Raw genomic sequence first — 47,353 nt, 5'->3', positions numbered from 1 at the left:
GTTGCTGATCAACGGTTATGGCTGTTCGCGAGCGGCGTGGTGTTGGTTGCGCCGGCGCCTGGAGGGCGCAGGCTGGGTGGTGGCGACGATCAGTCTGGAGCCTATCTACACGAGTATCGAGAACTATGTGGATCCTGTCTCCAGGCGCATCGACGAGGTGCTCGCGGCGACCGCAGCAAGACAGGTGATCCTGATTGGGCACAGCATGGGCGGGCTGGTGGCGCGTGCCTGTCTGCGTCGTTACGGCAGCGCTAGAGTGAAGCGGCTGATGACGCTGGGGACACCGCATGCGGGCAGCGAGCTGGCGAGAATCGGGATCGGCGAAAACGCCCGCCAGATGACGCCAGGCAATGCGTGGTTGAAGGCACTTGCCAGCGAAGCGCCAGCTGCCGATACTCTGACCATCTTCAGCCCGCATGACAACTTCGTGATGCCGCAGTCGAATCTGCAATGGCCGGGGGCGCAGAGCCGGACCATTGATGGTCTGGGTCATCTGACCATGCTTTATTCGCCCAGGGTGGCTGCGGCTATGCTGGACGGATTGCGGCCCTTGACCAAGGCCGGGGCTGTTTGACTGCCAAGGTTACGGAGGCTCTGATGAAATCTTTCCTGACGACGATCATTCTGTTCTCTGCCCTGATGCTCCAGAACGTTACGCTGCAAGCGCAGGGCGTTTATGTGACGCCGGGAGCAAAGGGTCCGGTTTTTTCCGACAAGCCGCAGTCGGGATCCCGGGAAGTTACCTTGCAGCCGCTCAATGTCGTGGCTCCGGAGCCAGCCAGCAGACCTGCCGAGCCTGCCCCTCCGCCAGGCCGAGGTGAGAGCATGATGCCCGAGTTCACCGTGCCAGCGTACCGCAGCTTTTCCATTGTTTCCCCTGAGGATAACGGCAGTGCCGCCGCCAATACGGCGCTCTTCGAGGTGCGCGTTGCCGTCGATCCGCCGCTGCAACTCGGGGCCGGGCATGCCTTTACGGTCAGCATCAACGGTCGCCCGGTCGGTCAGCGCTTTACCGCTACCGAGTTCGTCGTTCCGCCGGAGTTCTGGGGCGATACCCTGCCGCCGGCCAATCAGAGCATGCAACTGGACGCAAGTATTGTTGACGCAGGCGGGCAGGTCATCAAAAAGGCGAAACCCATCCGCTTTTTCATGCGCTTTGTGACGATTCTGAACAACCCCAGACGGCCTGTGCCGCTGCCGCAGCCAATTGCTCCACCGCACCGACCTCAACCGCAACCGCAACCGCTACCCCCACTGATTCTGCCGGGACGCCAATGAAAAAAGCATATCGATTGCTCAGAGGCTGCCAAGCCGTGGCCCGAGGCCAAGCTTCGCGCTCATTCCGGCGAACGCCGGAATCCAGTACCTTCCTCCGATATTCAATAAAACAATCAGATAAACGAACTGGACCCCGGCTTTTACCGGGGTGACGAACGTGGACATCTGGCAGCAATGATTTCTGCACAAACGCTCAGGAAAATCCGGGTAGCCAGGGGGTATGTTGCTGCAGGTGAATGGGCTCCAGCGTTCCCTGGAACAGGGCTTCGATGACCGGCGGTTCGCGCCAGCGTTCGTTCATGAAGCGCAGGCCGATTTCCTCGACCAGCGCGCCTTTCCAGTAGTGGCTGGAAACTTCGTAGAGCGTCGTCAGGCTGAGGCTGTGCGGCAGGCGCAGGTAATCCAGCCAGCTTGAATCGTGAAACGAGACGACGTAAGCTCCCTGGCTGCGCGCACGAACCAGCGTTTTGCCAAAGACGCGGCCGGGATGTTTGGCACGGAAATTCTCGGCGTCGACGCGTGTGGCAAAGAGCAGCAGGGCGTGCAGGCGACTGGGGAAGTTGCTGTAGAGCCGCTGCCGGTAATATTCGAGATGGTATTCGGCAAAATAATTCTGCACCGTGGTGAATTGGTCTTCCGGCAAGGACGTACCGAAGGGGTTGCCGGTGAGCACGTCCCAGCCCGGCAACTCGGCATCCGGATCCAGCCAGGCGTAAAGCTCCAGTGTCGCGGTGTCTTTGATCAGGTGGTCCATGATGTTTTCAGGATTAGCGTCGGCCTCATTCTGAGCCTTCAGCGGTGTTTGTCATAGCCTGGTGTGAGTCAACAAGGCGGCTAGGCGATTACCCTGGCCAGTTCCAGCAGCAAGCGAACCGCGCCGGCCATGAGCAGCGCGCTGACGAGGGAAATCAGCACCGAGAACCAGGCTTCCCGGCGCCCCAGCGTCTTGAGCATGACGGCAAAAGTCGACAGGCACGGTACGTAAAAGGTCAGGAAAACCAGAAAAGTGAAAATCTGCACATGATCGAGCAGCGGCATGATCTCCAGCGTGCCGAGCGCCTGATAGATCATCAGCAGCGACAGCTCCTTGCGCAGGACGCCAAACAGGATGGGTACGCCAAGGACAAGGGGCAGACCGAGCCACCAGGCCGTTATCGGGATCAACGCGGTGTTGATCAGGGCGTCGGCGCCAAAGTGGCTGAGCAGTGCCAGAACCACGCTGCCGAGAACCAGCAATGGCGTGACAATGGTGACAATGTCCTCGGTTCGCGCCCAGGTTTTGCGCCAGACTTTGCCCCACACCGGAAGCGCGTAGGGCGGAATTTCCTGGACCATTCCCGGTGCGCCATCGGAGTAGTGACGCGTAAGCAGCTTTCCGAGCAAGGCAATCACGAACAGCGTCAGCATGAAAATGGCGAATACGCCGAGGCCTCCGAGATACTTGCCGCCGATGGCCAGGATGATCGCCGAACGCGCCGAGCAGGGAACGAAGGTGATGAGAATCGCCGACACCACGCGTTCGCGCCGCGATCCTGTGACGGCGGCGGCAGAAATCGCCGGTACATTGCAGCCCAGTCCGATCAGGAAGGGGACCGCGACACCGCCATGCAATCCGATATGGTGGAAGCCGCGGTCGACGACAAAGGCCACGCGGTGCATGACTCCCGATTCTTCAAGCGCGACCAGCAATAGAACCAGCGGCAACATGTAGGGCACGACGATGCCGACCAGGCCGACCAGTCCGTCGGCTACGGCGCGGCCGATGACGCCCGCCGTCGATCCGGGTTGCCATTGCTGCACCCAGTCCGCCAGCCGCGCCGAGGTCCAGGAGTCGAGCAGGGCACTCATTTCAAAGACGAGCAGCAGAACAAGGGCGAAAACCAGCAGGCTGCCGAGCAGGCCCCAGCGCGGATGCAGGAACAACTCGTCGAGCCAGCGCCGCCAGCTTTGACCGGCGTCGACACCGCGCGGGCTGGTTACCGCTTCGAACAACACGGCGGCACGGTGATGGCGGTCGGCATGCAGTTCTTCGGAGAGCGGTCGTGGCAGCAATTCTTCGGCCTGCGTTCTGGCCTCTTCTATGCGGGGCAGCAAATCGGGGAAGTGGGAACCCAGGGCGCGCAGGAAATAGTCGTCGTTTTCGGCCAGTTGCGAGAGCAGGAGGGCACGCGGTACCTGAAAAACGTCTTCGATTTCAGGATGGGCGATGACGGCATTGAGCGGTTTCAGGCTTTCGGCGATATGCCGCGTTGGCGGCTGAGGCATCGGGCAGGTCTTCTCGCGCGCTACGTCCAGAACTGCCTCAAAAAGTGCCGAAATTCCCTTGCCCATATAGGCAATGGTCGGGATAACGGGTGCGCCCAGCCGCTCGCTGAGTGCGTGTACGTTGATGAATATTCCCTTCTTTCGGGCTTCGTCGACGCGGTTCAGGGCAATCACCAGCGGCCGCCCGAAAAGTCCCAGCTCAAGGCTGAGTTCGAGATCCTTGGCCAGTGTCGTTGCGTCAACGACCTGCACCAGTACATCCGGCGCCGGGAAATCCGCACGCTCAAGGTCCACCTCGTGCGCTGCAGCGAGTGGCCAGTGGTCGCCCCACAGCAGATACATGAGTACGGCCTGATCGTGCTCGCTCAAATGATGCAGCGAATCAATCGAAGGCAGATCGACCAGGGCAATCTGGTCGAGTCCGACGTCGACCACGCATTCCTGGTAAGCGCCGCCAACGCCGGCCAGACGCTCGTGCCGTGCAACCGGGCTGGAGGCATCCTCGAAGATGGTGCTCTTGCCGACACCATAACGGCCGATCAGCGCCACCCGCGGTCGCTTGTCGCCACGCAGGAGCGGGCCATGAAGCTGGATCGTCTTCACCGAGGTGGCGGATTTGTTGTCTGACCTGACCATTGATTAACTTGAATTGTTCAGCGAACCGGCCGGTGATCCCGGTCCGGACGCAGTGCAGGATCGACGTGTGCCATCAGCTTGAGAACGCGGCGCCGCAGTATGACACGCGGTCTGGCCAGGACGGCAAGCTCGTGTCCGGCTTCGGCGCGCCTGGCCGCGCTGTATTGCGCATCTGTCGTCATCAAGTTCGGTGAATTGCAATGGGACGATCCTTGCCTGTCGACTGTCAGAATACAACGGAACGCAGGTGTCAAAGTCCGGGACAGGTAAATAGCCGTCAGGGTTCGGGGTCACTGTGGGGGGAAGGCTTGCTGCACAGCCCTAGTTCGGGTAAATGAAAAACTGAAGCCGCGCAGACCAGAGTCAATTTAACACCAAAACCCGGGCGTTCAAAACCTCATCGGAACTCCGGGGGTATTTGAAACCATCTCGTGGCCTATGAAATGATTGTCAACACCTCCTGGCATTGAAGTTTGCCAAGTTGGCGGTGTAGCGGTGCGCTATTCTTATGCCTTGAGCCCTTCTCCCCGGTCTGCGTAATCGATGCTTCCCTCGTCTCGCCACACGCTGGTGCGCGCCCTGATTTTTTCCGTGCTGATTCATGCCGTGCTGTTGTGGCATGGGGTCATCCTGTTTCCGGTGCGGCTTGAGCCGCCGGCTGCGACGATCAATGTGGTGATGAGTCGTGACCCCCAGGGTGATCCGGCAAAGCCGGTCAGCCTGCCGGTCAGCAAGCCACTGTCGGAGCCTGTCAAGCCGTCTTCCGCGCGCATCCGGAATACCGGTGCACGACCGATCCTTGTTCCGGTGCCTCCTTCGACTACTCTTGTCGAGCCACCTGCGCAGCCGGTTGCGACGGGTGTGGCGGTTCGGGGAGGAGCGCTGTCAACTGCGCAACCCGGCCCGGATGAAGCGCGTGAGGGCGTCAGTGCCGATGATTTGCGCCAGTACCGCCTGTCGTTGGCAATCTCTGCACGACGCTTCAAGCGTTATCCGGTGCTGGCGCGAGAACGTGGCTGGGAGGGAACGGCGGAAGTGGCGCTCAATGTCAATGCCCTGTTGCCGGTTCCAGAAGTTGTGATTGTTCGCTCGAGCGGCCAGGCCGTTCTTGATCAGCAGGCGCTGGAGATGATGACGCAGGCGGCACGGGCAACGAGTTTGCCGCAAAGTCTGAAGGGGCGTGATTTCCGTATTCTGCTGCCGGTTAAATTCAGCCTTGAAGGCGATCAGTAGCCGGTGGGTGGCCTCAGGTCGTACTCGTGAAATTCGAAACGAGCAGCACGGCGATCGGCAAAGTAGGCCTTGAGGCTGAGCGCAACGGTTCGGAAGGCGAGTTCCTGCCACGGGATTTCGGTTTCAGAAAAAAGTGCGGTTTCGAGGCTTTCGACGCCAGCGGCAAAGTCGCTGTCCAGTAGCCGACCGCGGTAGAACAGGTGCACCTGATTGATGTACGGTACATTGACCAGCGAGAACAGATCGTCGATTTCAATCCGCGCGCAGGCTTCCTCAAGCGTTTCACGCAAGGCGGCCTGTGTTGTCGATTCGCCATTCTCCATGAAGCCGGCGGGCAGGGTCCACAGTCCATAGCGTGGTTCGATGGCGCGGCGGCAGAGCAGGATATCGCCTTCCCACTCCGCGATGCAGCCGACCACGAGCTTGGGATTCTGGTAATGGATCGCACCGCAGCGCTGACAGACATGGCGCTGTAACGAGTCGCCCGGCGGGATACGGAGTTCAACCGCTGCTCCGCACTGGTTGCAGTAGTTCATGACGGTGAGCCAAAGTTCATGCATCCGATTCTATACGATATCCGACTCGTGCACTCCGGGTGTCCAGCACGGAGTTTCCCGGAAAATGTTCCAGGGCAGTTTTTGTTACCTATGCAGCGTCATCCCGCTACAATATGACGCTGAAAGTGGGATTAAAGATCAAGCGTATCCACAGTGCGGCAAGACAGGGAGATGTTGAATGTTTTTAATTGTCGGCTACGTCATCATTCTGGCTTCGGCGCTCGGAACCTACGCGGTGCACGGCAGCCTGGCGGCCTTGTGGGTGCCGCTCGAATACATTGCCATTGTCGGCCTGACGATCGGCGGTTTCGTTGCCGGAAACAACATCAAGGTCATCAAGGCGACGATTGGCGGGCTGCCGAGCATCTTCAAGGGCTCGAAATACAACAAGACGCTTTACGTCGATTTGCTCTCAATGCTTTATGAAGTGCTGGCCAAGGTGCGCAAGGAGGGCTTGATGTCGGTCGAAAACGATGTCGAGAATCCTCATGAAAGCCCGATCTTCGGAAAATATCCGACAATATCCCAGGATCATCATGTCATGGAGTTCATTACCGACTATCTACGCATGATGGTCGGCGGCAACCTCAATGCCCTTGAAATCGAAAACCTGATGGATGTCGAAATCGAGACGCACCATCACGAGGTCATGGTTCCCGGCCATGTCATGTCCAAAGTAGCGGATGCGGTACCCGCTTTCGGTATCATCGTGGCGGTGATGGGCGTGGTTAACGTCATGGGCTCGGTGGGTGAGCCGCCGGCGATACTTGGCAAGATGATCGGCGGTGCGCTGGTCGGCACCTTTCTCGGTATTCTGATTTCCTACGGTTTTGTTGCTCCGATCGCGACCTTGCTGGAGCAGAAGGCTGAAGAAGGCTCCAAAATCTATCAGGTGATCAAGGTCGTTCTGCTCTCTTCAATGTCAGGCTACGCGCCACAGGTAGCCGTAGAGTTCGGACGCAAGGTGCTCTACTCGACTGACCGGCCGAACTTCGGTGAACTTGAGCAAGAACTCAAGGCACGCAAGGGCAAGTAGCCCCGGTGTCGCCGAGCGAGGACCCTGAATGAGCGAAGACCAACGCCCGATAGTCATCAAACGGATCAAGAAGGTGGCGGGCGGCCATCACGGCGGCGCCTGGAAAATCGCCTACGCCGACTTTGTAACGGCGATGATGGCGTTCTTTCTGCTGATGTGGCTGCTCGGTTCAACGGCGAATGGCGATCTCAAGGGCATTGCCGATTATTTCCTCAATCCGCTCAAGGTCGGTCTGTCGGGCGGCACCGGAGCCGGCGATGCCACGAGCATTCTGAAGGGCGGCGGCAAGAATCTGACCAGCAGTTCTGGCCAGGTCAAGGATGGCGAGGTGCAAGCAACAAAAAAGACACCCACGCTCAAGGAGGCCAAGGCTGAACAACTGCGCAAGGAGTTCGAGCAGCGTGAGAAAGCGACACTCAACGAACTGAAGCAGAACATCGAGAAGCTCATCGAGAACAATTCAATGCTCAGGCAGTTCAAGAACCAGTTGCTGATCGATGTGACTCCGGAAGGTTTGCGTATCCAGATCATCGATGAGAAAAACCGCCCGATGTTTGACACCAGCAGCGCTGAACTGAAGCCCTATTCCAAGGTGATCCTGCGTGAAATTGGCAAGGCGCTGAACGCCGTGCCCAATAAGGTCAGTTATTCAGGGCATACGGATGCGGCGCAGTTCGGCGGCGGCGAGAAAGGATTTTCCAACTGGGAGCTGTCGGCGAATCGGGCGAACGCGTCGCGTCGTGAAATGATTGCCGGCGGCATGGATGAAAACAAGGTGATACGCGTGGTTGGCCTGTCTTCGACCGTGTTGTTCGACAAGAACGACCCCTTGAGCTCGGCCAATCGACGGATCAATATCGTGGTTCTGAACAAGCGAACTGAAGAAGCCATGCTGCAGGAAGATGGCAATGCTTTACTCGAGGCGGATAACAATGAGAGTCCAGAAGTAGCAGCAGCGCTGAGAAAATCCGATGTCAGGAACTGATTTGGCGAGCCCTTGGAGAACGGTTATGACTGCCTGCGAGCATTTTTGTGATTGAACATAAACCCTCTTGGAGCAGGGCGACAGCGCTGCGTGATGCCAGTGAGCGAGAGTTCGCTTTTACTCCGGCGGATTTCGAGTGTGTGCGCAAGCTGATCCATAAGCATGCCGGTATCTCGCTTTCGGATGCCAAGCAAGACATGGTTTATAGCCGCCTTGCGCGCCGCCTGCGCGAAACGCGCCTGAAATCCTTTGGCGACTATCTTGCGTTACTTGAGCGAGGCGACAAGACCGAGTGGGAAAAATTTGTCAATTCGCTGACCACCAATCTCACTTCATTTTTTCGCGAACCGCATCATTTTCCGATTCTTGCCGAGCATCTGAAGAAATTGCAGGGGCGTTCACCGATAAGGATCTGGTGTTCTGCGTCGTCGACCGGAGAGGAACCCTACAGTATCGCGATGACCGTGGTTGAAACCTTCAACAGCTTCAACGTGCCAGTGACCATATTGGCCTCCGATCTGGATACCAGTGTACTGGCTAGCGCTGCAAAGGGGGTTTATCCGCTGGATCGGGTCGAGCGTATCTCGCGCGAGCGTTTGAGCCGTTTTTTTGTGAAGGGCACGGGCGCGCAGGAGGGCCTCTTTACCGTACGTCCGGAACTGCGTCGCCTGATCAGCTTTCAGCGCCTGAATCTGCTGGAGCCGAACTGGACGGTTCGCGCTCCGCTTGATGTCCTGTTCTGTCGAAACGTCATGATCTATTTTGACAAACCGACACAGTTAAGGATCCTGTCGCGTTTTGCTCCCTTGATGAGCGACACGGGCCTACTGTTTGCCGGGCATTCGGAAAGCTTCTTGCATGCGGCCGATTTGTTTCGCTCGCAGGGAAAAACCGTCTATGAACTCGTCCCCAGGCCACGCTGATATGGAAAAGTCGGCTGCCGCAGCGAGCAGCGTGAGCAGGCCGGTAACGAGCGGCAGCAAGATCATATTTGTCGGGGCCTCAACCGGGGGAACAGAAGCGGTCAAGATCTTCTTGCTGGGCATACCTCCGGATTGCCCGCCGATCCTGATCGTTCAGCATATGCCGGAGTCGTTTACCGCTTCGTTCGCCGCACGTCTGAACACGCTTTGTGCGCCGCGCGTGATTGAGGCGCAAGGCGGTGAGTCGCTTGAATCGGGTACGGTCTATGTCGCTCCAGGTCATTCACACTTGAGAATAAAGCGAGGCGCGTCGGCTTTTGTCACTGAATTGCTCAAGACACCGCCGGTCAATCGGCATCGCCCCTCGGTCGATGTGCTGTTTGACTCGGCGGCTGAGGTTGTCGGGCACAACGCGATCGGGGTTATTCTCACTGGCATGGGCAAGGATGGTGCCAACGGGTTGCTGCGCATGCGCAAGGCAGGCGCACATACCTTCGGCCAGGACGAGGCGAGTTGTGTTGTTTATGGGATGCCACGTGAAGCCGCATTGATTGGTGCGGTCGAAGATGTCGCCAGTCTGGAAGCGCTATCTCGGCGTGTGCTCACTCTTCTTGGCCGGCCAGGTTGATAACGATGTTTTGCGCATGACTTGATGCAGTACGATAACCCGGTTCTTGTTTGCGCCTTGAAATGGTTCTGAAATAGACCGCGAGTTTTCTGCAGATAGCGGGGTTGATGAGGTATTTCGCCATTTATATTCTGTTGGTTATAGTGGATTGATACTTGTTCAACTAAGATTTGAGTAACATGGTAGAAGCTAGCTTTCCCAGGATGGAGTTTATGCATGTCAGAACTGCTCAAAAGTATTGATGCTCGTACCAAACTCGCCGGCACCAACAAGCTGGAGATATTGCTATTTTCACTCGGCACCAATTCGAAAACGGGGCGAAGTGAAACGTTTGGCATCAATGTTTTCAAGGTGCGCGAAGTCATGCGGACACCGGTCATTACCTCTGCACCGGAGATGCCTGCATCGGTTGAGGGAATGGTCAGTCTGCGCGGCGTGCTGGTTCCGGTTGTTGATCTGGCTCGCTATGCCGGGGTAGCTACCGACACGCCGCGCTCGATAATGATTGTTACCGAATACGCCGGTCATACGCAGGGCTTTCTGGTTGAGGGCGTTGATACCATTCTTCGTCTGGACTGGAGCCAGATGAGGGTTCCGCCGGAGATGCTGGTGGCCGAGATGGGCGGGTTGGTAACGGCGGTGACCGAGTTGCCTGACGGTCGTCTGGTGATGATGCTGGACGTTGAAAAGGTGCTTTCGGAAACGACGAATTACGACGAGGAAATCGTGTATCGCAATATAAAACCGCTCAGTGACCCAACGCTGACGGTCTTCTTTGCCGACGATTCTGTCGTTGCGCGCAAGCAGATAACGCGCACTCTCGAGGCCATGAACGTCAAGTACGTTGGCGCGATCAATGGGCGTGAAGCATGGAACGAACTCGAGAAAATTGCCACTTATGCCCAGGCTTCCGGGCAGCAGGTGAGTGATCTAGTCAGTCTGGTCCTGACCGATGTCGAGATGCCGGAAATGGATGGGTATATCCTGACCAAGAAAATAAAAACCGACCCGCGCTTTGCCGGGGTGCCAGTGATCATGCATTCGTCGCTGTCCGGAATGTCCAATCAGCAACTCGGCATGTCTGTCGGTGTCGATGAATACGTGCCCAAGTTCGAAGCACAGAAACTCTCGGAAACGCTAACACGACGCTTGCTGGGATCTGTTCCTGTAGTGCAGCCTGTTGCCTGATGCAGTGATCTCGCTGGAGTATGACGATGACGATGGACCTGGTGGAAAGTAAAAACCTGCTTGATAGCGTCGATGCAAGAACCCGGCTTGCCGGCTCCAACAAGATGGAGATTCTGTTGTTCTCGCTGGGAACGCGGGAGACATTCGGGATCAATGTGTTCAAGGTGCGTGAAGTCGGACGTACTCCACATATCACCAAAACGCCAAACATGCCACGCGGTGTTGAAGGGCTGGTATCCCTGCGTGGGAACGTGATTCCCGTGCTGTCCCTGGTCAGTTTTCTGGAACATAAGGATGAGCCGATCGAGCGCGGCAAGACCATGATGGTGGCTGAATACTCAAAACGCACGCTCGGTTTTCTGGTGCACGAAGTCGACCGCATCATCCGGGTGGATTGGGAAAAGGTCAGAGCCCCGGAAAGCATCCTGTCGTCGAATCAGGGGCTTATTACAGCAATCACCGAGCTTGAGAACGGCACCCTGGTGTCGCTTCTCGACGTCGAACAAATCCTTGCCAATGCGTTTGGCGAGGCCGTCATTATCGACATTACTCCGGCACAGGTCGGCGCAGATACGGGAGTATTTTTCGCCGATGATTCGATCGTAGCCCGGCGCAAGATTGCAGAGGTGTTTGACAAACTTGGCGTCAAGCACAAGCACGCCACCAATGGTGCGGAAGCATGGAGCCGGTTGCAGGGTATGGCGGCGCATGCCCAGCAAACAGGCTCTTCGCTGAGCAATGACGTTCGCCTCATTCTGGTTGATGCGGAAATGCCGGAGATGGACGGCTACGTCCTGACAAAGCACATCAAGGGCGATTCACGTTTTTCCGGCATCCCTGTTGTCATGCACTCCTCGCTTTCCTCGGAGGCCAACAAAGCCATGGGGCGGGCGGTAGGCGTCGATGCTTACGTTCCCAAGTTTGATGCCGAGATGCTGGCAGACACGCTACGCCCAATGCTTGAACGATGAGTAGAAATTCAGGAGTAAACAATGGCTGATCCAAAGTTGAGAATTCTGGTGGTCGATGATTTTTCGACGATGCGACGTATTGTCAGAAACCTGCTCAAGGAGCTGGGTTTTACCAACGTAGAGGAAGCGGAAGATGGCGCGATTGCTCTCCAGAAACTTCAGGGGGGTGGATTCGAGTTTGTCGTTACTGACTGGAATATGCCGAATATGGATGGCCTGCAGTTGCTGCAAGCCATTCGTTCGACGCCGACCCTGAAACATTTGCCCGTGATGATGATTACGGCCGAAGCTAAAAAGGAAAACATCATTGCCGCTGCCCAGGCGGGTGCCAGCGGTTACATCGTCAAGCCTTTTACTGCAGCGACGCTATCCGAAAAGCTTCAGAAAATATTTGACAAAATGGGTACTTGAGATGAGTGACGCGAATACTACGGGCGATTCCAGCGAACTCGAGGCGCTGTTTGACAGTATTGCCAGCGGAGTGGAAAGTACCCCGGTGGCTCCCGCAACACCTTCGGCGGCTGTTGCTGAACCCCGGCCTTCCCTCATGCAGCAGGCGCGTGAAGGCGATGGCTTGACCGACGACTCGCAGGATTTGCAGGCCTTGTTTGATTCGATTGCCGAGAAGAAGTCTGCCGGTGATTCGAGTGCTGTCGACAAGGGTGTCATCGTGTCTGAGGCATCTGAAAACTGGCCGGTTCAGGGCAAGGTGTTCCAGCAGGTAGGGCAGATGGCCAGGCAGTTGCACGATACCCTCGGGGGGCTGGGTTACGAAAAAATTCTTGAAAAAACGGCCTCGGCGATTCCTGATGCTAGAGACAGGTTGGCTTATATCGCCAATCTTACAGAGCAGGCGGCGTGCAAGGTATTGAACGCCACCGATATCGCCAATCCCTTGCAGGAAGAGCTGGAAGCAGGTGCCGCGTTGCTCGGTGCGAAGTGGGATGCCCTGTTCGCCAACAAGATGGGGGTTGAGGATTTCAAGCTGCTCGCCGCAGAAACGCGGGGATTCCTCAAGAATGCAGTGCCGCAGAGAACTTCATCGACCAAAGCGCAGTTGCTGGAGATCATGATGGCCCAGGACTTTCAGGATCTGACTGGTCAAGTCATCAAGAAAGTGATCGCGGTTGCACAGGAGTTGGAGACGCAACTGATGTCCGTGCTTATTGAAACGATGCCTGGTGATAAACGGACCGAGTCCGTCAATACTTTGCTCAACGGCCCGGTGATCAATGCCGGAGGACGTGCTGACGTTGTTGGCAATCAGCAGCAGGTCGATGATCTGCTCGACAGCCTGGGATTCTAGGAGTTTCATCATGAGTGATTTTTCCGGAATGGAAGACCTGCTGCAGGATTTCCTGCAGGAAGCCGGCGACCTTCTTTCTGATGTCGACAATAAACTGGTCGACCTGGAAAGGTGTCCGGATGATCGGCGGTTGCTGAACGATATCTTTCGCGGATTTCACACCATCAAGGGCGGGGCGGGCTTCCTTAACGCCACTGAACTGGTAACGCTTTGTCATCTGACCGAGAACCTATTTGACCAGTTACGTAACGCCCAGATCAGTCTGACACCAGAATTGATGGACACTATCATGGCGGCGACCCAAGGCGTTCGCAACATGTTTGGCGAGCTTGCGCAGACTTCGCTGCCGCGCCCGGCGCAGCCGGAAGTGATTGCCGCCTTGCGTGCTGTACTAGAAGGCGAGATTCATGCCGATCCGGCGGTTGCGGCAACTGTTGATGCGCCCATTGTCGAGGTGTCTGCGCAGGTGACCTCAGCGCCAAACATCGAAGTCAGTGAGGGGCCAGATTGGCAAGTGCTGCATGGTGCGCTGACCGGTCAGGAAAAACCGGTACCGGCGACCACTTCTTCATCTATGGCACAGGGCCAAGCGGGTGATGCGCTTGCCTCATCTGCTGCACAGATGACACCCCATTACCCGCCTGAGGGGCGACGTGAGACCGACAAGCCGGGTCTTGCTGTTTCTGGGGCGACTTCGGGTCGGCGAAGCGAGGAAAAAGCCGCAGCGCGTGAATCAACGATTCGCGTCGACACGTCTCGTCTGGATCAGGTACTTAATCTCTCTGGCGAGATTGGTCTGACCAAAAACCGTCTGACCAGTCTGCGTGCCGACATTCTGGCCGGCCGGAATGATTCGGAAACCTTGCACGCACTTGATCAGGCCGTAAGTCAGCTTGATCTGCTGGTTTCTGATTTGCAGAACTCGGTAATGAAAACTCGAATGCAGCCTATCGGTCGTTTGTTCCAGAAGTATCCGCGGATTGCTCGTGACCTTGCAAGACAGTTAGGCAAGGATGTCGAATTGGCCCTTGTCGGCGAGGAAACCGAAGTCGACAAAACGATGATCGAGGATCTGGCTGATCCATTGATCCACCTGGTTCGAAATGCGGTTGATCATGGCGTTGAATCGGCAGAGGATCGTTTGGCCGCAGGCAAGCCGGCAAAGAGTATCGTACGGCTCGAGGCCCGCCAGGAAGGCGATCATATTGTCCTGATCATTGCCGATGATGGTCGCGGGATGAGTCCTGAACGCATTCGTTTGAAGGCGATTGAGAAAGGTATCATCAAGGAGGAAGAAGCCAATACGCTGGATGACCGGCAAAGCCTCAATCTGATCTTCCTTCCCGGCTTTTCGACCATGGCTCAGGCTTCAGCCGTCTCGGGTCGGGGTGTTGGAATGGATGTAGTCAAAACCAATATCCAGAAACTCAACGGTTCGGTCGAGATCCGTTCGGAGCCTGGAAAAGGTTCGGTATTTATCATTTCATTGCCGCTGACGCTGGCTATTCTCCCGGTTCTGCTCGTCCTGCTCGGTGATCAGCCGTTCGCGTTGCCGCTTTCGATGGTTCGCGAAATACTTCCCATTGAGAAAAGCAAGATGCAGGAGGTGGGCGGCAAGGAAACCCTGGTCGTGCGCGGCGAAATTTTGCCGGTGGTTGCGCTCTCGCGCCTGCTCGGTTGGCCGCAACTGAAAACACCGGAATACGGTGTGTTGATGCAAACTTCAGAGCGCAGTTTCATTCTCTCGGTTGATAGTTTTGCCGGGCGGGATGACGCAGTAATCAAGTCGCTTGAAGACTTCAGACCGCGTGGTGTGGCCGGGGTGACGACGCTTTCAAATGGTCAGATCGTGCTGATTCTGGATATGAAAGAGTTGCTTACGGATTTAAATGCGCATATTGAACGCGAGACTGGAGTCAGACAGACTAAGTCGCTTGAGCGATCCATCTAACTCAAAGTAACCCTAACTGACAAGACAGGGAGCTTCGGCTCCCTGTCTTTTTTATTACTCAAGTCAAAAAATGTTGCACTTACGCTACTATTCTAGAATCAATGTAAATAAACTCTCATACCCCTTTATTTTTTAATGATTTTTTATATAATAGGCTCTAGTCAACTGGAATCCGCTGATGGCCGAAGAAAGCGATCTCGAAAAAACTGAGCCTGCGTCATCCAGACGATTAGAGCAGGCACGCGAGGAAGGGCAAGTTCCCCGCTCAAGAGAGATCGGTGCTTTTCTGGTTCTGGTCGTTTCAGCCGCTGCATTCTGGTTCGTTGGTCCCTGGATGATGCAGCGTACGACAGCCATTGTCAGGCGTGGCCTAGTTCTTGAGGAACCGCCGTTAAGCGATCCCCGGTTCATGTTGGTGCGTTTCGCCGATCTTTCCCTTGATGCCTTGTTCTCCTTTGCACCGCTGCTCCTGGCGCTGGTTATTGCCGCACTGATCTCCCCCTTTTTTCTTGGTAGCTGGAATTTCTCGCTGAAGGCGCTGAATCCAGATGCGGGGCGTCTGGACCCGATCAAGGGGCTGGGTCGGCTGGTTTCCTGGAGTGGTCTGGTCGAACTCCTCAAGGCGGTCGCCAAGGCTCTGCTGGTCGGTGGTGTCGCCTTCTGGGTTTTGTGGAGCGAACGCGATGATATATTCGCGCTCTTTGGACAGTCAATCGAAGTCGGGCTTTACAGCGCCGGTCATCTGGTCAACTACAGTTTTCTCATGATTGTCCTGGCGATGCTGTTGATCGTTGCGCTTGATGTGCCTTTCCAGATCTGGCAATACCACGACAAGCTGAAAATGAGCAAGGAAGAGGTAAAGCAGGAAGGCAAGGAACTGGAAGGCAACCCCCAGATCAAGGCGCGGATCCGGCAGCTGCAGCGTGAGGCGGCACGCAAGCGCATGATGGGGGCGGTACCGACGGCCGACGTGATCGTCACCAACCCGACGCACTTTGCCGTCGCCCTGGCCTACAAGAGCGGGATGGGGGCTCCGAAGGTGCTGGCCAAGGGAATGGGCGAGATCGCCCTGAGAATCCGTGAAATCGGCGCTGCGAACGGAGTGCCCACGCTTGAGGCGCCGCCGTTGGCGCGGGCGCTTTATCGCCATGCTGAGCTGGATCAGGAAATACCATCGACACTCTATGCGGCAGTGGCCGAGGTTCTGGCCTACGTCTATCAGCTCGCCAACTGGCGGCAGGTCGGTGGCAATTATCCGATGCCACCCCGTGCAATCGCTGTGCCTGCTGAACTGGTACCGGAGGCATTAAATGGCTAATGCGTCGATGACCTTGAACAGTTTTTTCGCTCGTGCGGGGCTTCAGCAACTGGCGGGCCCGCTACTCATTCTGCTGATCCTTTCGATGATGGTGCTGCCGTTACCGCCATTCATACTGGATCTGTTTTTCACCTTCAACATCGCGATTTCGGTCATCGTCATGCTGGTCGCGATCAACGTGATGAAGCCGCTCGATTTCTCGGTCTTCCCGACCGTTCTGTTGATTACAACACTATTGCGACTGTCGCTCAACGTGGCTTCAACGCGTGTCGTGCTGCTTGAAGGGCATACCGGCCCAGGCGCTGCCGGTAAGGTAATCGAATCATTCGGTCATTTTCTGGTCGGCGGCAATTATGCTGTCGGGATTGTGGTGTTTGCGATTCTGGTGATCATCAATTTTGTGGTGATTACCAAAGGTGCCGGTCGGGTTGCCGAAGTGGCGGCGCGTTTTACCCTTGACGCGATGCCCGGCAAGCAGATGGCGATTGACGCCGACCTCAACGCCGGCTTGATCGGTGAGGACGAAGCACGCAAGCGCCGAGCCACGATTGCAGAAGAGGCCGACTTTTTCGGTTCGATGGATGGTGCGTCGAAGTTTGTCCGTGGCGATGCCGTGGCCGGTATCCTGATCATGTTCATCAACATTGTCGGCGGCCTGTTTGTTGGCGTGCTGCAACATAATCTGGATCTGGGCACGGCCGCCAAAACCTATACCTTGCTCACCATCGGCGACGGTCTGGTGGCGCAGATCCCGGCACTGATCATCTCGATTGCTGCCGGTATGGTCGTCACACGGGTTGGAGACACGCAGGATCTTTCGCAACAGTTCCTCACCCAGCTTTTCAACAACCCCAAGGTGATTGGCCTGACAGCGGCAATCATCGGTCTGCTCGGTCTGATTCCCGGGATGCCGAATTTTGTTTTTCTGTTGCTGGCAAGCGGCCTGGGCGCACTGGCCTGGGATATGGACAAGCGCTTGCGGTCAGCAAGACCGGTGCCGGTGACGGTTGCGGCTACGCCGGCGGCTGAATCGCAGGAAGCGAGTTGGGCCGATGTGGCCGCACTCGATGTACTTGGTCTGGAAGTCGGTTATCGGCTTATTCCATTGGTCGACAAGGCACAGGACGGCGAGTTGCTGCGGCGTATTCGCGGAATACGCAAGAAGTTTGCACAGGAAGTCGGATTTCTCGTTTCCCCGGTACACATTCGCGACAATCTGGAACTGAAACCCAATGCTTACCGGATTCTGCTCAAGGGTGTCGAGATTGGCCAGGGTGAGGCTTTCCCGGGCAACCTGCTGGCGATCAATCCAGGACGGGTGGCTGGCCAGTTGCCGGGTAACGAAACCAAGGATCCCGCCTTCGGCTTGCCCGCGGTCTGGATCGACAGCGCGCAACGCGAGCAGGCGCAGGCTTATGGCTATACCGTTGTTGATGCCAGTACGGTTACCGCGACTCATCTCAATCACCTGATTCTGTCGCACGCCACTGAACTGCTGGGTCGTCAGGAAACACAGGCGCTGCTCGACCATCTGGCGAAGGAAATGCCGAAGCTGGTCGAAGACCTGGTTCCCAAGGTGCTGCCGCTCGGTGTTCTGCAAAAAGTTCTGCAGAACCTGCTTGAAGAAGGCATCCCGATTCGCGACATGCGTACCATTATCGAGACGCTGGCAGAGCATGCGACACGCTCGCAGGAAGCCGAAGCATTGACCGCACAGGTGCGTATTGCCCTTGGCCGCTCGATCATTCAGCAACTCTATCCGAGTGGTACCGAAATGCAGGTGATGTCGCTGGATCCACAGCTTGAGCGCGTTCTTCTACAGGCCATCGCGGGGGGGGGCGACAATGCCAGCATCGAGCCGGGCCTCGCCGACACGCTGATACGCGAAACCGCAGCTGCGTCTCAACGCCAGGAGGAGCTCGGTTTGCCAGCCGTTCTTCTGGTTTCAGGCAATCTGCGCCTGCTACTGTCACGATTCCTGCGGCGTGGCATTTCTCAATTGAAGGTCATCGCGCACAGCGAAGTGCCTGAAAACAAAATCATCAAGGTCACCTCGATCATTGGAGGCAGGGTATGAACGTCAGGAAATTCATTGCCGCCACGGCGCGCGACGCATTGCACAAGGTCAAGGAGCTACTGGGGCCAGATGCGATCATCCTGTCCAACCGGGCCATTCCCGGGGGAGTCGAGATCATGGCGGTTGCTGCCGGTGATATGGAAATGATCGTGCCGACTCCCGCAAGGGAAAATCCGGGGCTGCAGGATGACTATACGGTTCGGCTCTCGACCCCGACCAGCAGCGTGCCTCCTCGGGCAGGTTCAACGCGGCCTGCGGAAAAGCCGCAGCATTTGCCCCCACTGGCCCCGCGTCCTGCGCCGCAGTTTGATCGCTCGAATGCACAGACACCGCTTGCCGCAAAGCCTCAGGCAGAAATCGTTCCGGCCGAAGTGATGGACGAAATCCGCTCACTGCGGAAACTGTTCGAGCAACATCTGGCGGGAGCAGCCTGGGGGGAAAGCGCCCGCTCGGAGCCGGTCAAAACGGAAGTATTGCGTCAGATGCTCGATGCGGGCTTTTCCCCGAAATTTGCCCGCGAATTGCTCATGGCATTGCCGCGTGAACTTAATTCAATGGAGGCGCTGGCCTGGGTGAAGGATGGAGCTGATCGTTCCTTTCTGACCATCAATGCCGAAAATGACATTGTCGATCGCGGAGGCGTCTACGCGCTGGTCGGTCCGACGGGTGTCGGTAAGACAACGACCACCGCCAAGCTTGCTGCCCGCTGTGTGCTTCGTCACGGGGCGAGCAAGGTGGCGCTGGTGACTACGGATGGCTACCGCATCGGAGCGCACGAACAACTGCGAATCTATGGCCGTATTCTCGGTGTTTCAGTGCATCTGGTAAAGGATGCCGAGGATTTGAAGCAGACCCTGTTCGATCTGCAACACAAGCATATGGTGCTGGTTGATACGATGGGTATGAGTCAGCGCGACCGTATGGTCGAAGAGCAGGTGGCGATGTTTGGCAACAGCAATGTCAAACGCCTGCTGCTGCTGTCCGCAACGAGTCGAGGCGATACACTTGACGACGTGGTGCGTGCCTATAACGGCCCGGATCTCGCCGGTTGCATTCTCTCCAAGGTTGATGAGGCCGCCAGCCTGGCCTCGGCGCTGGACGTGATCATTCGCCACGGCTTGCGTGTGCACTATGTCTCCAATGGCCAGCGTGTGCCGGAAGATCTGCATCTGCCCAATCGAGTCTATCTGTTGCACCGTGCCTTCAAGGATTTGCCGGAGTCTTCACCGCATCGGCTTGATGGCCTTGAGCCAGGCTTGATGATGGCCAGCGCCGGTTCAGGAATGGTCGCCGCCGGAGGCCGTCGTGGCTGAATGCTACGCTGATCAGGCCTCTGGACTACGTCGTCTTTTTGGCCGCGAACAGCCGCGCATCGTCACTTTCGCGGCAGGAAGCATCGGTGTCGGCAAGAGCATTCTGGTGGCCAACCTGGCCGCCTCCCTGGCTCGCCTGGGCAAGGAAGTTCTGGTGCTCGACGAGAATACCCGGAACAACGTGGCCTCTTGTTTCGGAGGACTCGCCCGACACGACCTGCATCAGGTGATCAATCGCGAGAAAGCGCTTGCCGATGTGTTATTGACGGTAGCCCCTGGAGTTCGCGTTTTGCCGGCAGCGCGGGCCGTCATGAAACTCGGCAAGTTGAGTCTTCAGCAGCAGCAGGCTCTGCTGGAAACCATCACGGGTATGGAGCGTCCGGCCGATGTGATACTGGTGGACGCCTCCCTAGATCATCCGCTTGGCTTTTCACCGCTGGGTCTTGCTGCACTCGATACGGTCATCGTCATATCGTCTTCCGGGCAGTCGATTACAGATGCCTATGCATTGATCAAGAAAGTCAGCCTGGGTTACGCACGCAAAAACTTTCGGATACTGGTAAATAAGGTGCGTGTTCAGGATGAAGCCGAGGCGATCTACGGCAATATTGCCCAGGTGGCTCACAGCCGTGGCCTGGCGCGTCTTGAGTACGCCGGTTTTACTCCACTTGACGAACAACTGAGGCAGGCATCGCGTCTGTGCCAGCCCGTCGTCGGACTATTCCCTGACTCGCCCTCGGCAAATGCCTATCGAACGTTGGCCAGTGATCTGCTTAACTGGCCTGTGGCCGGCGATGACAGCGGCGGGCTCGAACAATTCGTGCAACAACTGCTACACTTGAGCCAGAAAATCGATCCGATAGCCATTTACGCTTGATAGTTTCAAACCATGTATAACGCGGCTGGTCAGATCAGCAAGGATCAATTGGTACAGCGCTTCGCTCCGCTCGTAAAGCGCATCGCCTATCATTTGATGGCTCGATTGCCTTCCAGTGTCCAGGTCGACGATCTGATTCAGAACGGCATGATGGGCTTGCTTGATGCCATAAACCGCTTTGAGGCAGGGATGGGCGCTCAGTTTGAAACCTATGCGGCGCAGCGTGTGCGCGGCGCCATGCTTGATGGTTTGCGCGAGAACGACTGGTTGCCACGCAGTCTGCGCCGAGATTTTCGCCGCATTGAAGTTGCTATTTCCCAACTCGAGCAGGAGTACGGACGCACGCCTGGCGAGCAGGAACTTGCCGATGCGCTGGACATGACACTTGCCGATTATCAAAAGATGCTGCAGGAAGCACGCGGGCATCAGCTAATATCCTTCGAGGACCTGGTCGAAGACGGCGATGAGAATTTTCTCGAGCGGCATTTGACCGACAACGCGAGCGAGCCGTCAAGGATTCTGGAAGATGAAAGTCTGCGTCAGATGCTGGTACAAGGCATCGAGTTGCTGCCCGAACGTGAAAAATTGATGATGGCGCTCTATTACGAGCAGGATCTGAACCTGCGCGAGATCGGAGAAGTCATGGGTGTGACCGAGTCGCGTGTCTGCCAGTTGCACAGTCAGGCGGTGGTCAGACTGCGTGCACGGATTTTTGGCCATGCCGGAATCAAGAACATGAAAGCCAGGCAGAATGGACAAAATTAGCGTTCTCGGTTTGTTGCTCGGAATTGTGGCGATCATTGGTGGTCAGCTTCTGGAAGGGGGGCATGTCGCTTCGCTATCGCAGCCAACCGCTCTGCTGATCGTGCTTGGCGGCACCATGGGCGCGGTCATGCTGCAAAGCCCGTATGCCACCTTCGTGCGCGGCGTGCGCATGGTTCGCTGGGTATGGTATCCGCCGGTTGTGGACTATCTGCAATTGATCAAACAGGTATCGAGCTGGAGCCAGGTTTCCCGGCGTGAGGGGTTGCTGGCTCTGGAAAGCGTGATCAGCCAGTTGAAAGATGATTTCGCCCGCAAGGGTTTGCAATTGCTGGTTGACGGAGCCGAGCCGGAGCGTTTGCGTGAAGTGCTTGAGGTTGAGATCAGTACCTATGAAGAGGAAATGAAGCTCTCTGCAAGAATCTGGGAGGCGGCCGGCGGTTACTCACCAACCATCGGCATTCTGGGTGCCGTGATGGGCCTGATACACGTGATGGAGAATCTTTCCGACCCGTCCAAGCTTGGTGCCGGGATTGCCGTTGCCTTTGTCGCAACGATCTACGGCGTCGGTCTGGCCAATCTGGTTTTTCTGCCGATGGCCAACAAACTCAAGGCGCATATCAATCGTCTGATCGTGCAGCGCGAAATGATTGTCGATGGGCTGGTGGGAATCGCCAACGGCGACAACCCGCGCATCATCGAAAGTCGCCTCCAGGGTTATATCTTTTAGTTTATGGCTCGCCGTAAACGCCTGGAGGAGCATGACAACCACGAGCGCTGGCTGGTTTCGTATGCGGATTTCATCACCCTCCTGTTCGCCTTCTTTGTCGTAATGTACGCGCTCTCTACGGTCAATGAAGGAAAGTATCGAATTTTGAGCGACTCGATGTCCAGCGCCTTTCGCAATGTGCCAGTCAATAGCTCGTCGCCATTGCCGCCTGCCGTGACCTTGCCAATCCAGGTGATTCAGAAGCCGGCTGCGGCCGCCAAGGCGCAGGAAGCCGTTAAACAGAAGCAGCGCGAAAAGATGAGCAATGTCGCCAAGGATATTCTGGATGTCATGGCGCCTCTCATTGAACAAGGCAAGGTGCGGGTGATAGAGACAAGCCGGGGCGTGACCATCGAGATCAACGACAGCATCCTGTTTTCACCCGGACAGGCGCTGCTGCAACCCGCTCTGGTGAAGGCCATGGGGGCGATTGCCGATGTCCTGGCGCCGACTGATTTCCCGATTACCATCGAGGGGCACACAGATAACGTGCCGATCAAGACCACGCAGTTTCCCTCCAACTGGGAGCTCTCGGCGGTTCGGGCAACGACGGTTTTGCGTTTGTTTGCCGATTCCGGTGTCGCGGCTGAAAGATTGACGGCGATTGGCTTCGCCGATACGCGCCCGGTCGAACCGAACCTGCTGGCTGATGGACGGGCGCGCAATCGCCGGGTGACAATACTCATCGACTCGGCGGTTCCGGAAAAAGGAAAAGAGGTCGATCTGCAGGCGACATCAACTGCAGAAAAGAAGCCCTTGCCGGCAGCGGAATCACGGCCAGCGACGCCACAGTGACTACACTGCGTCGTTGATCCGCGTGTTACCTGTCGTTGTCGATTGCCCATCCGGGCCGTAGAGCGCAAGCGAGTTTTTTCCACCCTGCAGTGCTTCAAGCGCCTTGGCGTTGTATTGCATGCGGATCTGGATCAGTTCGCCGTTGAGACGATTCAGCTCGCGTGCCTCGCCGGCCAGCGAAAGAATCCTCGACCAGGCAGCAGCAACGTCTTTTTCGTCAGGATGTTTTGCGCACCAGGCCTCAATACCAGCACGATCGGCGTCGAACCCCTGCGCGGCAAGTGAGGCGTTGCGTTGTGTCGAGAGGGTGTTCAGATGGACGGCAAGCTTTACCTTGTGCGCGGCAAACGCAGGCAATTCATCGGTGTTTCCACTGCTCAGTGAAGTCTGCTCAAGTTTGAGTAGTTCTGCGAACTGCTGAACTGCTTCAGCCTCGGCCACCAGGGTCTGCAGAAAGGCTGTCGATCCAGGCGTCTGTGTTTTTGCCAAAATCAGGCCTGCAGCCGGGAATCAACGAGCTCCCTGGCGGAGGCAATCAGGCGCTCGGCAATGGCACCGGTGTTGATCGTGAATCGACCCTCCGAGATAGCCTGCTTGATTTCCGAGACGCGAACGGCATCAAATGCCTGTTCATCATCTGAGGCGCTTAACTGGGCAGCAAGGGTGCTCAACTGTACGTCGTCGCTGGTTGCCGTTACTGCTTTGCTGCCGGAATGACCAGGGGCCTCTTTGACAAGCGGCGCACCTGCGCCTGGAGGTTTGGTCGAACTCTCGATCTTCATGACAATGCCTCAAATGGTTTCTTGCTTAGACGTTTTATCGGCTTCAAACGGTGGAACTTTAGCACTATTTTTCGCGCTGGATCGGTCTGCTGCAACTTAATTGGATACTTCCACGATGCCGCCAGCGCGGGCGATTCCGCTGACGGTCTGGCCGGAAGACGTGCGTACCTGAACAAGCTGGCCGGCGAGCGCATTGTTGAGCGCCTTGCCCTCACTGCTGACGCTGAATCCAGGGCCATTCGACACCGTTTTTACATTCTGACCCTGCTGCACAGCCCATGGGGCAATCAGCAGGTCGCTGCGCAGTGGCTGGCCGGCGGCAAACCCGTTTTTAACGGTTTTACCGATGGCCTGTGCCTGATCGGTAATGATGTTTGCCGGCAGCGTGCTTAGATCGCCACTGCGAACAACGATATCGGCAGCACTGATCACATAACCGGCAGGCATCGTACGTGCGGAAATCAGGTAGTTGCCGCTGACGTTCACCTTGACCGGAACATAGATTGTCCAGTTCGAAGGGCCAAGACAGCGAACACCAACGGTTGAATTGCCCCACAGCTTGCTTCCTGCCGGGAGAAACGGCTCGAAGGCCGAGCACTCCGACAACTGGGTGCGCGCATCAAGCTGGCCAATGCTGTAAGTGACCTTGCCGGGCAAACCCTGCGTCTGAATGCGCAGATAGTCATCCAGGGTGCTGTAAAGCGTGGTCTGGGCGTGCGCCAGCAGCGGGATCAGCAGTAAGAGCCAGAAAAAGCCTAGGATCTTGCCCAGAAGTCGACTGAAGGGAAGAAAGTTCATGGCGCTATTTTGCCTGATCACGGCGCGATAGCGAAGCAATCCGATCTGGCCAGCCATCCTGATGCCCGGCGACCCGGCAATATTTGCCGATTATCCGGCTGATGATGGCCATGCTGGCCTGATAGTGGCTGTTTTAGAGCATTGTGATTCATGGCGCGAAAATTGCTCACGATGTGGGTGGCAACAATAAACATGGAGTTTTCGTGGTCAGCAAAATCGATAATGCGCTTTCATTGCAGCAACAGGCCCTTGGCTTACGCGCCTCTCGGCAGCAGATTCTGGCAGGGAATATCGCCAATTCCGATACGCCCAATTACAAGGCGCGAGACTTTGATTTTTCAGCCGTATTCAAAGCGACGCTTGCCGGCCTGGGGGGGGGCAACCTGCCGCTGGCCAAAACTGCTTCACGCCATTTGCCGGGCAGCACAGACGCCAGCCCGACGCGTCTGATGTACCGTACTCCGGTGCAGGCCAGTGCGGATGGCAATACCGTCGAGATGGATGTAGAGCGCGCTCAGTTCTCCGAAAACGCGGTTCAGTACGAGGCCGGTCTGACATTCATTTCGAGTCAGATCAAAACGCTGATGGCAGCCGTCCAGGGGCAATAATCATGAGTGTATTCAACGTCTTCCATATTGCCGGCAGCGCCCTGACGGCACAGGCCATGCGACTCAACGCGGTGGCCAGTAACCTAGCCAACGCAGACAGCATCGCCGGCCCGGACGGCAAGCCTTATCGTGCCAAGCAGGTAGTTTTTGAAGCCACTCCGGTGAATGGTCAGGTCGCTCAGGGGGTACGCGTCAAACAGGTTGTCGAGGACGCCAGCCCCGGACGCCTGGTCTTCGACCCGCGCAATCCTGCCGCCGATGAGAAGGGCTACGTGATGATGCCCAATGTGAGTGTAGTCGATGAAATGGTCAACATGATTTCAGCATCGCGCTCGTATCAGACCAATGCCGAAGTCATGAATACCGCCAAGCAACTGCTGATTAAAACACTGACGCTTGGCCAGTAGGCTGAACAAGGAGAACCCCATGTCAACCGTGCAAGCAACGACTTCTTCCAGTGACCCATTCGCGGCGATTAACGCGGCAACGAAAAGCAGTTCGAAGGCGTCGGCTCCGACTGCCGAGGATCCGCAGGATCGATTTCTGAAACTGCTGGTCACCCAGTTGAAGAATCAGGATCCCCTGAATCCCATGGACAACGCCCAGATGACCAGCCAACTGGCACAGATGAGTACCGTTTCCGGTATCGAAAAACTCAATACCACGCTGAATTCGCTGGTCGACAGTTTTGCCAACAGCCAATCCATGCAAGCGGCGGAAATGATTGGCAAGCGCGTTCTGGTTGCCGGTTCGCGGCTTCCTCTGGCCAGCGGCCAGGCCTATGGCGGCATCAACCTCTCTGCTGCGGCCGACCAGGTGAAGCTGAGTATTCTCGATGCCGCCGGGCAGGTCATTCAGACTCAGGATCTCGGCGCCCGTGACGCCGGTGTTTTCGATTTTGTCTGGGACGGGATAAACGACGCGGGCAGCAAGGCGCCGGACGGCATTTACAGGTTTTCGGTTGATGCAAGACAAGGTGGCAATAAAGTGACTGCCGACCCACTGCAAATCGGCACAGTTTCTGCTTTAGTTCGGTCAAAGAGCGGGTTCCTGCTCGATCTCGGGGCGCTCGGGACGATTGATTTCAAGAACGTGCAACAGATTCTTTAAGGTCAGGAGAACGATATGTCATTCCAACAGGGTTTGAGCGGGCTGAACTCCTCTGCAGCAGCACTCGATGTGATCAGTAACAATATTGCCAACGCCAATTCGGTGGGGTTCAAGTCAGCGACGGCCCATTTTGCCGATGTCTTTGCCAACTCATTGTCGGGTAGCGGCGCCGCGCAGATCGGCATCGGGAGCACGATCAGCGGCATCCAGCAGAATTTTACTCAGGGCAACATTACGGCGACCAACAATCCGCTTGATATTTCAATCAACGGGGGCGGCTTCTTTCGCATGGATCGTAACGGAGATATTACCTATTCCCGCGCGGGTCAATTCCATCTGGATAACGCGGGGTACATCGTTAATGATACCGCCTTGCGCTTGACGGGCTATCCGGCTGATGCCAATGGGGTAATATCTGCATCCAGCCCGGTCGATATACAGATTTCAGCCAGCCAGATCCCGCCACGTGCAAGCAATGATCCTTTGGCTGGCACTATCACCGCTGCGCTCAATCTGAATTCACAAAATGGAGTTCCAGCGGTTACGCCCTTCAATTTCAACAATCCGCAGACCTATAATTATTCGACATCCCTGTCGGTGTTCGACACCCTGGGTGTCGACCACAACTTGACCATGTATTTTCAGCGGGCGTCTGCTGGCGGCCCGTGGAATGTCTATGGCACACTGGATGGGGCAACGCCGCAAGCCTTTCCCGCGCAACTAGCTTTCAATACCTCAGGCGTCTTGACGACGGCGATGCCGCTGGTGCTCCCCTCGTGGGCGCTGACGACGGGAGCGACTACCCCGTGGTCCCCAGGCAGAATTGATTTTTCCGGCAGCACGCAATTCGGCAGTGTATCGAGCGTTGATCGATTGACCCAGGGCGGCTACAGCTCAGGCAGTTTGACCGGCTTGAGTGCGGGAGCGGACGGTATCGTACAGGGTAGCTACAGCAATGGTCAGACACGCAATCTCGGGCAAATTGTTCTGGCCACTTTCGCCAATCCCAATGGCTTGAATTCTCTGGGCAATAATCAGTGGGCACTTTCATCGGTTTCCGGTCCGGAACTGGTCAGTGCTCCGGGAACGGGTAGTCGCGGTGTCCTGCAATCGGCGTCGATTGAGGAGTCGAACACCGATTTGACGGCGGAACTGGTCAATTTGATTACCCAGCAGCGAAACTACCAGGCCAATGCGCAAAGCATCAAGACACAGGATCAGATTCTGCAATCGTTGGTCAATCTGCGCTAATCCTACTGAATTACTCTGAAACTGGAAATGGATAGGACAGCATGGATCGCCTGATCTACACCGCAATGACGGGCGCCAAGCAGGCTTTCGTGCAGCAGGCTGGCGTTGCGAATAACCTGGCCAATGCCTCGACGGTCGGTTTCCGCGCCATGGAGCACAAGTTCCGTGCGGTGCCTATCCAGGGTGAAGGTGCGCCGACGCGCGCTTTCGTGGTCGATGCTTCGGTAGCCAATGTATTCGATCAGGGGCCGCTGATGGCCACCGGTCGTCCGCTCGATGTGGCGGTTCAGGGTTCCGGCTGGATTGCGCTGGAAGCGCCCGATGGGCGCGAGGCCTACACTCGTGCAGGAAACCTGCAGGTCAACACCAACGGACAACTGCAGACCGCCGCTGGCTTGAACGTGCAGGGTGAGGGTGGGCCGATTGCCATTCCTCCGGACAACAGCATCACGATCGCTACCGACGGCACGATTTCTACCGTTCCACTCTTTGGCTTACCGAATAACGTCTCTGTTGTCGGGCGCATCAAGCTGGTTAACCCGCCCGAAAACGAGCTGGTTCGCGGTGACGACGGGCTTTTTCGTACTCGGTCCGGAGCGTCAGTAGACCTTGATGAAAACGTAAAAGTTGCCCCCGAAACGCTCGAAGGCAGCAACGTTAACCCGGTTGATGCCTTGGTGAGTTTGATCAGTCTCTCACGCCAGTTCGAAATGCAGATAAAAATGCTGCAAACAGCCGATACCAATGCCAACAAGGCCAGCCAGATTCTTTCGATGAATGCCTGACAGGACTAGAACACATGATCCGTTCCCTATGGACTGCACGTACCGGCATTGATGCCCAGCAATTAAGCCTGGAAGTGATTGCCAATAATCTGGCCAACACCAGTACCAACGGTTTCAAGAGTCAGCGACCGGTTTTCCAGGATTTGCTCTATCAAACCTTGCGCCAGCCTGGAGCCCAGTCGTCGATTTCAACCCAGATCCCCTCCGGACTGCAAATCGGTACCGGGGCAACCCCGATAGCGACAGTAACCAATTTCAGGGAGGGTTCCCTGCAGGCAACTGCAAACCCCCTTGATGTGGCGATTAACGGGCAGGGCTTTTTCCAGATTTTGTTGCCCGACGGAACGACCGCCTATACTCGGGATGGTTCGTTTCAAAAGGATAATCAGGGCCAGATGGTGACTTCCAGCGGATACCCGATTCAGCCAAGCATCACCATACCGAACAACGCCCTGACCGTCACCATCGCCAATGATGGTGTTGTCTCTGTCACGCAGTCGGGGACGACGGCCACCACGCAAATAGGAACTATTCAAGTTGCCACCTTCATCAATCAGGGCGGCCTGGAGAGAACCGGGGAAAACCTCTATCTGGAAACCGCGTCGAGCGGAACGGCGACGCCGAACACGCCGGGTTCCAATGGTGCGGGGTATTTGACGCAGAATTATGTAGAGACGTCAAACGTCAATGTCGCTGAGGAACTGGTGAGCATGATCCAGACCCAGCGCGCTTATGAGATGAATACCAAGGTGGTTAGAACGGCAGATGAAATGCTTGCACGCCTCGGTCAATTGTAATGGGACGACGATGAAAAACTGGCTGTTCCTGATGCTTGCCGGATTGGCTATCAGTGCCTGCACAACCGTGCCGCCGACCAACGTGCATCAGCCCATGACCGCACGCCCGGCGCCAGCCACTGATAAACTTCCGGCCTCTGGCACCATTTACCAGGCCGGTGCTTCGCGAACGCTGTTTGAAGATCGTCGCGCGCGTTACGTCGGCGATACGATGACCATCTCCATTGCCGAAACCACCTCGGCGGCGACCAAGTCGGGTACCAATGCCAGTCGTTCCACCAGTATCAACGCTGCTGTGCCATTAGTTGCCGGCTTGCCGGGTAAATCCTTGCAGGGAATTGGTCTGGAGGCCACGGGCTCAAACACTTTGGCTGGAAAAGGCGACGCCGCCGCCAACAATGTCTTTACCGGAACGATTACGGTTACCGTGATTGAAGTGTTGCCTAACGGCAACCTGCTTGTATCCGGCGAAAAACAGGTGTCGATCGGCGCCGGAACCGAATACATCCGGCTCTCGGGTGTCGTGAATCCGTATTTCATCAATGCGGCGAATACGGTCAGTTCGGGGAATGTGGCCGATGCCCGGATCGAATACAAGGAGAGCGGCGTGATCAGCGAAGCGCAAGTCATGGGCTGGCTGGCACGATTCTTCCTGACCTTCCTGCCCTTCTAAGGAGTCTGTCGTGAATACCATCCGAACCGGCAAGTTTCTGCGTCTCGTGGCAATTCTTGCCTGTTGTCTCTTGCCGGTTTTCAGTGGCGCGGCGTGGGCGGAACGAATCAAGGATCTGGCCTCGGTTCAAGGCATTCGCAACAACCAGTTGGTCGGCTACGGACTGGTTGTCGGTCTTGATCGCTCAGGCGATCAGACGACGCAGACGCCATTTACCGTTCAAAGCATCGTCAACATGCTGGCACAGTTGGGTACCACCTTGCCGACGACGATAAACCTGCAACTCAATAATGTGGCTGCGGTCATGGTCACTGCCAACTTGCCGCCTTTCGCCAGAATCGGTCAGCAGATCGACGTCACCGTATCGTCGATGGGCAACGCCAGGAGTTTGCGCGGCGGTACCCTGGTGATGACGCCGCTAAAGGGTGCCGACGGACATATTTACGCCCAGGCACAGGGCAACCTGCTGGTCGGGGGTGCCGGAGCAGCGGCTTCCGGGAGCCGGGCAGTGATCAACCATCTGTTGGCCGGGCGAATTATTGCCGGAGCCACGGTCGAGCGAGAAGTGCCAACGGCACTGGGGCAGGGGGCGTTTGTCCATTACGAAATGAGCAACGTAGATTTTGGTACGACGCAGCGTGTCGTCGAGGCGATCAACCGCGAGATGGGGGCCGGGATGGCACAAGCGATTGACGGACGACTGATTCAGGTCAATGCCCCTTTGGATAGCAATGCGCGGGTGGCCTTCATGGGGCGCATCGAGAATCTTGATGTGCGTCCGATGCGATCGGCGGCCAGGGTGGTCGTCAATCCGCGCAACGGATCGGTGGTGATGAACCAGACGGTTACCATTGAATCCTGTGCCGTCGCGCATGGGGCGCTTTCAGTGGTGGTCAATACCGAGCAGCAGGTGAGCCAGCCGAACGCGTTCGCAGGTGGTCAGACGGTGACGACCTCACAGTCCGAGATTGAAATCAAGGCCGGGGGCGGGGCGCTGATGCAATTAAAGGCAGGCGTCAATCTTTCCGACGTGGTCAAGGCGATCAATGCGCTTGGCGCGAATCCACAAGACCTGATATCAATCCTGCAGGCAATGAAATCGGCAGGTGCCTTGCGGGCGGAACTCGAAGTAATCTGAGTCAGTTGGCCGGGCGGCAATCAATACGGACATTTTCAGTCTTCAAGCTGTGCAGGCTGATGTTAATCTGCTTTCGAAGCATGGCACGGAAAGATAACCCGTTGACGCCCAGCATAAGTTATTCATGCAGGGTTCCTGCTGCTCTGAGCGATAAGCTCGCTTACCAATCTTTCCAGGTGCGGAAATTGCTTTGAGTCAGCTCATGAAAGCTGAAAACCTCGACGCCAACCATTTTGTCCTTGATCCCAAGACGACAGCGGATCTGCGCGTCAATCTCAAGAAAGATCCGCAAGGCGGTGCGAAACAGGTGGCGCAGCAGTTTGAAGGCATGTTGTTGCAGATGATGCTAAAGAGCATGCGCGATGCAACGCCGCAGGATGGTCTGCTGGACAGCGATCAGACCCGATTCTTTACGAGCATCATGGATCAGCAACTGGCTCAGAATCTTTCGGCCAGGGGTTCGCTGGGTTTTGCCAAGCTCATTGAGCAACAGCTCGGGCGCAATCAGGCCAACGTCTCCGGCAAGTCGGATGCCGCGGTTTCTTCGCTGGAGGTCATGCAACAGGCCTTGCTGGCCCGACAAACGGCACCCTACTCGGGTGCGGGTGCAGAGCGAATCCGTAGCGCACCGGCAGCAGGTAGCGAATCTGCAGAGTCGGCGGGTGCTTCGGGTGGCGCCAGTGACTTTGTCAATCGTGTCTGGCCACACGCCGTTGAAGCGGCTAACGGTATCGGCGTGCCGCCTCAGTTCCTGGTCGCTCATTCGGCACTTGAAAGCGGTTGGGGAAAAAGCGAGATCAAAACGGCCAATGGCTCACCCTCTTACAACCTTTTCGGCGTAAAGGCCGGTCGCAGTTGGCAAGGTCCTTCGGTTGAGGTGCAAACCACCGAATATGTCGATGGTGTCGCCCAGTCCTCCCGTGAAAAATTCCGTGTTTATGGCTCCTACGCCGAGGCATTCCGAGATTACGCCAGTCTGCTGAAAAATAACCCACGATTTTCCGCTGTTCTGGGTCAGAAAGATGGCACACAGTTTGCACGTTCTTTGCAACAGTCGGGATATGCCACCGACCCCATGTATGCCGACAAGCTCAGCCGGATCATCAACGGCACCACGCTACGGCTGGCTCTGGTCAGTTAGCGAGTAAAACTTAATTATTTGGCAGAATTGCCGTTAGTGTCATGAAACAGGAGTCCTCTGCATGGGAACAGGAATCATCAATACGGGTATTAGCGGGCTACAGGTGGCTCAGCTTGGCCTGCTGACGACCGGGCATAATATTGGCAATGCCAATACGCCAGGGTTTAACCGTCAGCGCACTATTCAGGCGAGCAATATCGCAACGTTGACCGGGTCGGGTTATATCGGTCATGGCGCGCATGTGTCGACCGTTGAACGCCTGTATGACAGTTTCCTGTCGGCGCAGGTGAATCGTGCACAAACCACCAGCAGCGAGCTTGATGTTTACTATACCCAGATCAAGCAGATCGACAATATGCTGGCCGATCCGAATGCCGGAGTATCGCCGGCTTTGCAGGATTTCTTCCGGGGTGTTCAGCAGGTGTCAGCCAACCCGTCGCAGTTGCCAGCCCGGCAGGCCATGGTCTCTTCAGCCCAGGCGCTGGTTGCCCGCTTTCAGGGCCTGGCCGACCGGATCGACCAGATGTATGGCGACGTTAATAGTCAGGTCACGACGGCGGTTGCTTCGATCAATTCGTACTCCAAGCAGATTGCCAGTCTCAACGAGGGTATCGTTATTGCGCGGTCTTCCCTCAGCCAGCCACCCAATGACTTGCTTGATCAACGTGATCAACTGGTGCTTGAGCTGAACAAGCTGATCAGGGTAACGACGACGAGCAATACTGACGGCACCTACAATATCTACATCGGAAATGGGCAGCAACTGGTCACCGGGTCTCAAGTGATGACCATGACGTCGCTGCCTTCGCTGGCTGATCCGTCGCGCTTTGCAGTAGGTCTGAAAACCGCTGGTGGTACGCAGGAGTTGCCCGAATCGCTGATTACCGGGGGAAGTCTTGGCGGTTTGCTGAGTTTTAGAAGCGGTTCTCTTGATCGCGTCGCCAACGATCTCGGCCGCAATGCCGCTTCGCTGGCATTGACTTTCAATGCTCAGCATGCGCTTGGGCAGGATTTGCTTGGGCAATCCATTGGCAGTGCAAATTTTGCGGCCAATTTTTTCACCGTATCGCAGCCAACGGTCATCGCCAGTACGGGCAATAGTATCGTTACACCGGCCACAATCTCCGCTTCGCTGGTTACGCCACCTCCGATCGATGGCAGTTATGCTTTGGCCTTGAACGGTGCCGGAACACTCTATACGCTGACGCGGCAGTCGGACGGAACGGCCTGGACAGGAGCAACGCTGGCGGCATTGCAGGCGGCGGTGCCAGCGACTGAAGGCTTGGCCTTGACTGGCGCAACAGTCGCTGCTGGTGCGACAACGCAGGTAGTTAGCGCTGCCGCGAACGGAGCCAACTTTTACACCAGACTGACCAGTTCCGATTATCGCCTCGACTACAACGGCGCCAATTACACGATGACGCGCTTGTCTGACAATACACAATGGTCCAACGCCTCGCTGGCGACCCTGTCGTCGACGCTAGCCGGAAGCGAGGGGTTCTCGTTTTCTGTCGCGGTCGGAACGGTAGCCAGCGGTGATTCCTTCATCATTCAACCGACGCGGGCCGCAGCAAAGACTATTTCGGTCAACGCCACGGTGGCTGCAGATGCGCGATTGATCGCGGCAGCAATGCCAGTCCGGACCGCAGCCGCCAGCGCCAATACCGGTAGCGGAAAAATATCGGCAGGTGATTCGCTGCCTGGCTTTGGAACGCCGGCGATTCCGGCAGCAGGCATTACGTTAACCTATGGCAGTGCCGGCAATACGCTCACCCTGGCAGGTCTACCGGCGGGCGCCAATATTTCCGTAACCGTAGGCAGCACCTCGACCGTTTATCCTGGGCCGACCATCCCCTATACCTCAGGTGCCAAAATATCTTCGGCGAGTGTCAGTTTCGACATTTCAGGAAACCTGAATAATGGTGATGTTTTTACTCTGGGAAGAAATCCGGGCGGGGTGTCCGACGGGCGGAATGCGCTAACGCTGGGCGAACTCCAGACGCAGAACACCATGTCGGGAAAGTCGGCAAGCTACCAGTCGGCTTATGCCCAGTTGGTCAGCGATGCCGGCAACAAGTCACGTGAAATCGAGGTCAAAAGTAAGGCGCAGAGCGCTTTGCTGAAACAATCCAACGATGCGCGGGACGCACTCTCGGGCGTCAATCTCGATGAGGAGGCGGCGAACCTGCTGCGCTATCAACAGGCCTATCAGGCATCAGCAAAGACGCTGGATATCGGCAGCAAGTTGTTCGATGTTCTGCTGTCGATCCATTCCTAGGGAGATTTTCATGCGTATCAGTACGAGTCAAATTTACGACGCCGGCGCGCTCAACATCCAGCGCAATCAGAGCGCTTTATACAAGTTGCAGAACCAGTTGTCGACCGGTCGCCGTGTTCTCACGCCGGAGGATGATCCTGTCGCAGCGGCACAGGCATTGATTGTTACCCAGTCACAGGAGGTGAATGCACAACAGCTGGAAAATCAGGGCAACGCCAGCAGCCAGTTGGGGCTGGTCGACAGCCAACTGAGTTCCTTGACCGATCTGCTGCAGAATGTAAGAGAACGCGTTGTACAAGCGGGTAATACCGGTACGCTCAATAATTCTGATCGACAGACGATCGCTACCGAGCTTGAATCCCGTCTCGGCGAAATGCTCGGCATTGCCAACAGTCAGAATGGATCCGGCGATTACCTGTTTTCCGGTTACCAGGGGTCGACACTGCCTTTTGCCATCAATGCCGCACTTCCCGCCGTGCCTCCGGCAAACACATCACCCGTCGGATATTTCGGCGATGCAGGCGAGCGCTTGCTGCAGGTCTCATCGTCCCGGCAGATCGCCGTCAATGTGTCGGGTAGCGATGTATTCATGAACGCAAAGGGGGGGAACGGCACCTTTGTGACCTCGACTGGCGGGAACCTTATTGCGCCGGCAGGAGCCAACAAGGGATCGGCGACCATCGATGCCGGCTCGGTACTCGATCAGCAGAAGTGGCAGCTTGCCCTGAGTGGCTATGGCTGGTCGACTCCGGCTAATCCCGCAATCCAGATCCGATTCTCCGTGGTAGCCGGTGTGACTTCATATCAGTTATATGACATTTCAACGCCAGCGACTCCGGTAGCGATCAGCACTGCGGCTTCGTTCACCCCGGGGCAGGCCGTCCCTCTTGTTACGACAAGCCCGCCGGCAGCCACAGTTACGGATTTTGGTTCCCAGGTTGTCGTGCACGGGCAAGCAGCAGACGGTGACACATTTACAATCAAACCGAGTAGTAGTCAGAGCTTGTTCCAGACAATGCAGAATCTCATCGGAATCCTGCGCTCCCCTGTCGGATCAGCAAGCAATACTACAAGCGAGTATACCAATGCGCTTGGAGGTCAGTTGTCGAATCTTGATCAGGCGTTTGAAAATGTCAGTCGAGTACAGGCAACGGTGGGAACTAGAATGCGCGAACTTGACTCGCTGGGTGATACGTCAAGTGATCTGGAAATCCAGTATAAAACAACCTTGTCCAAGCTTCAGGATCTGGATTATGCTAAAGCGATCTCCGATTTTACTTTGCAGAAAACTTATCTGGAGGCCGCGCAGCAGTCCTTTGTAAAGATCAGCGGTATGAGCCTTTTCAACTACCTGTGAAGAATGACATGCGAACCTTGCTGGCTGCAGCATTATTGATATCGCTTAGCGCGTGCACCGGATATGAACCGATCGGGAAAGTCAGTACGGTCAATACCTTTACGGGTGATCTTCGCACCCAGCCTGCGCTGGAAGTGACGCCGAGTATCGAAATTTCTACCGAGACCGCTATCGGAGCAACTGCTATAGGCGTATTTGGACTTCCATCAACTGCCTTGGGTATGACTGTGCCAACAATCCCAGCAGGTAATGCCGCATTGCTTTACATAATTTATGATCCCCTGGCGCCCAATTGGACTATCAAGGAAAGGCCGCTTAACCAGGATACTTACTACTTCGCGCTAACCGCCAAGAGCTTCAGAACCGGTGGCGACGGTGAGTCGATCCAGATTATCAAGCGCCGTGCTTTACAGCTTCAGCGCGAAAGGGGTTACGCTGGCTATCGTATTCTGGATTACACTGAGGGGATCGAGTCAAGCACCCCGCTGACGCACCGTGTCTCCGAGGGTACTATCCAGCTTGTAAATACGCAGATCCCACCGCGGCGCTAGGGTAGTTCAAGTCGGGGCGTTATTTGATTACAAAATAGCCCAGCATCGACTGCAGTCCGAACTCGAACATTTGTTGAAGCGGCGTACTCAGGTGCGACATGCTGACCAGCAGTGCGGCAAAGCCCAGCATAATGGTGACCGGAAAGCCGATCGCAAAGAGATTGAGCTGAGGTGCGACACGTACGAGCACGCCGAGGGCAATGTTGGTGATCAACAGCGCTACTAGAATGGGTAGAGACAATAAAACAGCGGAAGAAAATATAATTCCACCTGCATTGGCGATGTTCAACCAGCTTGCGTTTGCGAGTGAAGCCGTTCCGATGGGCAGGACACTAAAGCTCTGCGCCAGTGTGGCGATAACCATGAGATGGCCATTGATAGCCAGGAAAGTCAGCAAGGCGAGCATGCCAAGAAACTCTGAAATTACGGGGGTCTGGGCAGCGCTCTGCGGGTCAAATGACGTTGCGAAGCCTATCCCCATCAGGTTGCTGATCGCATTTCCAGCCAGATCAACGGCGCTAAACACAAGGCGCAAGGCAAACCCCAAAGCGAAACCAATGACAATTTGTTGTGCGAGGATCAGCAGCCCCGGTGCGGAGGCTGGATCGACGGCGGGGATTGCTGGAAGCACCGGTGTGATGGCGATAGCGATGGCAAGGCCGAGCACAAGACGGACTCGCGGTGGCAGTCCTATATTGTTAAATGGGGGTGCGGAAGCAAGGACTGCCAGGATGCGCGCCAGAGGGAAGAAAAAGGCGGCGACCCAGGCGTTGATCTCGGCCGAAGTGAAGCTGATCATCTCCGGCTAGCCGATGAGTTGTGGAATGCTCTCGAACAGCCGCCGAATGTAGTCAACCATCATTTGCAGCATCCAGGGGCCGGCCAGGATAAGCACTATGAATATCCCCACCAGCTTCGGGACAAACGAGAGCGTTTGCTCATTGATCTGTGTCGCGGCCTGAAAGATGCTGACAATCAGGCCAATGACAAGGGCGGACAACAGCAAGGGTCCGGAGAGCACCAGTGTCATCTCGATGGCCTGCCGGCCAATATTCATGACCAGTTCAGGCGTCATGTCGCAAAACTCATGACCAGCGAACCCAACAGCAGATGCCAGCCATCGACCAGGACAAATAGCATCAGCTTGAAGGGCATCGATACGATCACCGGCGACATCATTACCATGCCCATCGAGAGCAGCACACTGGCCACCACCATGTCGATGATCAGGAAGGGAATGAAGATGATGAACCCGATCTGGAAGGCGGTTTTCAGCTCGCTGGTGACGAAGGACGGAATCAGGACGCGCATCGGGATATCGTTCGCCGACTCAAGTGCGGGCAGCTTGGCCAGCCGCGCAAAAAGGCCAATGTCGGCTTCGCGCGTTTGTTTCAGCATGAAGCTGCGCAGCGGCACTGCACCGCGTTCGACCGCCTGAACAAAAGAGATGCGGTTTTCTGAAAGCGGCTGGTAGGCATCGACATAAATCCTGTCGAGTACCGGTGACATGATGAAAAATGTCAGGAACAGCGCGAGACCGACCAGTACCTGATTGGGCGGCGAGGTTTGCGTACCCAGTGCGTGTCGCAACAAGGAAAGCACGATGATGATGCGGGTAAAACTGGTCATCATCAGCAGCGCGGCTGGAATGAAGGTCAGGGCCGTTAGCGTGAGCAGCGTCTGGATTGAGAGCGTATAGGTCTGGCTGCCACCGGCACCGGGTGTGCTGGTCAGTGCCGGCAGCCCGCCGGCTTGTGCCCACGCCGCCAGCGGGGTGAGCAAGATGAGCAGGGTGAGTAGTGTGTTGCAGCGGGTGCGCCTAATTGTTTTCATTTTTGCGCTCGCTTATCTGCTTCAACCACTGGCCAAAAGGCTTTTCGCCGCTGTTGCTGGCGGCAAGTTCACCCTTGGGAAGGGTGTGCAGGGTTTTGATCTGCCCTGGGGCAATGCCGACAATAATCCATGTGTCGCCGACTTCGATCAGGACGATTCGCTCCCGGGTGCTGATCATCAAACCACCGACGACGCGCAAGGGGCCGCTGTTGCCAAAACTTCTTCCGCCATTCAGCTTGCGTAACAAGTAAGCACCAAAGAACAGGATGCCGATGATCAGCGTCAGGCCGAGCAGCATTTCCAGTATTGCTGCAGCGGGCACTCCAGGCGCCTCAACAGCCGAAGCTTGTGCAAACGAGTACGTTGACAGCAGGGTGAGCACCAGAGCGCTGGCGCCGCAGGTGCATCGTTGTGAAAATCTGGAATGTCGAATCAATTCAGTCGGCCAGTTGCATTCTGGTCACTATCTTAAAGCATGCGAGCGTAAGGTGAAACCTCTGAAAACGCCACTCAAACTGCAAAGCCGCAAAGAAGCAAAGGCGAACAAAGGAAGTTCAGAGAAATGCCTGATTAACCCCTTGTTCGCAATGGCATTCTCTGCGGAAACTTTGTCCCTTCGCGACTGAATACTTGCTTCGGTCGCCTCGACGAAGATGGAGGTCAAAGCAATTACTTATCGGCCTCTATGTCTAACGCCCGACTTTTCTCATTCGTTCTGACGGGGTGATGATGTCGGTGAGGCGGATACCGAATTTGTCGTTGACCACCACCACTTCGCCTTGTGCGATCAGTGTTCCGTTGACAAAAACGCTCATCGGTTCGCCGGCCATCGCATCAAGTTCAACGACCGAGCCGTGGGCAAGCTGAAGAAGATTCTTGATGGTGATCTTGGTGCGGCCCAGTTCGACGGCGATCTGAACCGGAATATCCAGGATCATGTCGAGTTCGTTCATCATGGACGCTTTGCCGTCAGTCTCGCCAAAGGCGGGAAATATTTGTGCGGGTTGCGCATTGGCTGCTGGCGCCGTGTCGGCAATGGCTTGCTCGGCCATCGCTGCAGCCCAATCATCATCAGCACTTGGTTCTGCTACGTTCGGGCTCTCGCCATTTCCGACCTGTTCAGCCATTTTGTCCTCCCTGAGCGATTTCTTCGCTGTCCGGCGTTATGAATCGTTCGATCTTGAGCGCGTACTGACCGCCCTGCTGACCATAGCGGCATTCCATCAGCGGAACATCGTCGACACTTGCGATGATTTTTTCCGGAATGCTGATCGGAATGATGTCACCGGTCTTCATTTTGAGGATCTGGCCCAGCGTGACTGTTGTTGTGGCGATTTGCGCAGCGATTTCGACTTCAGCATCTTTCAGTTGTTTGCGCAACATGATGATCCAGCGTTGATCGGTTGACAACTGATCGCTTTGCATCGAGCTGTACAACAGGTCTCGGATCGGTTCGACCATCGAGTAAGGAAAGCAGATATGCATGTCGGCTACAGTTCCGCCAAACTCCAGCGAGAATGTCGTCGAAATAATGATTTCGGATGGGGTCGCAATATTGGCAAACTGCGAGTTCATCTCTGAGCGGATGTATTCAAAGGAAATGTCGAATACCGGTTTCCATGCACGTGAGTACTCCTTGAACACGACATTCAGTAGCCCCTGAATGATGCGCTGTTCAGTCGGCGTGAAATCGCGACCTTCTACTCGTGTATGGAAGCGACCGTCGCCGCCGAACATGTTGTCAACTACGAGAAAAACCAGATTGGGATCGAGAACGAACAGCGAGGTGCCACGAAGCGGCTTGGCGGCGACCAGATTCAGGTTGGTCGGGACAACCAGATTGCGGATGAATTCGCTGTATTTCTGCACACGGATCGGACCGACCGAAATCTCGGTTGCGCGATGCATGTAATTGAACAGACCGATGCGCAGGTAACGGGAGAATCGTTCGTTGATGAGTTCGAGCGTCGGCATGCGCCCGCGGACGATGCGCTCCTGCGTTCCCAGGTTGTAGGCACGAACATCACCCTCGCCGTCATCAGTGATTTCAGGCTCGTCGGACTCGCCGGTGACACCCTTGAGAAGTGCGTCAACTTCGTCCTGGGAAAGAAAGTCGGTTGCCATGGCTGGTTATTGAATGATGAACGAGGTAAACAACACTTCCCTGACCGGGCCATCGCTTCCCTTGACGCCTGGATCAAGAATTCCATTCATCAGGCTGCGAACTTCGTTGGCCAGGGTTTCCTTGCCCTCCTTGGTAATCAGTTCAGAGGCCTTTTTCCCGGACAGAAGCATCATCACATCATTGCGCAATTTTGGAGTGTACATCTTGAGTCTGTCACCCACATGCGAATCCTCGACTTCAGCCGTAATCATCAGTTGCAGAAACTGATCTCCATTCTCTGGAACAAGATTGACGGTAAACGCGTCAAGCGCAACATAAACCGGCGCTACTTCCTTGGCGCCTTTCTTCCTGTCGGATTTGACTTTTTCGGTAGCCACTTCGCTGTCATCGGTTTCCTGAGAGCTATGCATCTTCTTCCAGATGATGATACCGCCGATGCCTAGTGCGAGAACCAGCACCAAGGCGGCAACGATGATAATCAGCAGTTTCTTGCTCTTTTTGGGTGGTGCAACTTCAGCGACCTCTGCTTCAGGTTTGGCGTCCCTGGCCATGTGCGAAATCCCCTCTTACTTTGTAATTCAATAACGCCGAGCCGGATTCAGGCTATTGCTCATGCATGAAATCGCCAGGACTCCGTGCAAGACGATCAGGCAAAAATATCAACCAGCCCATTGCCATGCTGCGCAGAAAACGCACGGGCTGACAGTAAACCAGCCGAATCTGCGCCAAGTATAGCGTTATCGGCAACCCATCGGGATGAACTTCGCTGTCCATCCCCGTTTCCGTGTTGCTGCCTGAACGACTCTGCACTGACATTGGTCTGCCCCAACTCGATTCCGGCACTGGCAAACATTTCGCGCAATCTGGGCAACGCCGTTTCTATGGCATCCCGAACTTCCGCGTTTGCTGAAACGAATGATGCGCTGGCGTTACCCTTATCAAGGTTCAACGATATCTCTATCGGCCCCATATGCGGAGGGTTTAGGGTGATTTGAGCCGCCTGCTTGTCGCTGGTTGCGAGCCACACGATTTTCTGAGCAAAATCTACAGGCCAGCTTTGATCGCGGATTGGTGTTGAAAGGGGTAGCGAGACATCGTGGTTTGTCAGGAGGGTTTGCGCATTTACTGGCGGAATTCCTGCGGGTTCCGAAAGGGCATTCGGCAGACTGTCGGCTAAAATGGTTTTTGCTGTTATCGGCGCGGCACTTGGCAAAACAGAGGCGGGAACGGCAAATCTTGCCGGTTTGTCATCAGCAGAAGGTGCCGCGGTCAGTGCGGGTCCAGTCCCCGGGGGCTCGGCCTTGCCTTCAGCTTTGAGGCTTGGCCCAGCGCTTGTTGATATGTGTAGTTCGGTCAATACGTCCTGAGCAGTCTTGTTGATCTTGCCGATATCGGACAGCGAGGTGTCTGTGTTAGCCCCTGGATTCTGCGTAACAAGCCCCAGTACGGCCAGGATTGAAGCGGTATCGCCTGGCGCTGAGTCAGCAGGTAAATCCTTTTCCACGGTGGTCTCGGGGAGGCTTTCCGGCACGATGGGAGCGATCTGGCCCAGCAGCAGGCTGGCAAAGTCCAGACCGCTTGCTGTGCTATCGCTGACCGGATCGTTTTCTGCTACTGTGGGCTGCGTTGGTGCGGGTACCGTTGAAACTATGGTCACGGACATGGTCTTTCCTTGCGGGCAAGTGTTGCTCTTTTTAGAGCAATCTTTGTGCCATCCAGAAATCCGAAACCTTTTCAAGCCAGAAACACTCAGTGGCTCCGGTCTAGAGAAGCCGATTTCCCGGGATCAAATCCTGAAAAGACAAGGGGAATGAGGATGCTCAGAGTCTCGATAGCGAGATTACTCGGGCTCCTTGTTGTTCTTGCCGCGTGCAGCAAACTCGTCCTGGGTTTTTTGTTCGCGTTTCAGTTCCAGTGCGTTTTCGCTGGCGTAGTGACGTTCTGAAAGTGTATCAAAGGCTTTCAGCTTCTTCCGATGCTGCTGCCAGTGGGTCTGGCCGACGGCTGTGTGCTCCACCTGTAGCTCGACAGTCTTGATCTGAGTTTCGATGGCTTCGTCAAGACGGTTGAGAAACTCCTGATAGTTGTGCCATTCGCGCTGCACCAGTCCGTTCTGCGCTGCCAGACGAAAGCGTGTAGCGTATTCGTCGCGATACTGTTGCAACATTTCGAGTTTGCTTTTCGCATCGCGCTCGCTGGCAATCAGACGCGCGAGGCGATGTGTTGCTTCATCGGCGCGCACTTGCATCAATTCGAGGACGGTCTGCAGCGAGAATTGTTTCGTCATATGCGCAATCAGTGCTGAGTACTGAACAGGGAGTAAAGCTGATCGACGCTGCCCACATAATCGGCTCGTTGGCTCGAGGCTTGCTGCAGAAAGCCTTCAAAAGCGGGGTAGAACTTGATCGCCTGATCGAGTAGCGGGTCGGAGCCGGCAGCGTAGGCGCCGACGCTGATCAGATCGCGAGAGCGCTGATAGCGCGAGTAAAGTTGCTTGAAATGACGGATCTGCTCAAAGTGCTCAGGCTCGATCAGATTGACCATGGCACGCGAGATCGACTGCTCAATATCGATTGCCGGGTAATGGCCGGCATCGGCAAGCGTGCGTGATAGAACTACGTGACCATCGAGGATGGCGCGTGCCGCATCGGCAATCGGATCCTGCTGGTCATCGCCTTCGGCCAGCACCGTATAAAAAGCGGTGATCGAACCCCCGCCATCGGCGCCGTTGCCGGCACGTTCGACCAGTTGCGGAAGCCTCGCAAAAACCGAGGGCGGGTAGCCTCGGGTGACCGGCGGCTCGCCGATGGCCAGTGCAATCTCGCGTTGCGCCATGGCGTAACGGGTAAGCGAATCCATGATCAGCAGGACATGCCGACCCTGATCACGAAAGTGTTCGGCAATTGCTGTGGCATAGGCCGCCCCTTGCAGACGCATCAGTGGGCTGACATCGGCGGGGGCGGCAACGACGACGGATCGGCGCAGTCCTTCCTCGCCGAGAATCTGCTCGATAAATTCCTTGACTTCGCGCCCACGTTCGCCGATCAGACCGACGACGATGACCTCGGCCGAGGTGTAGCGTGCCATCATGCCGAGCAGGATGCTTTTGCCGACTCCGGAACCGGCAAAAAGCCCCATGCGCTGCCCGCGACCAACCGTCAACAGTGCATTGATGGCGCGAACGCCAACGTCCAATGACTGTTCAATTGCCGCGCGTGACATCGGGTTGATTGGGCGGCTATGCAGTGGGCGCAGAGTATCCACAACGAGTGGCCCGTTTCTGTCGAGGGGGCGGCCGGCGCCATCAAGGATGCGGCCGAGCAGCGCGTCACCGACGGGAACCAGCTTGGCACGATCAATAGCGCGTCGTCTGGCCGGCGGGGATTGCCCCATTTTTGGCGGTGGGGTGGGTGTTTCAAGAGCAACAACCCGGGCGCCGGGCGAGAGGCCGTAGACATCCTCCGAGGGCATGAGGAAAAGCCGTTCGCCGTTGAAGCCGACCACCTCGGCTTCGATCGGGGAACCGCCAGCCGGAAGAATCCGGCACGAACTGCCCAGCGGCAGTTTGAGGCCTGAAGCTTCCATGACCAAGCCGTTGATTCGTGTCAGGTGGCCGCTGGGCAGCAGTGGTACGGCCTGGCTGGCGGCTTCGCGGCAGTTGTCGAGAAAGCCGCACCAGCCTGCAATACGCTCGTTACCTGGAATGTCGTTCATGGCCAGCAGAATTTCACGGTTTGTCGCTCAGCCACTCCTGGCTGATGCCGATGGATTCGATCACACGTCGCCAGCGTGTCTCCAGGGTGGCGTCGACTTCACTCGCGCCAAGTTCGACGCGACAGCCGCCGCTGCTCAGTGTGGCGTCTTCGATAATTCGCCAGTTGTTTTGCGTGAGCTGGTCGCCAAGATGGGTACGGATCAACGCCGCATCGTCGGGATGGGCGAAAAGTGCCGGGTGGCCAAGATGTGGATGCAGCGTGGCCACCGCTTCCCTGACCACCGGAAGCAGCAACTCCGGTTTGACGCGCAGGCTCTGGCGCAACATCTGGCTGGCAATTTCCACGGCGGTGGCCAGCAACTGGTCGGCAACCTGTTGATCAAGTTCGCTGAGTGCGAGCTGCAGGCTGGTCATCACGGCATCAATTCTTGCCGCGCTGGCTCGTGCTTCAGCGATACCTTCCGCATGGCCGGCGGTGTATCCCTGCTGGTGGGCATCAATATGCATTCGCTCAATGTCGGCTGCCGTAGGCAAGGCAAGCGATGTGGGTTCGTCCCGATCCGCGTGCTCGGTCGGGCATCCTGCGCTGGTTGGGATGGACGCTGAATGGGACTTATGCGCGGCGGCCTGCTCGGCCTCGTCGAATGCAGCTAGCTCCCAGCGCTGGTAGGCGGTGAGATTCTCCTTGGGGACGAATCCGGTCATGGCCACAACGCGCTCAGACCATTTCCTCGCCACCCGCACCGCCAAGCACGATCTGGCCCTCGTCTGCCAGGCGGCGAACGATCTTGAGGATTTCCTTCTGTTCGCCTTCGACTTCGGAGAGGCGTACCGGGCCACGCGATTCGAGATCTTCACGCAACATTTCAGCCGCACGCTGCGACATGTTCTTGAATATTTTCTCGCGCAACGGCTCGGAAGCGCCCTTCATGGCCAGAATCAGCGAGTCGGACTGAATCTCGCGCAGCAGCAACTGGATACCGCGGTCGTCAAGATCAAGCAGGTTCTCGAAGACGAACATTTCGTCGAGAATTTTCTGCGCCAGTTCGGGGTCATATTCACGGATCGAGTCGACGACTGTGGTTTCATTGGCGGTGCCCATGAAATTAAGAATTTCAGCAACCGCGCGCACACCGCCCATCGCCGATTTCTTGATATTGGCAGAACCCGAGAGCAGGCGCAGCATGACGTCATTCAACTCTTTCAACGCCTCAGGCTGAATGCCTTCAAGCGTAGCGATACGCAATATCACGTCGTTACGCAGGCGTTCGGTAAAGTGGTTTAGAATGTCGCTGGCATGATCATTCTCAAGATGCACGAGAATGGTGGCAATGATCTGCGGGTGTTCATTGCGGATGAGATCGGCAACGGTTGGCGCGTCCATCCACTTGAGGCCTTCGATGCCATTGGTTTCACCACCCTGGAGGATGCGTGAAATCAGGTTCGACGCCTTATCATCGCCCAGCGCTTTGGTCAGTACTGAGCGAACATAGGCGTCGGTATCCACGTGCACAGCGGCGGAGTCGCGGGCCGTCTGGTGGAAATCTGCCAGCACCGCTTCAACGCGGGTGCGCGGTACCGACTTCAGGGCGGCCATGGCATGCCCGAGCTTTTGTACCTCCTTCGGGCCGAGATGCTTGAGCACTTCGGAAGCGAAGTCTTCGCCAAGTGCAATGAGCAGAATGGCGCTTTTTTCTACGCCGTCCTCAACTGGCATTGGAGCCCGTCCAGTCCTTGATGATGTTGGCGACAACCTTCGGATCCTGCTGTGCGAGGTCGCGCGCCTGACCGAGTTTACGTTCCAGAGACTGTGCGCCGGAAGGTGTCTGTTCTTCCCCTTCGTCGGCGACGATGTTGACCTTGCCACCCAGCGAATTGTTAGCCTGCCTTGCCGGGGTTTCAAGAAGGGTCTTGCTCAGCGGGATAACGACCTTGAGCATCAAATAGGCAATGATGGCAGCAATGACACCGTACTTAATAAGGTCCTTGAGCAGGGAGAGAATGTCAGGATCCTTCCACAGCGGAATTCCCGAATCACTACGCTCGATGCTCGTAAATGGCGCGTTGGCCACCGAGACGGTATCGCCACGCTCCTTGTTGAAACCCATGGCCTCCTTGACCAGCTCGTTGATCTGTTTGAGTTCGGTGTCAGCGAGCGGCTTGCTCAGGCCTTTGGCATCCTTGCGGTGATTGAGCACGACAGCGGCCGACAGTCGCTTAATTGTACCGACGGATTGTCTGGTATGCCGGATGGTCTTGTCGACCTCATAATTGATGGTCGAATCCTTGCGCGTACTGATCGGCGAGCCAACGCTGGTGATCGGCGCCTGAACCCCGGCGGCGTCAAGCTGGCCCGGCGGCAAGGCTTGCTGGCCCCGGTTGGCGGCAGCGCCTGGAGCGGGTGGTACAGCCGGCAGCGTCAACGGGGCAATGGCTGGTACCGGCGGCTGGTTGCTTAGCGCGCCCGGAACGCCTTGCGCCGAAGGTATGGCATTTACGGATTCGCTGGTCTGCTGGCTGCGAATGCTGATGTCCGGCGGCGTGGTGTTCGGGCGATGTATTTCGGCTGTCTGCTCACTCTGCGAGAAATCAACATCGGCGGCAACCTGGACACGGACGTTCCCCTGGCCGACGATCGGTGAAAGAATGTCGTCTATCCGCTTGATGGCACTCGCTTCAATTTCCTGAACATAACTGATTTGCGTCGGATCGAGTCCGGCCTCCATCAGTTTGCTTTTCAGTTGCGAGAGCATGGTGCCGTTCTGATCGATGAGTGTGACACTGGACACCGCAAGGTTGGGTACGCTGGCAGCGACCAGATTTTGGATGCCGGCAACCTGCGCCGGCTCCAGCATGCGACCGGGGTACAGGTTGAGCAGGACGGAGGCTGACGGCCGCAAATCTTCACGCACGAAAACGGTTGGCTTGGGGATGGCCAGATGCACGCGCGCCACCTGAACGGCAGCAATCGACTGGATCGTGCGTGACAATTCGCCCTCCAGACCCCGTTGATAATTGACCTGTTCGGCAAACTGGCTGATGCCAAACTTCTGGTTTTCCATCAGCTCGAAACCGACGCCGCCACCCTTCGGCAAGCCCTGCGAAGCAAGGCGCAGACGAACTTCATGTACCCTGCCGCCGGGGATCAGGATGGCGCCGCCACTTTCATTGAAGCGGTAAGGAATGTTCAACTGCTCAAGGGAGGCGATGATGGCGCCGCCATCACGCTCGGAGATGTTGGAGAAAAGAACACGGTAGTCGGCCTGCTTGAGCCAAGTGCTGCCGGCCACGATCAGGGCAATGACGGCGGCGACAGAAACCATCAGCAGAATCTTTTGCTGGTTGCTCAAACGCGCGAGTGTAGAGCGCAGGCGATCTGTCAGATTGTCTGTGCCTGTTGTAGTCTTGGTGTTGGTTCCGATTGCCGCCATGCTTGCGATAAAGTGTGAACTCTGCGATTAATCAAGCAAAAAGCGAAAAGTGCTAAGAAATATTCTACTATTGTAGCTGTTAACTGCACGGGATTTTCCATCGAATGAGTGA

The 47,353-nt window shown here is 56.3% G+C and carries 52 protein-coding genes (1 of these 52 only partly in view); 32 read left to right on the top strand and 20 right to left on the bottom strand.

Going from position 1 to position 47,353, the window contains the following annotated elements; all coding sequences use genetic code 11:
• Nucleotides 1–574 (top strand): alpha/beta fold hydrolase (locus tag JNM42_RS03100; RefSeq protein WP_294265996.1); only part of this gene is annotated, 574 nt, incomplete at its 5' end.
• 23 nt (nt 575–597) lie between these two features.
• Nucleotides 598–1,278 (top strand): hypothetical protein, encoded by a 681-nt coding sequence (locus tag JNM42_RS03095; RefSeq protein ID WP_294265994.1) that lies wholly within the window; start codon nt 598–600, stop codon nt 1,276–1,278.
• Between the two features lie 193 nt (nt 1,279–1,471).
• On the opposite strand, the gene JNM42_RS03090 is transcribed toward JNM42_RS03095, so the two are convergent.
• The 3 genes from JNM42_RS03090 to JNM42_RS03080 all read right to left on the bottom strand — a co-directional run bounded on the left by JNM42_RS03090 (nt 1,472) and on the right by JNM42_RS03080 (nt 4,361).
• Nucleotides 1,472–2,032: a hypothetical protein gene (locus tag JNM42_RS03090; RefSeq protein WP_294265991.1), complete on the bottom strand. Its 561-nt coding sequence runs from the start codon at nt 2,030–2,032 to the stop codon at nt 1,472–1,474.
• A gap of 80 nt (nt 2,033–2,112) precedes the next feature.
• Nucleotides 2,113–4,179, bottom strand: a complete 2,067-nt coding sequence (locus JNM42_RS03085) for a ferrous iron transporter B (RefSeq protein ID WP_294265988.1) — start codon at nt 4,177–4,179, stop codon at nt 2,113–2,115.
• A gap of 17 nt (nt 4,180–4,196) precedes the next feature.
• Complete coding sequence (locus tag JNM42_RS03080; RefSeq protein WP_294265985.1) at nt 4,197–4,361, bottom strand: hypothetical protein; 165 nt, start codon at nt 4,359–4,361, stop codon at nt 4,197–4,199.
• A gap of 361 nt (nt 4,362–4,722) precedes the next feature.
• Between JNM42_RS03080 and JNM42_RS03075 the strand changes: the two genes are divergently transcribed.
• Complete coding sequence (locus tag JNM42_RS03075) at nt 4,723–5,412, top strand: TonB family protein (protein ID WP_294265982.1); 690 nt, start codon at nt 4,723–4,725, stop codon at nt 5,410–5,412.
• On the opposite strand, the gene JNM42_RS03070 is transcribed toward JNM42_RS03075, so the two are convergent.
• A complete protein-coding gene (locus JNM42_RS03070) occupies nt 5,406–5,948 on the bottom strand; it encodes an NUDIX hydrolase (protein WP_294265979.1) in 543 nt (180 codons plus the stop codon). The two genes, JNM42_RS03075 and JNM42_RS03070, sit on opposite strands and share 7 nt — an antisense overlap.
• A 199-nt stretch (nt 5,949–6,147) precedes the next feature.
• Between JNM42_RS03070 and motA the strand changes: the two genes are divergently transcribed.
• From motA to motD, 16 genes are all read left to right on the top strand, one after another.
• Complete coding sequence (gene motA, locus JNM42_RS03065) at nt 6,148–7,005, top strand: flagellar motor stator protein MotA (protein ID WP_294265975.1); 858 nt, start codon at nt 6,148–6,150, stop codon at nt 7,003–7,005.
• A gap of 28 nt (nt 7,006–7,033) precedes the next feature.
• Nucleotides 7,034–7,990 carry a flagellar motor protein MotB gene (gene motB, locus JNM42_RS03060; RefSeq protein ID WP_294265972.1) on the top strand — a complete coding sequence of 319 codons (957 nt, stop codon included), beginning with the start codon at nt 7,034–7,036 and terminating at the stop codon, nt 7,988–7,990.
• Between the two features lie 47 nt (nt 7,991–8,037).
• A complete protein-coding gene (locus JNM42_RS03055) occupies nt 8,038–8,913 on the top strand; it encodes a CheR family methyltransferase (protein WP_294265969.1) in 876 nt (291 codons plus the stop codon).
• A complete protein-coding gene (locus JNM42_RS03050; RefSeq protein ID WP_294265966.1) occupies nt 8,888–9,541 on the top strand; it encodes a CheB methylesterase domain-containing protein in 654 nt (217 codons plus the stop codon). The genes JNM42_RS03055 and JNM42_RS03050 overlap by 26 nt, the downstream gene beginning before the upstream one ends.
• A gap of 216 nt (nt 9,542–9,757) precedes the next feature.
• Entirely contained in the window at nt 9,758–10,729 is a 972-nt protein-coding gene (locus tag JNM42_RS03045; protein ID WP_294265963.1) for a chemotaxis protein, read from the top strand.
• 32 nt (nt 10,730–10,761) lie between these two features.
• Nucleotides 10,762–11,700, top strand: a complete 939-nt coding sequence (locus JNM42_RS03040) for a chemotaxis protein (RefSeq protein ID WP_294266003.1) — start codon at nt 10,762–10,764, stop codon at nt 11,698–11,700.
• A gap of 21 nt (nt 11,701–11,721) precedes the next feature.
• Nucleotides 11,722–12,111 carry a chemotaxis response regulator CheY gene (gene cheY / locus JNM42_RS03035; protein ID WP_294265960.1) on the top strand — a complete coding sequence of 130 codons (390 nt, stop codon included), beginning with the start codon at nt 11,722–11,724 and terminating at the stop codon, nt 12,109–12,111.
• A gap of 1 nt (nt 12,112) precedes the next feature.
• Nucleotides 12,113–13,006 carry a protein phosphatase CheZ gene (cheZ, locus tag JNM42_RS03030; protein ID WP_294265955.1) on the top strand — a complete coding sequence of 298 codons (894 nt, stop codon included), beginning with the start codon at nt 12,113–12,115 and terminating at the stop codon, nt 13,004–13,006.
• Between the two features lie 10 nt (nt 13,007–13,016).
• Nucleotides 13,017–14,957: a chemotaxis protein CheA gene (locus tag JNM42_RS03025; RefSeq protein WP_294265952.1), complete on the top strand. Its 1,941-nt coding sequence runs from the start codon at nt 13,017–13,019 to the stop codon at nt 14,955–14,957.
• Nucleotides 14,958–15,135: 178 nt separating this feature from the next.
• A complete protein-coding gene (gene flhB / locus JNM42_RS03020) occupies nt 15,136–16,275 on the top strand; it encodes a flagellar biosynthesis protein FlhB (protein WP_294265949.1) in 1,140 nt (379 codons plus the stop codon).
• Nucleotides 16,268–18,352 carry a flagellar biosynthesis protein FlhA gene (gene flhA, locus JNM42_RS03015; RefSeq protein WP_294265947.1) on the top strand — a complete coding sequence of 695 codons (2,085 nt, stop codon included), beginning with the start codon at nt 16,268–16,270 and terminating at the stop codon, nt 18,350–18,352. The genes flhB and flhA overlap by 8 nt, the downstream gene beginning before the upstream one ends.
• Nucleotides 18,349–19,665: a flagellar biosynthesis protein FlhF gene (flhF, locus tag JNM42_RS03010; protein WP_294265944.1), complete on the top strand. Its 1,317-nt coding sequence runs from the start codon at nt 18,349–18,351 to the stop codon at nt 19,663–19,665. The genes flhA and flhF overlap by 4 nt, the downstream gene beginning before the upstream one ends.
• Nucleotides 19,658–20,542 carry an AAA family ATPase gene (locus JNM42_RS03005; RefSeq protein WP_294265941.1) on the top strand — a complete coding sequence of 295 codons (885 nt, stop codon included), beginning with the start codon at nt 19,658–19,660 and terminating at the stop codon, nt 20,540–20,542. Before flhF ends, JNM42_RS03005 begins: the two co-directional genes overlap by 8 nt.
• A gap of 12 nt (nt 20,543–20,554) precedes the next feature.
• Nucleotides 20,555–21,307 carry an RNA polymerase sigma factor FliA gene (locus JNM42_RS03000; RefSeq protein WP_294265938.1) on the top strand — a complete coding sequence of 251 codons (753 nt, stop codon included), beginning with the start codon at nt 20,555–20,557 and terminating at the stop codon, nt 21,305–21,307.
• On the top strand, nt 21,294–22,034 hold the full coding sequence (locus JNM42_RS02995) for a flagellar motor protein (protein ID WP_294265934.1): 741 nt from the start codon (nt 21,294–21,296) through the stop codon (nt 22,032–22,034). Before JNM42_RS03000 ends, JNM42_RS02995 begins: the two co-directional genes overlap by 14 nt.
• Nucleotides 22,035–22,037: 3 nt before the next feature.
• Nucleotides 22,038–22,868: a flagellar motor protein MotD gene (gene motD / locus JNM42_RS02990; protein ID WP_294265932.1), complete on the top strand. Its 831-nt coding sequence runs from the start codon at nt 22,038–22,040 to the stop codon at nt 22,866–22,868.
• Here motD and JNM42_RS02985 read toward each other — a convergent pair whose 3' ends face one another.
• The 3 genes from JNM42_RS02985 to flgA all read right to left on the bottom strand — a co-directional run bounded on the left by JNM42_RS02985 (nt 22,869) and on the right by flgA (nt 24,448).
• Complete coding sequence (locus JNM42_RS02985; protein WP_294265929.1) at nt 22,869–23,357, bottom strand: flagella synthesis protein FlgN; 489 nt, start codon at nt 23,355–23,357, stop codon at nt 22,869–22,871.
• Between the two features lie 2 nt (nt 23,358–23,359).
• The gene (gene flgM / locus JNM42_RS02980; RefSeq protein ID WP_294265926.1) at nt 23,360–23,650 is read right to left on the bottom strand and encodes a flagellar biosynthesis anti-sigma factor FlgM; all 291 of its coding nucleotides are present in this window, start codon (nt 23,648–23,650) and stop codon (nt 23,360–23,362) included.
• 96 nt (nt 23,651–23,746) lie between these two features.
• Complete coding sequence (gene flgA, locus JNM42_RS02975; protein ID WP_294265923.1) at nt 23,747–24,448, bottom strand: flagellar basal body P-ring formation chaperone FlgA; 702 nt, start codon at nt 24,446–24,448, stop codon at nt 23,747–23,749.
• Between the two features lie 203 nt (nt 24,449–24,651).
• On the opposite strand from flgA, the gene flgB reads away from it, so the two are divergent.
• From flgB to JNM42_RS02915, 12 genes are all read left to right on the top strand, one after another.
• Complete coding sequence (gene flgB / locus JNM42_RS02970; RefSeq protein WP_294265920.1) at nt 24,652–25,056, top strand: flagellar basal body rod protein FlgB; 405 nt, start codon at nt 24,652–24,654, stop codon at nt 25,054–25,056.
• A gap of 2 nt (nt 25,057–25,058) precedes the next feature.
• On the top strand, nt 25,059–25,463 hold the full coding sequence (gene flgC, locus JNM42_RS02965) for a flagellar basal body rod protein FlgC (protein WP_294265917.1): 405 nt from the start codon (nt 25,059–25,061) through the stop codon (nt 25,461–25,463).
• 19 nt (nt 25,464–25,482) lie between these two features.
• On the top strand, nt 25,483–26,166 hold the full coding sequence (locus tag JNM42_RS02960; protein WP_294265914.1) for a flagellar hook assembly protein FlgD: 684 nt from the start codon (nt 25,483–25,485) through the stop codon (nt 26,164–26,166).
• Nucleotides 26,167–26,181: 15 nt separating this feature from the next.
• Nucleotides 26,182–27,417, top strand: coding sequence for a flagellar hook protein FlgE (gene flgE / locus JNM42_RS02955; RefSeq protein WP_294265911.1), 1,236 nt, complete (start codon nt 26,182–26,184; stop codon nt 27,415–27,417).
• A gap of 41 nt (nt 27,418–27,458) precedes the next feature.
• Entirely contained in the window at nt 27,459–28,202 is a 744-nt protein-coding gene (gene flgF / locus JNM42_RS02950; RefSeq protein ID WP_294265909.1) for a flagellar basal-body rod protein FlgF, read from the top strand.
• Nucleotides 28,203–28,216: 14 nt separating this feature from the next.
• A complete protein-coding gene (gene flgG / locus JNM42_RS02945) occupies nt 28,217–28,999 on the top strand; it encodes a flagellar basal-body rod protein FlgG (protein ID WP_294265907.1) in 783 nt (260 codons plus the stop codon).
• A gap of 10 nt (nt 29,000–29,009) precedes the next feature.
• A complete protein-coding gene (locus tag JNM42_RS02940; RefSeq protein ID WP_294265904.1) occupies nt 29,010–29,672 on the top strand; it encodes a flagellar basal body L-ring protein FlgH in 663 nt (220 codons plus the stop codon).
• Nucleotides 29,673–29,718: 46 nt separating this feature from the next.
• Nucleotides 29,719–30,810 carry a flagellar basal body P-ring protein FlgI gene (locus tag JNM42_RS02935; RefSeq protein ID WP_294266001.1) on the top strand — a complete coding sequence of 364 codons (1,092 nt, stop codon included), beginning with the start codon at nt 29,719–29,721 and terminating at the stop codon, nt 30,808–30,810.
• 202 nt (nt 30,811–31,012) lie between these two features.
• Complete coding sequence (flgJ, locus tag JNM42_RS02930; RefSeq protein ID WP_294265899.1) at nt 31,013–31,951, top strand: flagellar assembly peptidoglycan hydrolase FlgJ; 939 nt, start codon at nt 31,013–31,015, stop codon at nt 31,949–31,951.
• Nucleotides 31,952–32,012: 61 nt separating this feature from the next.
• Entirely contained in the window at nt 32,013–34,229 is a 2,217-nt protein-coding gene (gene flgK, locus JNM42_RS02925; protein WP_294265896.1) for a flagellar hook-associated protein FlgK, read from the top strand.
• Nucleotides 34,204–35,586 carry a flagellar hook-associated protein FlgL gene (gene flgL / locus JNM42_RS02920; RefSeq protein ID WP_294265893.1) on the top strand — a complete coding sequence of 461 codons (1,383 nt, stop codon included), beginning with the start codon at nt 34,204–34,206 and terminating at the stop codon, nt 35,584–35,586. Before flgK ends, flgL begins: the two co-directional genes overlap by 26 nt.
• An 8-nt stretch (nt 35,587–35,594) precedes the next feature.
• The gene (locus JNM42_RS02915; RefSeq protein ID WP_294265891.1) at nt 35,595–36,137 is read left to right on the top strand and encodes a hypothetical protein; all 543 of its coding nucleotides are present in this window, start codon (nt 35,595–35,597) and stop codon (nt 36,135–36,137) included.
• Nucleotides 36,138–36,156: 19 nt separating this feature from the next.
• Here JNM42_RS02915 and fliR read toward each other — a convergent pair whose 3' ends face one another.
• The 13 genes from fliR to fliF form a co-directional block, all read right to left on the bottom strand.
• Complete coding sequence (fliR, locus tag JNM42_RS02910) at nt 36,157–36,936, bottom strand: flagellar biosynthetic protein FliR (protein WP_294265888.1); 780 nt, start codon at nt 36,934–36,936, stop codon at nt 36,157–36,159.
• 6 nt (nt 36,937–36,942) lie between these two features.
• The gene (gene fliQ, locus JNM42_RS02905; RefSeq protein WP_294265885.1) at nt 36,943–37,212 is read right to left on the bottom strand and encodes a flagellar biosynthesis protein FliQ; all 270 of its coding nucleotides are present in this window, start codon (nt 37,210–37,212) and stop codon (nt 36,943–36,945) included.
• The gene (gene fliP / locus JNM42_RS02900; RefSeq protein WP_294265882.1) at nt 37,209–37,970 is read right to left on the bottom strand and encodes a flagellar type III secretion system pore protein FliP; all 762 of its coding nucleotides are present in this window, start codon (nt 37,968–37,970) and stop codon (nt 37,209–37,211) included. Before fliP ends, fliQ begins: the two co-directional genes overlap by 4 nt.
• Complete coding sequence (gene fliO / locus JNM42_RS02895) at nt 37,957–38,292, bottom strand: flagellar biosynthetic protein FliO (RefSeq protein ID WP_294265878.1); 336 nt, start codon at nt 38,290–38,292, stop codon at nt 37,957–37,959. The genes fliP and fliO overlap by 14 nt, the downstream gene beginning before the upstream one ends.
• Before the next feature lie 367 nt (nt 38,293–38,659).
• A complete protein-coding gene (fliN, locus tag JNM42_RS02890) occupies nt 38,660–39,097 on the bottom strand; it encodes a flagellar motor switch protein FliN (protein ID WP_294265875.1) in 438 nt (145 codons plus the stop codon).
• Entirely contained in the window at nt 39,090–40,094 is a 1,005-nt protein-coding gene (fliM, locus tag JNM42_RS02885) for a flagellar motor switch protein FliM (protein WP_294265871.1), read from the bottom strand. The genes fliN and fliM overlap by 8 nt, the downstream gene beginning before the upstream one ends.
• Nucleotides 40,095–40,100: 6 nt before the next feature.
• On the bottom strand, nt 40,101–40,646 hold the full coding sequence (locus JNM42_RS02880) for a flagellar basal body-associated FliL family protein (RefSeq protein ID WP_294265868.1): 546 nt from the start codon (nt 40,644–40,646) through the stop codon (nt 40,101–40,103).
• A 95-nt stretch (nt 40,647–40,741) separates the two neighbouring features.
• A complete protein-coding gene (locus JNM42_RS02875; protein WP_294265865.1) occupies nt 40,742–41,758 on the bottom strand; it encodes a flagellar hook-length control protein FliK in 1,017 nt (338 codons plus the stop codon).
• Between the two features lie 177 nt (nt 41,759–41,935).
• A complete protein-coding gene (fliJ, locus tag JNM42_RS02870) occupies nt 41,936–42,382 on the bottom strand; it encodes a flagellar export protein FliJ (RefSeq protein ID WP_294265860.1) in 447 nt (148 codons plus the stop codon).
• A gap of 8 nt (nt 42,383–42,390) precedes the next feature.
• The gene (gene fliI, locus JNM42_RS02865; RefSeq protein ID WP_294265857.1) at nt 42,391–43,809 is read right to left on the bottom strand and encodes a flagellar protein export ATPase FliI; all 1,419 of its coding nucleotides are present in this window, start codon (nt 43,807–43,809) and stop codon (nt 42,391–42,393) included.
• 13 nt (nt 43,810–43,822) lie between these two features.
• Nucleotides 43,823–44,515 (bottom strand): flagellar assembly protein FliH, encoded by a 693-nt coding sequence (locus JNM42_RS02860; protein ID WP_294265854.1) that lies wholly within the window; start codon nt 44,513–44,515, stop codon nt 43,823–43,825.
• A 13-nt stretch (nt 44,516–44,528) separates the two neighbouring features.
• Nucleotides 44,529–45,527 carry a flagellar motor switch protein FliG gene (gene fliG / locus JNM42_RS02855; RefSeq protein ID WP_294265851.1) on the bottom strand — a complete coding sequence of 333 codons (999 nt, stop codon included), beginning with the start codon at nt 45,525–45,527 and terminating at the stop codon, nt 44,529–44,531.
• Nucleotides 45,517–47,133, bottom strand: a complete 1,617-nt coding sequence (gene fliF, locus JNM42_RS02850) for a flagellar basal-body MS-ring/collar protein FliF (protein ID WP_294265849.1) — start codon at nt 47,131–47,133, stop codon at nt 45,517–45,519. The genes fliG and fliF overlap by 11 nt, the downstream gene beginning before the upstream one ends.
• Before the next feature lie 212 nt (nt 47,134–47,345).
• Here fliF and JNM42_RS02845 point away from each other — a divergent pair, with 212 nt between their 5' ends.
• On the top strand, nt 47,346–47,353 hold the beginning of the coding sequence (locus JNM42_RS02845; RefSeq protein WP_294265847.1) for an ATP-binding protein. 1,177 nt of this gene lie beyond the right edge of the window; the window shows 8 of its 1,185 coding nt (coding positions 1–8); it begins with the start codon at nt 47,346–47,348; its stop codon lies beyond the right edge, outside the window.

Origin of the sequence: Propionivibrio sp., from assembly GCF_016790145.1 — a bacterium.
Lineage (GTDB): Bacteria > Pseudomonadota > Gammaproteobacteria > Burkholderiales > Rhodocyclaceae > Propionivibrio.
This window is presented reverse-complemented; position numbering and strand designations above follow the sequence as displayed.

Coding starts and splice junctions, on each gene's coding strand:
- JNM42_RS02940 (WP_294265904.1), top strand. CDS start 29,010: ATGAAAAACTGGCTGTTCCTGATGCTTGCCGGATTGGCTATCAGTGCC.
- JNM42_RS02995 (WP_294265934.1), top strand. CDS start 21,294: ATGGACAAAATTAGCGTTCTCGGTTTGTTGCTCGGAATTGTGGCGATC.
- JNM42_RS02960 (WP_294265914.1), top strand. CDS start 25,483: ATGTCAACCGTGCAAGCAACGACTTCTTCCAGTGACCCATTCGCGGCG.
- flgE (WP_294265911.1), top strand. CDS start 26,182: ATGTCATTCCAACAGGGTTTGAGCGGGCTGAACTCCTCTGCAGCAGCA.
- JNM42_RS03000 (WP_294265938.1), top strand. CDS start 20,555: ATGTATAACGCGGCTGGTCAGATCAGCAAGGATCAATTGGTACAGCGC.
- fliN (WP_294265875.1), bottom strand. CDS start 39,097: ATGGCTGAACAGGTCGGAAATGGCGAGAGCCCGAACGTAGCAGAACCA.
- flgK (WP_294265896.1), top strand. CDS start 32,013: ATGGGAACAGGAATCATCAATACGGGTATTAGCGGGCTACAGGTGGCT.
- fliI (WP_294265857.1), bottom strand. CDS start 43,809: ATGAACGACATTCCAGGTAACGAGCGTATTGCAGGCTGGTGCGGCTTT.
- fliQ (WP_294265885.1), bottom strand. CDS start 37,212: ATGACGCCTGAACTGGTCATGAATATTGGCCGGCAGGCCATCGAGATG.
- JNM42_RS02880 (WP_294265868.1), bottom strand. CDS start 40,646: ATGGCCAGGGACGCCAAACCTGAAGCAGAGGTCGCTGAAGTTGCACCA.
- motD (WP_294265932.1), top strand. CDS start 22,038: ATGGCTCGCCGTAAACGCCTGGAGGAGCATGACAACCACGAGCGCTGG.
- fliF (WP_294265849.1), bottom strand. CDS start 47,133: ATGGTTTCTGTCGCCGCCGTCATTGCCCTGATCGTGGCCGGCAGCACT.
- JNM42_RS03045 (WP_294265963.1), top strand. CDS start 9,758: ATGTCAGAACTGCTCAAAAGTATTGATGCTCGTACCAAACTCGCCGGC.
- cheY (WP_294265960.1), top strand. CDS start 11,722: ATGGCTGATCCAAAGTTGAGAATTCTGGTGGTCGATGATTTTTCGACG.
- JNM42_RS02875 (WP_294265865.1), bottom strand. CDS start 41,758: ATGTCCGTGACCATAGTTTCAACGGTACCCGCACCAACGCAGCCCACA.
- JNM42_RS03050 (WP_294265966.1), top strand. CDS start 8,888: ATGAACTCGTCCCCAGGCCACGCTGATATGGAAAAGTCGGCTGCCGCA.
- flgJ (WP_294265899.1), top strand. CDS start 31,013: ATGAAAGCTGAAAACCTCGACGCCAACCATTTTGTCCTTGATCCCAAG.
- JNM42_RS03070 (WP_294265979.1), bottom strand. CDS start 5,948: ATGAACTACTGCAACCAGTGCGGAGCAGCGGTTGAACTCCGTATCCCG.
- fliJ (WP_294265860.1), bottom strand. CDS start 42,382: ATGACGAAACAATTCTCGCTGCAGACCGTCCTCGAATTGATGCAAGTG.
- flhF (WP_294265944.1), top strand. CDS start 18,349: ATGAACGTCAGGAAATTCATTGCCGCCACGGCGCGCGACGCATTGCAC.
- flgC (WP_294265917.1), top strand. CDS start 25,059: ATGAGTGTATTCAACGTCTTCCATATTGCCGGCAGCGCCCTGACGGCA.
- JNM42_RS02915 (WP_294265891.1), top strand. CDS start 35,595: ATGCGAACCTTGCTGGCTGCAGCATTATTGATATCGCTTAGCGCGTGC.
- JNM42_RS03090 (WP_294265991.1), bottom strand. CDS start 2,032: ATGGACCACCTGATCAAAGACACCGCGACACTGGAGCTTTACGCCTGG.
- JNM42_RS03085 (WP_294265988.1), bottom strand. CDS start 4,179: ATGGTCAGGTCAGACAACAAATCCGCCACCTCGGTGAAGACGATCCAG.
- fliG (WP_294265851.1), bottom strand. CDS start 45,527: ATGCCAGTTGAGGACGGCGTAGAAAAAAGCGCCATTCTGCTCATTGCA.
- JNM42_RS03025 (WP_294265952.1), top strand. CDS start 13,017: ATGAGTGATTTTTCCGGAATGGAAGACCTGCTGCAGGATTTCCTGCAG.
- fliP (WP_294265882.1), bottom strand. CDS start 37,970: ATGAAAACAATTAGGCGCACCCGCTGCAACACACTACTCACCCTGCTC.
- flgG (WP_294265907.1), top strand. CDS start 28,217: ATGATCCGTTCCCTATGGACTGCACGTACCGGCATTGATGCCCAGCAA.
- flgF (WP_294265909.1), top strand. CDS start 27,459: ATGGATCGCCTGATCTACACCGCAATGACGGGCGCCAAGCAGGCTTTC.
- motA (WP_294265975.1), top strand. CDS start 6,148: ATGTTTTTAATTGTCGGCTACGTCATCATTCTGGCTTCGGCGCTCGGA.
- JNM42_RS03075 (WP_294265982.1), top strand. CDS start 4,723: ATGCTTCCCTCGTCTCGCCACACGCTGGTGCGCGCCCTGATTTTTTCC.
- JNM42_RS03040 (WP_294266003.1), top strand. CDS start 10,762: ATGGACCTGGTGGAAAGTAAAAACCTGCTTGATAGCGTCGATGCAAGA.
- fliM (WP_294265871.1), bottom strand. CDS start 40,094: ATGGCAACCGACTTTCTTTCCCAGGACGAAGTTGACGCACTTCTCAAG.
- JNM42_RS03095 (WP_294265994.1), top strand. CDS start 598: ATGAAATCTTTCCTGACGACGATCATTCTGTTCTCTGCCCTGATGCTC.
- JNM42_RS02860 (WP_294265854.1), bottom strand. CDS start 44,515: ATGACCGGATTCGTCCCCAAGGAGAATCTCACCGCCTACCAGCGCTGG.
- motB (WP_294265972.1), top strand. CDS start 7,034: ATGAGCGAAGACCAACGCCCGATAGTCATCAAACGGATCAAGAAGGTG.
- flhB (WP_294265949.1), top strand. CDS start 15,136: ATGGCCGAAGAAAGCGATCTCGAAAAAACTGAGCCTGCGTCATCCAGA.
- cheZ (WP_294265955.1), top strand. CDS start 12,113: ATGAGTGACGCGAATACTACGGGCGATTCCAGCGAACTCGAGGCGCTG.
- flhA (WP_294265947.1), top strand. CDS start 16,268: ATGGCTAATGCGTCGATGACCTTGAACAGTTTTTTCGCTCGTGCGGGG.
- JNM42_RS03080 (WP_294265985.1), bottom strand. CDS start 4,361: ATGACGACAGATGCGCAATACAGCGCGGCCAGGCGCGCCGAAGCCGGA.
- flgA (WP_294265923.1), bottom strand. CDS start 24,448: ATGAACTTTCTTCCCTTCAGTCGACTTCTGGGCAAGATCCTAGGCTTT.
- flgL (WP_294265893.1), top strand. CDS start 34,204: ATGTTCTGCTGTCGATCCATTCCTAGGGAGATTTTCATGCGTATCAGT.
- flgM (WP_294265926.1), bottom strand. CDS start 23,650: ATGAAGATCGAGAGTTCGACCAAACCTCCAGGCGCAGGTGCGCCGCTT.
- fliR (WP_294265888.1), bottom strand. CDS start 36,936: ATGATCAGCTTCACTTCGGCCGAGATCAACGCCTGGGTCGCCGCCTTT.